Raw genomic sequence first — 43,173 nt, forward strand, 5'->3', positions numbered from 1 at the left:
AAATTAAAATTTAAAAAATTAATGAAAATTATTTGTTATTTGATAATATGTAATCAATAACCCTTTCTTTCTTCTTGATGGAATTATCAGCTGCCTTTTGAACCTTGTCCTTCATGATTTCAAAGTCTTCAGGAGTGGTATCCCCAACCAATTTCTTGATTTTGGTATATGCAGCTTCCCTAAATAGAGGCACTAGCTTTTCTACTGATCCATCTTCCTTAACGAGTCTTGGAGTGCCTTCATCATCCACCTTACCAATTTCTGTAATGTATACTCCAACATCGGAAACTACCTTTTTAACATCCTCGGCAATTTCAGGAGGGACTATAAGCATAAGGGAATCAGTGGAAACACCAAGAGGGTCAATGTCTAAGTCTTCCAACATCTTAAGCACATTTGGAGCAACAGTAGACTTAATCTTGTCATGATAGAACTCCAATCCTACACCAGTGGTTTCACAAATCTCATGAGCATCTCCACGGAGCCCACCGTTTGTCACATCAGTCATCGCATGGACATCCTTGACAAGGTCTGCTTCAAACAATGCTTTGGAAGCCTTTACAAAACTGATGTTCATTGTGTCCCATACAACATCAAAGTAACCGTTATAAAGTGCGGTTGTAGTTATTGTTCCTCCACCGGCACCTTCAGTCTGTAAGATAATGTCCCCAACGCTTGCTCCTTTTCTTGCAGTTGGAGGGTATTGTGAAACACCTACGCTTCCAACACAGCTTACCAATCTGTCACCGAGAACCATGTCTCCACCTACACGCAATGTGCTTCCTGCAACAAGAGGAACGTCAATGAGCTCAGAGACTGCACAGACACCTGCAGTATAGTCAAAGAGCTTGCCGATATCACCATCATCGGCAAGGTGCAAGTCGCTTAGGATAGCCACTGGATCTGCTCCCATTACACAGACATCTCTTAAGGTTGCACGGGTTACATGGAATCCTCCTAAAAATGGATATTCACTTAGTCTTGAGTGGATACCATCTACAGCAGTGGTTATGTAAACATTGTCTCCAGGGGCAGGAACCTTTACCACTCCACCGTCATCCTGAGCATTAGGGTCGACTACAGATTCAGTGTTTGTACTTTTGACGATTTCTGCAATCTTTCTGTGTACAAAGAAGTCACCTGCACCACGGGAACCTACACCCATCTTTCCCATGCCGACATTAGCCTTTGGCACAGTGATGATGTCCCTCAAGAACTCATCTTCAGTGTTGTTAAGCTCCATGGTTATCTTGACTTCATCAATGACGCTTTCGGCCATCAATATGGAATGTTCCTCTGAAACATCCTTGAATTCTCTTATTCTTTCTGCAAGGATTGACTTAAGCTCATCTTCATCTTCACCTTTGGTAAGTCTTCCTCTTACAAAACCTTCTATATCCATTTTTACACCATTTTAGATAATATTTAATTTAATTAATGATTTTAATATAAAACAATTTTTAATTATGAATTGAAATTAACAAAATTTATGCATTCATTCGGGCAAGCTGCAACACAGACCTTACAGTCTCTGCAAATGTAATCCTCCTTTAGTGATGATTTGCCATCAACAATGAGAAAGCTGTTGTTTGGACAGACTGAAACGCATCTCTGGCAAGCTTTGCAATTCTCTCTATTGATTTCAATATGAGACTCTGCTGCATTATTTTCTTTCTTTTTTTCTTCAGATTTATCTCTCTTAAAAAATGAAAATATTCCCATAAACTTACTTTATCAAAACAAATTAATAAGTTTTTATTTATGAATTTAAAATTTAAAAAAAAAGTAAAAAAATAGTGTAAAAATTAAATAAAAAATAAAAATATAGAAAAAATTAAAAATCCAATTCAGATTGATAGATTATTTATTTCTTACACTTGTAAATAAAGTATCCGCTTATGATTGCTGTACCGATTACAGAAATCATATTAGCTATATTTGAATCCAATCCAAGTCCTTCAGGGGCTTGCAGAATATAAGCTATAGCAATTGCTGTACAAAGAATAGCTGGAGCAAATGTAATGATGAAATGCTTCCTATTATCCATCAGATAAACAGTGGCTGACAATAAGACTGCAACTGCTGTAATGAGTTGTGCCCAAGCGAAATATCTCCAAATCAATGTAAAGTCTACAAAGGTTATTAGGAATGATAATATGAATAAAGGCAATGCTATTTGAAGTCTTGAAGTAAATCTCTTTTGATTCAATTTAAATTCATCTGCAATTGTTATTCTCGCACTACGAAGAGCGGTATCCCCAGTGGTAATCGGACAGATCACTACACCTATCACTGCAAAAATAAGCCCAATAGGTCCAACTAAAGTTTGAGCCATTTCACTAACACCAACTCCTGGTGTAGCACCATATATTGTCGCCAATTGAGGTTGCCCATGGAAGAAAGACATAGCAATAGCTGCCCAAATCAAAGCAAGGATTCCTTCTACAACCATAGCACCGTAGAATACTAAACGCATATCCTTTTCATTTTCCATACATCTTGCAACAATAGGTGATTGGGATGAATGGAACCCAGAAATTGCACCACACGCAATGGTTACAAACAAGTAAGGGAATATTGATTTTGTAGTTAAATAAAGTCCACCGGTTGTAAATTCAGGAATTGTGTAATTTGGATTGAATAGCAATGCAACAATAAGAACAATAGCCATTATTAAAAACAAGAATCCAAAAATCGGATAGATTTTTCCAATGATCTTATCAACTGGGAATAATGTAGCTATTAGGAAATATGCAAAAATAACGATTAACCAAATGAATGTGTCAACATGAGTTAAGTTTGAAAGTAGATCTGCAGAACCTGTTGCAAATACAGCTGCCACAAGAATGCCAGTGACGATTATTACAAAAGCAATGAATTTACGAACTGTCTCTCCCAAATATTCGCTGATAATTGCTGGCATGGAAAAACCATCTTTTCTAACAGACATAACCCCTGAGAAGAAGTCATGAACTCCACCTACAAAAATGGTTCCGAGTACAATCCATAAAAAAGCAGCGGGGCCGAATAAAGCACCTTGAATGGCTCCAAATATAGGACCTAAACCTGCAATATTCAGAAAATGGATTAGCAATAGCTTATACTTGTTCATAGGAACATAATCCACCCCATTATTTAATCTGTAAGCAGGTGTCTCGGCGGTTTCATCCACTCCAACAATATGTTCTAAAAAATGACCATATATTACATAAGATAAAATTAATGCAAATAAACAAATAAAAAATGAAATCATAATAATATTTTTTTTAAGAGAATATTTAAATAATTATTGATAAAATCAGCGAAAAGATAAAATAAAAAATAAAAAAAGAAAAAATAGTTTAAAATTATTTAAACTATTTAAGAGCTTCCTCTACAGCAACTGCCACAGCAACTGTCGCACCTACCATAGGGTTGTTACCCATACCTATGAGTCCCATCATTTCCACGTGGGCAGGTACAGAACTTGAACCGGCAAATTGAGCATCTGAATGCATTCTTCCTAAAGTGTCTGTCATACCATAGGAAGCAGGACCTGCTGCCATATTGTCTGGGTGCAAGGTTCTTCCGGTTCCTCCACCTGAAGCAACAGAGAAGTATTTCTTGCCTTCAAGGACACATTCCTTCTTATATGTTCCAGCTACAGGGTGTTGGAATCTTGTAGGATTGGTTGAGTTACCTGTAATTGAAACATCAACACCTTCAAGGTGCATGATAGCTACACCTTCCCTTACATCATCGGCACCGTAGCATCTTACTTTTGCTCTTTCACCATCGGAATATGCTTTTTCTCTAACTACCTTAACTTCTCCTGTAAAGTAGTCGAATTCAGTTTGAACATAAGTAAAACCATTGATTCTTGAAATGATGAGTGCCGCATCTTTACCTAAACCATTCAAGATGACTCTTAAAGGTTCCTTTCTGACCTTGTTTGCAGAGTTTGCAATACCGATTGCACCTTCTGCTGCAGCAAAGCTTTCGTGACCTGCCAAGAATGCAAAGCACTCTGTTTCATCACTTAATAACATTGAAGCGAGGTTACCGTGACCAAGACCTACCTTTCTGTCATCTGCCACACTTCCTGGAATGCAGAATGCCTGCAATGCCTCACCGATTGCAGTTGCAGCCTCACTTGCCTTTTTGCAGTCCTTTTTAATAGCTATTGCAGCTCCAAGAGTGTATGCCCAGCAAGCATTTTCAAAGCATATTGGCTGTACACTTTTTACAATATCATATGGATTGAAACCTTTCTCCAAACAAATGTCTCTTGCTTCTTCAAGGTCTTTCATGCCATACTTTTCTAAAACAGGAACAATTTGATCTATTCTTCTTTCATAACTTTCAAATAAACTCATAATTATTCCTCCTATTCCTTCCTTGGGTCAATCTTCTTTACAGCATCTTCAAATCTGCCGTATTGACCGCTTGCCTTTTCAATAGCTTCCATTGGCTCTACACCCTCTTTTATAAGGTCAAGCATTACACCCATATTGATGTACTTGTATCCGATGATCTCATCATCCTCATCAAGACCTATTTCAGTGATGTAGCCTTCTGTAAGTTCCAAGTACCTTGGACCTTTCACTTTTGTAGAATAGATTGTTCCAACTTGGGACCTATGACCTTTTCCTAAGTCTTCAAGTCCAGCTCCAATCGGGAGTCCTCCTTCTGAGAATGCAGATTGGGTTCTTCCGTAAACAATTTGCAAGAACAGTTCACGCATGGCTGTGTTGATTGCATCACAGACAAGGTCTGTATTCAATGCCTCAAGGATTGTCTTGCCGACAAGAATTTCACCAGCCATAGCTGCAGAATGAGTCATACCTGAACATCCAAGGGTTTCCACCAATGCCTCTTCGATGATTCCTTCCTTAACGTTTAAAGTCAATTTGCAGCATCCTTGTTGAGGCGCACACCATCCGATACCATGGGTGAGTCCAGAAATGTCACTTATTTCCTTGGATTTTACCCAACGACCCTCTTCAGGTATTGGTGCAGGACCATGATCCGCTCCCTTATGAACAGGACACATATTTTCAATTTCCTTTGAGTAAATCATTTCAATCTCCACTTAAAAATCTTAGAATTTTTTTAAAATTATTAAAAAAGATTTTAGAAAATAATTTAATAATTTTATAATCTTTATATAATTATATTTGTCTTATTCAGTATATAATATTTGATTTTTAAGTGTAAAAAATAGAAAAAAAGGAAAAATGGAAGTAAAAAAAATAAAAAAAAGAAGTTGAATAAAAAATTTTATTCCAAATCAACAAAATTCTTTAGTATCTTCAATCCAGGAACTCCACTTTTTTCAGGGTGGAACTGGGTTGCAAATACATTGTCCTTTGAAACAGATGCAGTCAAGTCAGTACCATAGTCAACTACTGCAGACAAATTCTCATCATCATCAAGGACCGCATGATATGAGTGGACAAAATAGAAATCCTTGCCATCTACACCATCTAAAATAGGACATTCTTTCACTTGCTTCAATTGATTCCATCCCATATGAGGGATTTTTCTCCCTTCAGGAATCTTTTCAACATGACCTTTGAAAATGTCAAGCCCTTTCACTCCAGGGGTTTCATCACTAGTTGTCAACAATACTTGAAGACCTAAGCAAATACCTAAAAATGGCTTTCCATCATCAATATGCTCGTATATTACATCCTTGTATGGGCCAATGTTTTCCATAGCTGTTCCAAAAGCACCTACTCCTGGAAGAACAAGATGCTTTGCATTGGCAATCTCACTTGGATCGCTTGTTATGATTGCTTCAGCACCTATCTTTTTAAAACTGTTGGAAATGCTTCTCAAGTTTCCACTTTTATAATCAATAATTGTAATCATAAAATTACCTGCAAATTTTAAAATTTTATCAAATTTAAGTTTAATATATTAAACTATTTTTAGTAAAAATTTTTCTATAATCTAAATTAAAATAACGATTAATTAAAATGATAGTTGTATAATTAAATATTAATTTTCTTCAAGCTCCCATTCAATAACTGAACGTATCATCATACCAAAGTCAGAATCAACTATCTCATCTACACCTAATGTCTTAGAATGAGCATCTAATTCAGCAATCACATGTGAGTAGCCCAATTCATTAAGTGGTTGGACAAGTCTTGGACCGTCTGTAACTGCAATGGTTTCACAGTCCAATTCCTCTACATACAGTGCATGTGGAACACCAGCTACAATGACCAAGTCAGGATTGATTTCCTTAAGGTATTCCTCTGCCTTTCTTGGAGTGATTGGATATTCGTCAAGTCCACCAGTAATGCATTCAATGTCGATTCCAGTTTCATTGAGTTCTTTTGTAATGTTTACTGCATGCTGTCTGATTCTTGGAAGACCTATGTTTTCATCCAAGTTTGCAATGAAATGAAGATTTTCAATATCCTTATTGGAATCAGCATCATCAAACAGCTTGGAGAAATCACAATTCAAGATGTCTGCAAATAGGTATGAAGTTTCCTTTTTGGCATTCAAGACAAATGCAACATTCTTTCCTTCTTGAATTGCCTTTACAATAATCTTAGCAACCTTTTCCTTGCTGTCACCGAAATTAGGTTTTATATATTTTCCTTGTGCCATACCACGGGTCTTTTCCACAACTGTCGCAAGCCTTAGCATTTCATTCTGCCTATCTGCTTCCTCTTGTGGGATTACACCGCATTCAACTGCAGCATTTAAAACGGCAATAGCTCCTTCTGTATTGTCTCCTTCACCGAATCCTCCATGGGATTCTACAGGAATGACAACCGCATCAAGACCTAACTTTTCAATAGGTTCTTTGAGGTCTTCACCAATGATCATACTTGCACATGTTCCAACAATACCAATCAATTTTGGATTGAAAGTGTCATAAGCTTCCTGCAATGTTTCCTCAAGCTTGTCTGCAGCTCCTAAAATAAAATCGTTTTCAGCCATAGCTGTTGTTACAACTCTTACTCCATCACTTTCAAGGAGCCTTCCTGTTCTAAAGCAACAGCCATGAGGACCGTGCATAATAATTACATCAGCATTTAAGTCCCTTAAAGTGTAAAGGGAAGCAGCTATTGGACTTGGACGTGGATGCATCATTTCTATCACCTTTAACGAGTTACAATCTTAATAATGTCTCTATCCTGAAGTTCATAATCACTTGCAATTCTCATATTCTTTCTTGCATCTACTGCATGCATGAACTTGTCACCGATATCTGTGTGGATGATATATGCAAATTCACGAGGAGTGGATCCTTTAGGTACCAAGAAGGCATCAGGGAGAACATTTCCCTTTTGGTCTGTAAGCTTGTGCTCATCTCCAACCGGATAGACAACAATCATGTTCAATAGCTCAAATACTGCAGTGTTCAATGCTTGCTGAATGCCAGTGCTGCCATAAACATCAAGGATATTGGTTTGAATGTATTCCAATGCCTTGATTTGATTTGCATTCAATTTGTCTTTTTCAAGAATTTCAAAGCTTGAATCTCCAGAGATGTATGAGATCAATCCTGCTCTTGTAGCGTTCATAAGCGCAAGCTCGGATTCTGCAGATGTTGCAATTACACGAGGATACTTTTCTTTCATTCTTTCAATGTTTTCCCTTGCAGTAGGCAAATCTGCCTTGTTTGCAATTACTATGGATGGCTTTGCTATGTTTAGGAGATTTCTTACAAATTCAATAAGGTCTTCCTCTTCCCATTTGCTGTAATTAGGATCTACAGTTCTTAATGCTTCAATTACATCTTCAATTAAAATACCGGTACCGGATAATTGCTCAAAAATGACTTTGGAAAAGTCCAAATGCTCAGCTTCAACCTTACGGATAAGTCTTACCCAGTTCTTGCTGACGATTCCATACATCCACATGACGATTTCATGCTCTAAAAACTCGATGTCATCTAATGGATCGTGTGACCCTGGGTCGACTGGATTTCCTTCAGCATCAGTGCTTCCTGATGCATCAATCACATGAATGAATACTTTTGCTTGCATCAAGTCATCCAAGAACTTGTTTCCCAGACCTTTACCTTCGTGAGCTCCTGGAACAAGTCCTGCCACATCAATGAGTTCTATTGGAATCAATCTTGTACCGTCAATGCATTGGGAGTTGTGTGGGTTGCATGTGACATTCATTTCCTTACATGGACATTCGCTGATAACATGAGCAACAGCCTTGTTTGCATCTATGGTTGTAAATGGATAGTTTGCCATTTCCACCTGTGATGCAGTGGCTGAATTAAAAAATGAGGATTTTCCTACATTCGGTTTACCTGTAACTGCAATTTGAAGCATAATATCATTCCTAATTATTTTAAAAAGTAAATAGATAAATTTTAATTTGATAATTTTTGATTATTAATAAATTCATTATACATATTTCAATGTATATATAATACTTTATTATATCTATTTTACAAAGTATAAAAAATTATTTAAAAAATAGTTTTATCATAATAGAACAATATTAAGAAATATGAAAAAATAGTATAGGATGTAATAAAAAAATTATAAAAATAAATAAAAAAAGAATAGCTGAATAGCTATTAAAATTAAAATTTTACAGTTCAATTAACCTATGTATCTGAGGTCATCTTGAGGCTGTTGCGCTTGCGGTTGACCCATTGCCCTTTGGAGCATTTCCTGTTCCATTTGTTGAGCTTGGTTGATCATTTCACGAATCTCTTCAGCTTTTGCCTCTAGCTCTTCAGTGCTTACTTCAAGCTTGACTAAAATAGCTAATTTTTGTAAAATTGCTTCAGCCGCTTCAGCATCAATGAAATATCCTGGAGTCTTACCCATTAAGCAAGCTCCTTTCATGCCTCTAAGTCTGCCTAAACCTAAGAATAAACCAGAAGCACCAACGATACCACCATCAGCAGATCTGATTTCAATGTCTGCTTCCTTGAGCATTTCGATGCGCTCTTCATCAGTGGCAGCACCTAAAACACGGCCTTCTGTACCCTCTACAGGTTGGCCGGTAGCAAGACCACCTAAAGTGAACAATTCCTTAGCGCCTAATGATTCAACGAAATCAAGTACAGATCCGCAAAGCTCATATTGACCTTCAGGTGACAATCCTTGACAATTTCCCACTAAAAATATGAAATCCCTTTCATCTGCACCAGCAGACTTCAAGTAGTACATCTCATTCTTCATGTCTTCAATGACTCCACCTTCACCAACGAGAACTTGTGGAGGGAAGTATGGAGAATAGATCTCTACAAATTTAGTGGCATCCAATTCGTCAATGACATGGTCAATTGCTAATTTTCCTACATGACCGATTCCAGGAAGCGCTTCAATAAATATAGGATTATCTAATTTAACTTCTTCTAATACCTTAAATTGAGTTGTTCTCATAAGATCACCCTTCAAGAACATTTGATAAATAATTTAATAATCGTAATCTAAAAATGAGAAGAAATAGAATAATCGTTTTTAAACTAACAGTATATTGCTAATTGAAAAACTCTCATTATTCCTTATTAAGCATCTCTTTTTTCAATTGCCTGCGATATTTGCCATACTTGTCCTCAACTGAAAATTTAGGCGGGTAGATTACTTTTAGCTCTCCACCGCAATTCGGACATTGAGATTTAAGTGTGTAAATATTGCAAACAGGACACTTTTTCATTTTCATTTTCATCTGATTCACTATTAATTTTCAATTTCACGTAAGAATTCTCCGGTACCATCTGCTTCCTCTACAATGGCAATAGCCTTTTCAGCTGCCTCTTTCAATTGCTTTTCAGCATCCAAATAATCTGTAGAAGTTACAGTGATCCTGTAACGAGGAGCTCCAACACATTGAACTTCAATATTTTCAGCTTCCGCTGCCATAAGGGCTTCTCTGATAACGTCCACCCCATCTGGGTTGTAGTTCTTGATATCTACATAACCGCTGATGTGAACTTCAGGTGGCTGGATGTTCTTAACAGCAACATCGGTTATGGCATCAGCCCATTCCTGACTGATTCCCTCTTCAGTAAGGGTTTCTGCCCCTTCTTCAGAAGCGCTTTCAAATGCGCCATAGATATCTCCGAAGATATCCATAAGCTCGTAACCCACTTCATCATAAGCGGTATCCAAGTCCTTATCCAAAGATTTTGCAGCCAATTCCAGGAATTTTTCAGCCTTTTGCTCAATCTTCCATTGTTGGATCTTCTTAGTCCTTTGGTCTTCCCTGATTCTTTTCAAGGAAGCATCCACATGACCTTTTTTAGGATTAACTCTTAAAACACGAGCAACAATCTTTTGATTTTCTCTTACATGATCTCGAATATTCTTTACCCAACCAGAAGAAACTTCAGAAATATGAATAAAAGCTTCTTTGCCTGCGTATTCTTCCAAGTTAGCAAATGCGCCATAGTTAACGACTTTGTAGACGGTTCCTACAATAAGCTCTCCTTCATCTGGCCATTCTTGACTTTTTCTTACCAATTAAAACACCGAAATAAAAACAGTTTAGATAAGTAATGAATACTTATCTTTATTCTAAGATCACATAATAATTGGATAATTTAAAATTGCAAATGCAATTAAATCAACAATTATTAATAATTTTAAGCTTAATCTAAAACTTCATCGATGTGAGCCATGATTTTAGCTTTTCCACCACGGGATTTAACGATGGTTTTACCGCAGATGATACATTTTACATCAGAAGCTGCACGATCGAAAATGATTTGTTCGTTGTCACAGTCTAAACATTTGACTCTTAAAAAGTTTCCTCTTCCATTACTTGCCATACAAATCACCTAGTTAGATACCCATTCAGGTTTTCCTACTCTGAAGGATTTTCTGATGTGGGATTTTCCACATTCTTTACATTTGTATCTTAAATCTAATTTCTTAACCGGCTTGTTACCACCTGGTAATGGTCTTGGATAACCTCTGTACCCTGCGGTAACTCTTCTGAATTGTCTTTGTCCCCATTTTAATTCACTAGCTTTTCTCTTTTTGGAAGTGTGCACTTCATGAATAGTGTGTCTTTTACAATGTGGACAGTAAGTTCTTTTTTCCTTAGGCATTTTCATTTTCTTCACCTTTAATAATTTTCTCTGTTAAAAGACTTTTAGAACTTAATTAACAGATTTTTTTCAATAATATATCTAATTACAACAAACCACTTGGAACTGTTTAGGTTTCCATTTAGCATGAGGATGAATTATAACATACTGATAAGAACATCTTTCAGTTTCCTACAAGCATGAGAGCATCTACAGATTCTTATATAAAATATTTTTATCTTTCTACATTGAATATTTTCCCTATCCATACATAGGATAAACTAAATCGAAGTTTTAAAAACTATAAAAAAAGATTTAACAAAGCGTAAATCTTGTAATCTAATAATTAAAAAAATATTTTAAAATAAGAAAATATCATATTATTATAGATACATTATTTATATATGATTATTATCCATATATAAATCTTTGTAATATTTATATAATTTTTATATAAAAAGAGTTGATGAATAGAAATTTAAAAATTTTATTCTATTCCTGAATGGCAGACATAAAAATTTAATATTTCACTAAGCTTGCCTTCTTGTTATCAATGAGAATTTGGGCGGTAATATTTGGCAAGATGACAACATCATTTGCTACGAAAGGACCATAGACCTTTCCGTCAATTCCTACCATTTCACCTACGTCTTCACTAATTACAACAGTGGCATTTTCTATTTCATCTCTGGCAAATAATCCTCCCATTGTCCTATCAACTGGTTTTTTAGGAGCATTATCTACTTTAATATCATCAATTGGTTTAGCGAAACCATCAGCAGGTTCTAGTTTTTCTTCCTTTGCATCCAGTCCGGTTGAAAATCCTAATTGGGATTGGTCGGATCCCATTTTAGGTGAGCTCTCTTCCTTAATATCCGGTTTTTGAACCTCTTCAGGTTTAGGCTTTTTAGGCTTAGCAAAGATCATATTGAAGTCATCTTCGCTTGGAGCAGCATAACTGGATTCTGCAGCTATTGAATCATAGAAGTCATCATCATAATTAGGTTCCAATTTATCCAAATCCACGAATTGACTATCCGGATTTTTGAAGATATCATCCAAACTACTTGAAGATCCTGAATCTTTAGATTCCGCTTCAATGGATTGAATCTCTTCCTCTTGAGCATCAGCTTGAACTTCCTCTTTTGGCTCTTCGAAGACTGGTGTTTCTTCTATCTCCTCTTCAATCTCTTGAGTTTTCTCTTCACTGCCTTGACCAGGATACATCTGATTGGCTACCTGCTTGTCAATATTTTCATATTTCTCATCGGTAACTATCTTGGCATCCTTAATCTGATTCAATCTATTCAAGACTTCATCCTCTTCGCCGAGAGCTGTGGAGATTTCATCTTCCAAGTCTTCAGAAATTTCAGTTTCATCTTCGACAGAACTGCTGGATTCATATGAATCCTCTACAAAACTGGTTTCCTCATCCTCATCGAAGTCCTCTTCATCTTCCTCATAACTCACATCAACGGAACCATCTTCACTGTATTCATCTAGAGAAATTCTATATCTGTGATTCTTAAGGGCATCCATAAGTGAGAAATATAGGGTTTCCTCCTCATCTGTAAGATTAAGTGGAGTTGTATCCAGTAAGTCAAATTGAGGATTGTCCTTCTTAAACAAAAGAAAAGATCTGTAGATATTGTTGTTGGCAGCTTTAGTGATCTTGGATTCCCTAAGCTCACAGATTTCAGTTGCAATCCTTTGAGCATTATTCAATAACAATTGCTCATTTCCAAAAGGATCGCTAGCTACAGAACGCTCTAAGTCTTTAATGTAATCACGCAATTGCTTATAGAAATCATTATCCACTCTAGCTAGAGAGGACTTATTACGTTCTTCCTTTTGAACCCTGCGTAATACTTGAAAAAAGTCGCCTTGCATAAGAATCATTGATTTTAAATAAAGTCGCCAAAACTTAAGAAACTAAAAATTTTAGTTAATGCTAATCGTCTAATAAAGTTATAATGTATAAAAAGAATGGTGTAAATAGCTTTATTGCTATTAAAAAAAATAAATAAATAAATTAATTTGAAAAAATTAATTTATTCCAGCTAAAGATTTAGTCTTCAGATTCTATTCTTGGAGCGAGAAGGAAACTGAGTTCCCCGTCTTCAGACACCATCTTGAGACTGAGGGTCAATGGCATGTCATTTCCAAGACAGATGGTTGCAATTTCAGAGAATTTGTCCGCCTTAAGCATTTCTCTGATCTTTTCTAAAGAGAAAATGGATTTAGCTTTGGTATCTATTTTTTCACCATGTAAATATTCGATGTTTGCATCTCCAAACTCACCTTCAGCAGATGCATAGAAGTTTTCCTGATCCACCATTAAAGTGATTTTGTCAGAGAAGATATCCATGTCTTGAATTGAGTCCTTCAAGAGAGTGAAAGGAATCTCGAATTCTGTAGGATAATCCAATGAAGGAGGTGCAGGAGAATCGTATTCTATATCGATTAATCTGATCTTGAAGGTTCTTGTGGCTTCACCAACAAAGGTGAGAATAAGATTTCCTTCATCCAATGACATCAATACGCGGTCATTGGCTTTGGAACGTTTCAATACTTTCATTAACTCATCAGTGTCAACATTGATCTTTTCCGGTTCATCGCAAATGAACTCATCGAATAAACTGGATTTGAGTTCAAGATGAACAAAGGTAATGTGACTACGGTCTAAGGCATCTAAACGAAAACCTTCACTGTCAGTTTGGATTTGCACTTCATCAACAATTGATGAAATAGCATCAAAACTGGTTTTTAAAATACTTGAATCACTTAACTCAGCTTTAAACATTAAAAATCAACTCTTGATTTAATTTTAAGCATTGATTATTTATTTTATAAAAATAATGCATAATTTATTTTTTTTAAATCTGTAAAATTTAATAAAATTTGTATATTTTATTATAATATTATATAAGTATTTAATCATTTATAAATCTAATCAAAACTTAAAAATTTTTAGAAATTTTCAACAAATAAATGATAAAAAAATAGAAAAATTTAGGGAAAGATTGAGCACATAGACTAAATGAATGAAAAATAGAAATGATGAAATATAAAAATCAAAGAAAAAATCTGCAAAGAAAAAAAATGAAAAGCTAAGAAAAACTATTGTTTTCTTAAACTATTGTCAAAATTGGTACCTTCAATTATTCTTCTTTTTTTCTCTTCCAATTCTCGAGCCTTTCTTTCCTTTTCAGCCAATTCCTCTTCAGTTAAAGGCTGTTCTTCAAATTTTGAAAGATCAACGGATTTTTTGAATTCAGGTTTAGGGCGGGATTCTTCTACATCATCAAAATCATCATCAAAATCATATTTTGAATATTTGTCTTCCAATCCATCGTCTTTTTCTGCTTCAACATCAGAATCAGAGAAATTTTCCTCGATAACGACTTCCTCTTCAATCGGTTCTTCAATTGGCTCTTCAAAAACTTCCTCAACAATGACTTCCTCTTCAATTTCCTCATGAATAGGCTCGTCGACAATTTCCTCAACAACACCTTCTTCTTCAGCTAAATTGGAATCGTCATAAGGAATATCCTCTTCATCAACTGAAACCAAATCGAATTCCTCTTCATCATCCTCATCGAAATCATATTTTGAATATTTGTCTTCCAAATCGGAACCCTCAGATTGCTTGTTCAATCTGGAATGAATGGGAATAATCTCATCAACTTCATCGTCGTTGTCATCTGAAAGTTCTGCTGAATCGGCATTTTCATGCTCTTTAAAAGAAGTTTGATTTTTTTGAGACCTTAGGTTTGAATCGGAATATAAGGAATTGATCTCTTCCTCAGAAAGTTTCTCTTCACTTTCCTTCTCAAATAAATCTTTAGAGGAATCAACAGATTTGTCATCATCGCCGTCGTCGGAAAAATTAGAATCTTTATTTCTTTTGAACATGCCAAAAATGGCATCAAAGTCCTCACGAGTAAGACCGTCCTCGCTTATTTCATCATAATCGATACTTTTAATGCTGTTGAAGGTATCGATAATCAACGAAGACTTTGAAGAAGAGAAGAACTTCAATAAGGAAAATCCGATAATAATAAGTCCGATAATAATCAGGAATATGGCAAGTCCTGCGGTTTCACCTGATAAAACGTTGTCCACAACCCTATCGGAACTTGAGAAATAATAGCTTATTCCAATAATCAGAATTGCCAAACCTGCAATGAAACCGGCAATGGTCAAAAGTGTGGATGAATCAAAAATATCGAAAGATCTCTCCGGAATAGCTGGAGATTTATTCTTATCGTTTATCAATACGCCTTGAGCAGAAGATTTGCCAATTTTCTCTTCCACATCCTCATCTGCTAATACAATATCACTGTCTTTTGGAGCGACAAATGAATCTTCATCAGAATCGATTTCATCATCAAATGAATCGCTGAAATCATCTTCAGCTTCATCTATAGAATCAGTATTTTCTTTCAAATCAGCGCCAGCTGATTCGCTAACATTTGCTTCAGTTGAATCGTCCAAATCAGGATTGAGGATTACTCCTCCTTCAATAGACTCATCATCAAAAGCATCAGATTCTTCTAAATCCCTATATTCATTATGAATAGGTATGATCTCATCAACATCATCTTCAAAATCATTGGAAGTTTCATAAGATTCGTCATCTTCAAACTCCAATTCCTTAAAGACTTCAGAGATGGACTTGGATTTAGTAAATCTAGTTTCTTTATTAGAAGTGGAATCTTTAGCTCCGGGAGCTGATTCATCGTTTCCCTTGGAAACGTCTTCCAAATTACTATTTTTTGAATTAGTCATTTTATCTCCTTACTTAAAAATACTAAGGATACTCACTCATCATAATTTACACACCATAATACCCTTAGTAAAATCGCTATAAATACGATTAAATGAATAATAAATATAAATATTAATTTAAAACCAAACCAAATAAATTAAAACAAATTGAAAAATGATTAGAGATTAATCATATCCTCTCCATTTATGCCCGCATTTTTCACAAGTGAAGAAACGGGTTGGCGCCTCATCTGCACTGCGGGTCTGAAGCAATTCATAGGAAGCACGGTCATGTCCGCATTTAGGACAGATTTCACGTACAGTGGATTTCATACCGGTTTCATCTCCTCTCATGATGACGGTATCTTCGGTCTCCACCTTTTTCTCAACGGAATACTCTTCCTTTACCTCATCAGACAAATCCTTCTTATACCCACAGGAATTGCATTTCAAATATTTCTTAGTTACTTCTTCCTGGTCTTCACCATCTTCTTTCTTGTCCTCTTCAATGATAACTTCTTCAAAAGGAAGCATCATACCTCCACAATCTGGACAAAATTCCATAAATTCATCTCCAATAAATATTAGTCTTGAAAAACCGAAATTAAAAAATTTTTAAATCAAATAGAACAAAGCGAAAATGATTATAATCTCCAATAATTATAATCGAAAACATTTACCTTACATACAACAATTCAACTTAATTAAAATCATAAAATTTAAGTTTTTCAAATTTCGTAAATGATTAATTATTATATAATATTATATACTTATAAATTAAGTTTATTAAGTCATAGTATTTAAACTTAATTTAAAAATAGGGTAAAAAATGCCTAAAAATTAAGAAAAATTGTAAAAATCTATTAAAAAATAATAATAATAACAAATAGCTAGTAAATTGAAAAATAGTAAAAAATTTATAATTTTTTTAAAAGATATTATGTGAATATTGATTATTTTTTTATTAGATTTTATTATGAAAAATTTTTATAAAAAATAAAAAAATTTTGAAATTTTTTGTGAAAATTATATTGAAAAAAAAGATAAAAGAATAAGAAAAAATTAATTTTCTTCTAAATATTTTTTTATATCATTGAGAATTGTTTCATGATCAAATGCAAGTCTTTTTTCTTTAATGCAATCGAATGAAAATACACCGATATCCTTAGCGTCATCAGCTGCCTTTGCATCATCAAAATTGCCTTTAGCCAAATAGCAAATTGATACTGTATGCCTTCTTGGGTCACGGTCTGGGTCTGAGTAGACATTGAATAGTTTGACTAATTTGACATCAATTGATGTTTCCTCTTTAGCTTCCCTAATTGCGGCATGTTCAGTAGTTTCACCATAATCCACAAAGCCTCCAGGCAATGCCCAATGGCCCTCAAATGGATCATTTTTCCTTTTGATGAGTATGAATTCATTATCTTCATTGAAAATGAAAATGTCAACAGTCAATGATGGAATTTTATATTTGATCTTATCACCCCTAAACAGATTAAATAGCTAAAAATTAATTTAAAATCTATAAAAAAAGAATATTGAAACTAAATAAAAAAAGACAAAAATAATTAAAAAAAGAATTGAAGAAAAATAAAAAATTTAAATGTCTTCAAGCAATTCTTTGAATTCAGCGGTTTCTTCTTTTAATCTTTGAGCTGCTCTTAAAAGAGAGTCTCTTGGTCTTTTTGTTCTTTTGGTTTTGATGGTCATGATAGGTTCACCGGTAAGTGGGTGGTCAATACCATAAACCGCATATTCCACATCACTATCTTCCATGAGATATTTTCTTAAAACATTACAAAGAGAGTGGTTTTCTCCGTGAATAATCATTTCGAGTTCTAATTTGGTATCTTTTACAACTTCAATTTCCATGTTATCTTTTCCTTAAAAATTAAATGAGCAATCAACAATAAAATTTACAAATTTGAATTAATTGAATTTAATAATTAAATTAATATAAAAAATTTAAAAATTATAAGAATTAATGAAATTAATAATCATAATTCTTAGAAACTTTTCTTTTTTCCTTTCTATCGCATACCGGACAGTAAACTTCGGATTCATTGCAAGGATCCATAAAGGTTCTGCATCTGGTACACATAGCCTTCACAACACCGGAAGTGATGTCCTCTGTGTTCAAGTCAAGGTTGTCTCCCATAATCTTTACAACTTTCGCTTCAATCAAATCTCCGATTCTGAAAGCGTCAGTTAGCTTGTCTATATAACCAGGAGTCACTTGGGAAATGTGAATAGCTGCCAAATAAGGAAGAGCCAATTCACGTCTGGTTCCTTTCTTAGCATAAATGCTTATTAAAGCTCTTTGGCCACGTACATCTTTCACTTCACCATATACAATGTCTCCAACTTTCAATAAGTTTGGACCGCCTGATTTTGATATTACAGAGATTTCCTTTTCATCTTCATCAATCAATACGTTTCCAGGAACACCTGATTTCACACTGCCATCATCTTCGTATGCTCCTTGGCCTGGCAGGAACTGTTCACTTACACTTAAAAAGTCACCAGGCATTACAAAATCTCCAGATTCCATTTTCATCTAAACACCTCATAATAGGCAATACGCCAAATTTCAACTGGGGCAATTAAGCCAATTCTACATTTTATAATTCAGTTTATAAAATAAGGACAATCATCCGAGTAACTCCATAACTCCGTTTACAGAATTAGGATAATCCATCCAAAATAAATCCCATAATTCCATTTATAGGATTTATTCAAATTATGAAATTAAATTTGTATAAATTTTCATCCATAAAATTATTAATTAACTATATGTAAATTATTTATGTTTTTTAGTAATATATAAAAAATTCGGTTTTTGTAACTAGTTTTAAAACCATAAAACAAATTAAAGTGATGATTTAAAAAATAATAAAAATGTGAATGATATTTTAAAGTTATTGGTAGTACCTGTCTTCAAACAATATCTCATCCAATTGATATTTCTCCCATTCCCTCTTGTTCAAGACAATCTCAAGCTCCTTAGGGGTTATGACTGGCTTTTTATACATCTGGGAATCGTCAATGGCTATCCTCGGGCATGCTGTCACCACAAATCCTTCAAGTTCCATATATGGGAGAAGAACATCAGGGTTAACATGGTCCATGAGAAGAATATACGCCTCCATACCTTCATCTTCAAGGAGCTTTTTTATCTCTTTAGCCAATTTCATCCTGTATTGACCTTCCTTTGAAGATACAATTATTCCCCATTTTGTAACTTCACGTGCCTTCACTATTCTTGCAAATCTGATTCTCAAGATTCTGTCTGCATAGGCACTCATTTCACGGATGTCACCACTATAAGGGTCAATTGCCAATACTGGAGCCTTGGTGAATAGGTATATTCCCAAAGGATGGAAATTGCCGCTTCCAATGAACAGGTAAACCTCAGCACCTAAATTCTTTACTGAAGCGAAATTGCAGCCTAAGACCTGCCCCTTTCTTGTGCTTCTTGATGATCCTATGACAACTTCCTTGCCGTTGTCTTCCAAAAAGTCCACAATCTCATCAAGCAAGTGCAAGTGCTGGGCTGTTGTTGCAATAGCTATCTTGGAATAGTCCTTCAACTCTTCCAAAGCCTCTTCCAGATAGTCCTTGATCTTGACATTGGCCTTGGCTTCAATGAACATTGTAGGAATGCCGTATTTCAGTGGAAGTGGAGTGTGTCCGTAGTGAACAATGAAATCCACTATTCCCTTCATTTTCCTGTCGGAAACATCACATGCCCCAAAGCAAGGGTCTGCAGATACGATTACAGTAGCGTCTGTCTGCTTTTCAATCTCTCTTGCAAGAGCTACCGCCTGCATCTTAAGTCCCTCTGGAAACTGCAAGCCCACATTTCTAACATTCAAAGAGTTTATCTTCCTTATAACCCTTTTGAGTTCCATATCATATAATGCCATTTTATCAACTAAGAATGAAAAATAATTTAAAAAAAAATAAGATTAAATCTTTGGACTTAACCTTAAAAATAGAATCTAATAAATTAAAAAAATAAAAAGTTAGTCCATAGAACTAACTATTAACTAACTAATTGAAAAAGCAAATCTATAACAATGAATCAGCTACAACCTTGCCGTCAACAACATCCAATTTCACAAGGGTCTTGATGTCTTCGCCGGTAGCCTCTTCAACGATGCCTTTTCCTTCTCCTTTTTCAACTACCACTACGGTGTCAACCAAGTTGACTCCAATGGCTTTCAATTCATTGATTACAGCAGTAAGAGTTCCTCCAGTACTTACCACATCGTCAACCAAGAGGATATTGTCCCCTTCATTCAAGTCATTGATGTATAATTTGGAAGTTGCATATCCGGTGGATTTTACGATTTCATGTTCACCAGGCAATCCGTATTGTCTCTTACGAATGACTACAAAAGGAATTCCGGTTTCCAAGGACAAGGCGGTTGCAATGTGGATACCCATCGCTTCAACACCTACAATCTTATCTATTTTGGATAGGTCCATGATTTCATCCAATACCTGTGCGATTTCCCTTAGGACATTTGGATCCATTGCAGGTATTCCGTCACTGATACCGTGAACGAAGTAGTCATAATCTCCTTTCTTAACAACTGGTGCCTCTCTTAATGATTCTACTAATTTCTCAAGCATTTTATAACCCTCATACTACTATAATTATTATCTTTCTTAATGAAATTCAATTCAAATTTTAAAAAATTTAAAATCAAAATCAAATTTTCTTCTATATCAATAATTTTATAACAAAAGATAAATAAACTTTTATATAATATTATTTATACATTAAAGTTAATAAGATAAACTATTATTTGTTAAAAATAATGAAATAAAAAACAAATATCTTAATAAAATAAACTAAATCAAAAATTAAAAAGAAAATAATTTTAAAAAAATTTACTAAAAGAATAATTTTTAATCCATTATAGAAAAAATATCGGAGAATGGGCCAATGTTAGGAAGTTTAGGAGAAAACCTTACAAACACCATGAAAAAACTGGCTGGAATGAGTGTCATTGACAAGAAGGTTGTTAAGGAAGTAGTGAAGGACATTCAAAGGGCATTGATTCAATCTGACGTTAACATTCAGCTTGTATTGAAACTGTCCAAAACAATCGAAGACCGTGCACTCAATGAAGAGCCTCCAAAAGGAATCACACCTAGGGAACATGTAATCACAATCATCTATGAAGAAATGGTCAACCTGCTTGGAAGCGAAGCGAAAGAGCTTGAGATCAATAAGAAGCCATTCAAGATCCTGTTCTTGGGGCTTCAAGGTAGTGGTAAAACCACCACAATCGGTAAATTATGCAGATACCTTCAAAGAAAAGGTTTCTCTCCGGCTGTCGTATGTACAGACACATGGAGACCTGCAGCATATGAGCAGTTAAGGCAGCTCACTGAAGACATGCAGATCCAGCTTTACGGAGACCCTGAAAACAAGGATGCGTTAGACCTTGCCGAAAAGGGATTGAAGCACTTCAAGAATCAGAAGATCATCATTTTCGATACTGCAGGTAGGCATAAGAACGAAGAGGATCTCATCGAGGAAATGAACAAATTGGACAAGATCATCGAGCCTGACGAATCCATTCTCGTCATTGACGGTACAATCGGTCAACAGGCAGGAGAACAAGCCAAGGCATTTTCACAGGCAACCGATATCGGTTCCATCATCATCTCAAAATTGGACGGTACAGCTAAAGGGGGAGGAGCTCTCTCCGCAGTGGCTGAAACCGGCGCACCAATTAAGTTCATCGGTACCGGTGAGAGAATCGATGAGTTTGAGGCATTTGACCCTGAAAGGTTCATCTCCAGATTGTTAGGTATGGGAGACATCAGAAGCCTTATCGAAAAGGCTGAAGAGGTCATCGATGAGGATGTCGCTACAAAGACAATGAACAATATGCTCAGCGGAAAGTTCACCCTTATGGACATGCAGAACCAGTTTGAAATGATGAACAGCATGGGCCCTATGCAACAGGTCATGAATATGATTCCAGGTTTAGGAGGAAAGATACCTAAGGAAGCCACTCAAATGACCGAGGATAAGATCAATGAGTTCAAGGTGATCATGTCCTCAATGACTGAAGAGGAAATGCTCAACCCGAAGATAATCAAGCAATCCCGTATACAAAGAATCGCAAGAGGTTCCGGTGTGGACGAGAACAGCGTAAAGGAATTGCTAAGATACTATAACAATACCAAAAAGGCAATGAAAGGTATTGGACGTAGAGGAATGGGCGGAGGAGCCATGAATAGAATCATGGGCCAATTCATGAAATAGATTATTTTAAATCTATTTCCCATTTTACTTTTTAAAACTAAATTAATTTTTTAATTTTTATAAAATTTCTTTATTTTAATAAAATTTTTAAAAAAATTATCTTATTTTAATTTATTATAATTATTTTCTAAACGAGGAATTCAATGAATCAGGAAACTTTAGATAAAGCACAGAAATTGATGGATTATACAGATGGAAAAATATGCAATCATTGCCTTGGACGCAAGTTTTCAGACTGTGTAGAAGGAAATGGAAATGAAGAGAGAGGAATCAGGATAAGGGAAGCCCTTGGCCTTGAAGCCTATGTTCCAAATGAAGATGATAAATGTGCAATCTGCTATGACTTGTTTGAAGACATCGACAATAAGGTTCTTGATTTGGTGAATGAGAAGATAGAACTCCTCAAAGTGGAATTCGACACATTTGTCGTAGGATGCAAACTGCCTAAGGAGATAGTTGAAAAGGACCAGGAAATCAGCGACGAATTCGATTTTGATGTGGAGATAATCAAAAGGGAAGTGAACCGTGAAATAGGCAAGCTCCTTGAAGCAAACCTTGAGCAGAATGTTGACTTTGATGGCGAGGATGTTCTTGTGATGGTTGATTTCAGAAGAATCCTAAGGGAAGACATTGAAAATCCAATCAAGGTAAGGCTTCAAATCAATCCGATATTCATTGAAGGAAGATACAGAAAGCTTGTAAGAGGCATCCCTCAAACCAAATGGCCATGCACAAAATGCAAAGGCAGAGGCTGTGAGGAATGCAATTTCACAGGAAAGCAGTACCCTGAATCCGTTGAGGAACTTTTATCTGAAGTGGTATTGAAGCACACAAATGGATACGAAGCCAAGTTCCATGGTGCAGGAAGGGAAGACATTGACGTAAGGATGCTAGGTACAGGAAGGCCATTCGTTCTTGAGATAAAGGAGCCTAAGATAAGAAAGATAGACCTTGAAAAAATAGCTGAAGAGGTAACTGAAACAGCAAAGGGAAAGACCGAATACCTGAACCTCAAGTTTACGGAAAGAAAGAGAAAGGCTGAAATCAAGGTATCCTCTCCAGACACATATAAAGTCTATAGGGCACTTGTAAAATGTGAAGACGACATCAAGGAAGAGGATTTGGAAAAGCTTCAATCCCTCCATATGATTCAGCAAAGAACTCCTATAAGAGTCTCCCACAGAAGGGCAGACAAGATCAGAGAAAAGGAAGTCAAGAACATTGAAACTGAATTCATTGATTCAAAAACATTTGAAATGATCATCAAGACAGAGGGCGGATTGTACATCAAGGAGCTCATCTCAAGCGATGAGGGAAGGTCCAATCCAAGTGTTACTGAAGTTCTTGGCACACAAGCAATCTGTGCAGAATTGGATGTGATTGAAGTTGGAATCAAATGATTTCAACAATACTGCAATTTTTAAAATTAAATTATAATCATTTCATTAAACTATTTTTTTACTTATAAAATACTTATAAAAGCATAACATTTATTAACATCTTAAAATATATAGTTTATTACTATCAAAAATAGAAGATTGGATTATTGCTGAAATCCAGTCGCTAAAATTTATGATGTTTTATAATATTTTTGATATTTTTTTCTTTCAACATATAAAATTTAGATATGTTCTAATCAATTAAACCTACGGTTAGGGCTAAGTCTAAATGAGACTTATATGTTGGCTTTTACAATGAATAGCTAAACCGAAGGGCTTAAGTCATAATTTTCAACTTCAACAACTTTAAGAAGTTCCAATTATGCAGCTACTAGCTATTTAAAAAGATATAAAATGATGGGTTTTATATTTTTACTACACAATTAATTAAATATTAAAGAGGTATAAAAATGCAAAGATCCAGAGGATTTAAAAGTAGAAGTAGAAAAAAATTGACCAAAAGAGTAAGACCTGGTCGTTCCAACCCAATCACCAGAAGAATTCAACAATTCGAAAACGGTGATATGGTTCACATTATCATCGACCCAAGTATCCAAAAAGGCCAACCTCATTCCAGATTCCATGGAAAAACCGCTAAAGTAGTGGACAAAAAAGGTAAAGCTTACATACTTGCATTAAAAGATGGTAATAAAGCAAAAGAATTAATCGTTACTCCAGAACACTTAAAATTACAAGAGTGAGTACAATGATTGGGAAAAAAACATTAGAAACAGAACCAATACCTGCAGCTAAAGTAAAGGAAATTCTTGAAGAGTTCTCCGAAAAGCATGAGCTCAGCTATGAGCAAAACTTGACTTTGGCTCATGTAACTAATCTAAACAAACTTTCCCTTGAAGAAACCGAAAAGTTAATCGAAGAGCTTGAAGCTTATGTCGACCACAAACAGGCTGTTCGCGTAGCAGACATTGTGCCACAGGACATGGCTGACTTAAGATTAATTTTCGCTAAAGAAAGAAACGCTCCTTCAAACGATGAAATGAAGGAAATTCTTGAAATCTTAGAAAAATACGATATTAAAGAAGATGAATAAATAATCTTTTTTATATCCATTCTATTTTTCTATTTTTTATTCTTCAATGCTAGATTACTTTTTTAACAATTTTTAACTACTTTTCTAAACTTTTTTTAAAACTTTTTTTATAGATTTATTTACTGTTTTTAACTAACTTTTCTAAACTTTTTTATGAATTTACTGTTTTCACAATTTTTTCCATTTTTAAAAATTCCACAAAAATACAATAATTTCCACTATTTTTAACAAGAAATAATAAAATTATAAATATTAATAAAGTGAAAATATAATAATATTATATTCAAAATAAATAATATTTTAAAAAAGTAATATTATAAATTAAAAAATAATAGTGAAATCGTAAACAATCGGCAAAAAAGTATATTGCTGGAACTAATAAACATTGATAATAAAAATGAGGTGAAAATATGGATAATCCAAACATTGATAATCCGAATCCAAAGAAAGAGGAGTACGTAATTATTTTAGATTATCTTAAATTTGGGTATGTAAATCCAGAAAGGCCAACTGCTCACGGCAAACCTATTGCACAGGCTATTGGAGTAGACAAATTCACATTAATCGAAGTTACACCTAAGGAAGGCATTGATTTAGATATTCATGACAAAGTCTATATAGGATCTGGAAAAAGAGACAAAATTAATAGAGTGAAAGGATTATTAGACTTTGAAAACCTGACTGCAACAAGCAGAATCGAATTGGAGTATGCAATCAAGGAAATCATCTTGGCTCATGAGGACATTTATGTAAAGTTCTTCAATGAAATCGATTCCCTTAACATCAAGATGCATAAGTTGGAGCTTATTCCGGGAATTGGCAAGAAACACACTCAAATGATCTTGGAAGAGCGTAAGAAAGAACCTTTCAAAAGCTTTGAAGATTTAAAGGAAAGAGTTCCTCTTCTTGGAGATCCTGTGGATATGCTCGCAAAGAGAGTAAGACTTGAGCTTGACACTACCACAGTCAAAAGAGGAAAGAACAAATATTACATGTTTACCCAAATTCCTTCCAGACACCCTTCCAACAAAAAGAAAAGATACGGCAAAGGCCGAGGAAGAGGCAGAAACAATAGGAACAAAGGTAGAAAACCTAACAACAGAGGCAAAAAGCCTCAAAATAAAGCTCAAACTGAAAACAAAGAATAAATTTCTATGAGTAAAACTCTTTAGTTAGAGTTTAAACTCATTTTTCTATTTTTTTAATTTTTAATTTTTCAAAACATTCTTAAAAGGAAAAAACAATAAGAATTACTATTTTTAATGGCTAAAAAGGTGATTGATTGACTGAAAAAATATCCTTAGCTAAAGAAACAAAGCAAATCTTACAGGAAAACGGGATTATTTTAAACAAGAATTTAGGTCAAAATTACCTTATAGATGATTTTAAATGGAAAAAGATCATCGAATATGCAAAGCTTACAAAGGAAGATACTGTCCTTGAAATAGGCCCTGGAATAGGAACACTTACCATTGAACTTGCAAAAAAAGCAAAGAAAGTAATAGCTATCGAACAGGACACAACTATCTTTAACATCTTAAAGGAACGCTTGGAAAAAGAGCAAATCGATAATGTAGAGCTAATAAATGGAGATGCTGTAAAAGTGGATTTCCCACAGTTCAACAAAATCGTTTCAAACCTTCCTTATCAGATATCCTCACCAATCAGCTTCAAGTTCCTAAATCATGACTTTGACCTTGCTGTATTGATGTATCAGAAGGAATTTGCAGATAGAATGAATGGAAAGGTAGGAACAAAACAATATTCCAGACTTTCAGCAATGCTATACTTTAAAGCTGATGTTAAGTTCCTGACAAAAGTCTCTCCAGAATCATTCATTCCAAGCCCAAAGGTTGATTCATCAGTTGTTGAGTTAAGGCCAAAAGAAAACAAGATCGCAGATGATGACTTTAAAATCTATTCAAAGGTGGTTAAGGCATTATTCCAGCACAGAAACAAAAAGGCAAGAAATGCATTGATTGATTCAAGACACATTATTGGCTTTAAGGACAAAAAGGAATTAAAAGAAATTTTAAACAATTTAGAAGACGAAAATCCGAGAATAAAAGAGTTATTGCTTGAGAGAACAATCAATCTATCTCCAGAAAGCATTATGGAACTATCCATTCTATTAAAAGAGCATATTAACTGAGGATAAAAAACTGAAATAACTGAATGCTAAAAATAAAAAATGAAATTACTGAGGGTTAAGAATGAAAATAGGAAAATTTGAAATAGAAACAGATGATTTGGTTTACAACCCTTCAGATGACACTTTCCTTTTAGCTGAAAACCTTGAAATCAAAGAAGGCATGAGTGTTCTTGAAATAGGAACCGGATCAGGGCTTGTTTCCATGTATGCAAGTCTCTTAACAGATGATGTGACTGCAACTGACATCAACTACAATGCTCTTGAGCTTGCAGAGAAAAACTTCAAGCTAAACAATATAGACAATATAAAACTTAAGTTTGGAGACCTGTTCGAACCTGTGAAAAATGAAAAGTTTGATGTAATTTTATTTAATACTCCATATCTCCCTACTGATTCAGATGACATTATCAATGACGATTTAAATTATGCATTTGACGGCGGATTAGATGGAAGAAAAGTCATAGATAGGTTCATAGAAGAAGCGCCAAATCATTTAAATGACAAAGGAATTATTCAGATGATACAGTCCTCATTATCTGACAATGATAAGACCTTGAATATGTTTGATAGAAATGGATTCATAGCTGAAATAGCTCAAAGCGAGAGGTTCTTCTTCGAAGAGATTGTTTTAATCAATGCTTATAAGATTTAATACGATTGCCCAATATATGAATCAAAACTAATCTAGCAAAATATAAAAATCAAGTGAGAGGTTTTAATGAATATTGAAGAAAAAAATTCAAAACAAATAGAAGAGTACCTCAAATCAAAAGGTGCAGTAGTTGTAGGGTTTGCTAGTTTAGAAGGTATAAAAAATGTTCCTGAGGAATATCCAAACAGCATTTTGATTGGAATTCCAATAGAAAAGGAAGCATTGAAAACCATTTACACTGATGACCAGTCACTTTATGTTGAAAGCATGAAAGAGTTGGGACTGAAATTAAATGATATAATCCTTGATGGTGAGGAATACATCAAAAACACCATGAATTATAATGCACTGGCCATTTCAAGGGAAAGAGTTGCTGGAGAATTAAAGGATCTTGCAAGCAAAATACCTCATAAAACAACAGGAACACGTTCAGGAATCGGGTGGATTGGAAGATGTGCATTGCTCATTAGTCCAAAATATGGAGCGGCACTTAGACTCTCTACACTCCTTACAGATATGCCTATTAAGGTGGGAATACCTATTGACGACTCACTGTGTGATGACTGTACAGACTGCCAAGATGCCTGTCCAGTTGATGCAATAAATGAAGTGAAATGGGACTCCAGAAAGGAAAGAGAAGAATACTTCGATGCAGAAAAGTGCTTTGAATTCATAAAAGAAGAGATGAAAAGGACACATGGAAAGAGTTTATGCGCTAAATGTGGTCTAGCTTGCCCTTACACTAAAGAGTATTTAGGAATAGAAACAGATAGAGATTTAATAAAAGAAATCTATCCATTAAAAAAAAAAAAAAAACTATTTTTAAGAAATAATATTAAAAAAGAATAAAAACTAAAAAATAAAAGATAGTAAAAAAAGAAAAAAATTTATTTAAATAATTAAATAGATCTATTGAATTTCAGCTTCAAAGACTAAAGCTGCAGGCCCTTTCATGAATGCTCCGAGTTCACCATCTTCTTCGTAAACTTCAAACTCAAGGTCTCCACCAGGCAAATGGAGGAGAACTTCATTGTCAAAAAGACCTAATTTTACGCCAGCAAGTGCAGTTGAAGTTGCGCCGGTACCACATGCGAGTGTGACTCCTGCTCCTCTTTCCCAGGTTCTCATTTTTCCCTCATTTTTGCTCAAAACTTCAACAAAATGAACATTGATCTTTTCTGGGAAAACTTCGTGGCATTCAATAGCTGGACCGTATTTGTCAATATCAATAGCATCCACATCATCGACAAACAGAATCGCATGAGGGTTCCCCACATTGACACAAGTTGCTTTGAATGTAGTGTCAATCACTTCAAGGTCACCATCTACAAACTCTTGCTCTTCTGCAATCATTGGAATTTCAGGAACTTTGAAAGTGGATTTACCCATATTAACCTTAAAGAGAACAGGTTCGCCATCTTCAACTGTGATTTCAATGGTTTTTATGCCTGATTTGGTTTCAACAGTCATTGTTTCCTTTTCCACAATCTTGTTTCTGTAGACAAAATCTCCAAAGCAGCGGATACCATTTCCACACATTTCCGCTTCAGATCCATCCGGGTTAAACATTCTGTATCCGATGTCAGCCACTTCAGATGGGACAACAAACAATACGCCGTCTCCACCTACACCAAAGTTTCTGTGGCATAATTGTCTGCATGCTTCCGCCTTATCTGCTTCAGGGATTTTTTCCCCTTTACTTTCATCAATTATAGGGAAATCATTACCGATACCATGCATTTTAGCAAATTTCAATCCTTTTAAATTTACCATATTTTCACCTAAATAAAAATGAAATAGTTAAATTATTTTAACTATTTTAAGTGTTCTGGAACAGATTGTTTTTCAAAGATATCATCAAAGGTTTGCGCTTCACGGATTACGAAAGATTCTCCGTTTTTAACAAGAATCTCTGCTGGAAGAGGTCTGGAATTGTAATTGGATGCCATGGTAAAACCGTATGCACCAGCATTCAATATTCCTAAAATGTCCCCTTCTTCAATGTCTGGAAGAGGTCTGTCTCTTGCAAAGAGGTCTCCGGATTCACATACGTTTCCTGCAACATCTACAGTTTGGGTTGGCTCTTCGTTCATTTTGTTAGCAACTACAATGTGATGATATGACTCATACATAGCAGGTCTGAGCAAAGTGTTGAATCCAGCATCTACACCGATGAATTTTCTGTAGCTTTCCTTTACGCTGTTTACTTCAACCAATATTACAGAAGCATCCCCTACAATGTATCTTCCAGGTTCAAGGTATAAGGTAGGTTCTCCCATATCAAACTCGTCAAGTTTTTCTTTGAACAATTTTACGTTTTCTTCAGCGAAATGCTCTAAATCCAATAATTCCTCATCTGGAGTGTATGGAATTCCTACTCCACCCCCGAAGTCAATGAATTCAAAGTCAATTCCAGCTTCCTGGTGAACTTTACCAGCGATGTTCATGGTAGATTCAATAGCTAATTTGAATGGTTCAGGATCAAGGATTCCGGAACCGATGTGGGAATGCATACCTACAGGTTCAAATCCTAATTCCTTAGCCAATTTGTAGATTTCTACAGCTTCGGTTTCCATAATACCAAATTTACTCATTTCCCCCCCTGTAATACAGTGGCCGTGGTGACCCGCACCAACCATAGGGTTTACCCTAAATGAGATTTTCTTGCCGTTAGGATCAATGCTTTCTGCAAGTCTTTTAAGTGCTGAGACAGAGTCAATGTTCAAAATAACATCTTCACTGTTTACATAATCCATTTCATCGTTTCTGATATTGTTACCTGTGAAAAGAATTCTGTCTCCAGAGAATCCCATTTTTTTACATATGTAAACCTCTCCAGGAGATACTGCATCAATACAGCATCCTTCCTCTTCAAGGATTTTGAGAACAGCTATGTTAGTGTTTGCTTTACAAGCATAAAACACTTTGAATTTTGGATAAAATTTAGTGAAAGCATTATAGAATCTGTTATAGTTATCCCTTACTCTTTCTTCATCAATTACATAGATAGGAGTGCCATACTGTTCAACAAGATCACAAGCATCAGCACCGCCAATATCCAAATGGCCTTTATCATTTGTTTTTATATTTAAATCCATTTTAATCCTCCGAGAAAAAAATTTTAATCACGAATAATTATCTGATAATAATCAAAAATAAGTTTTCAATAAATATCTATTTAAACTAATATATAAAATTATTTAAGGAACTAGATTGTCCGACTCAAAAAAATGTGACATTTTATTAATGAAATGAAATCATATAGAATAGTAGGAAATAAAACTTTTTAAAATAAAAAACTAAATACAATGATAAAAATTAGGAGAGGTGATGGAATGAGCAATAAAAGAGATTGGGGATTGACTGTAAGAGGAATAGTTAGAAAAGAAGATAAGATATTGATACTCAGAAGGCATCCAAGTTCAAGAAACAATCCTCAAAAATATGAGCTTCCAGGAGGCAAGGTGGATCCTGGCGAGTTCTTTGATGAAGCTTTGATTAGGGAATTCAAGGAAGAGACAAATCTTGATGTAAATATATTAAGCTTATTTGAGGTAGTGCAAGATGAATTCATAAGCCGCAGAACAAACAGGCCTATTAGCACTCTTCAAATTATGATGAATCTTGAAATTATTGATGGAGAGCTTCAAATAAGCTCAGAACATGACGATTTTAAATGGGCAAGTATGGAAGAACTAAAAGAACTTTATGATGGTGATTTGGTAACTCCTACTTTAAGAAAAACCCTAGAAAAAAGAAATTTTAAGATATGAAAAATTTTAAGATATAAAATAATAAAATAATTAAAAAAAGAAATTTTGAGGTGGAAAAATAAAAACATTATTTTATATTTCTATCCTCTAACTCTTTTTATGACTTCTTTTATGCTTAATCCAAATTGCTTATACACTTGAGAACCTAAAATCATAAAACTGATTATAAACAAAATAATACCAATTAAATAATCAAGCGGACCTGCAAGACCATATTTATTCAATTGAATTATGGAGTATATTGCAGCAATTGCCATTATCCATGCTGTAAGCAATCCTGGAGTATATGGCTTGTCCAATTTATGAATCTTTATTCCTGCAGTATGAATAAATGCCTCAAAGATTGATAAGACAATTGTCATGATGAAGAAAAATACAATATTGTCAAATATGTATCCGAGAGCCAAATAAGCCAATAAGAATAAAAATACGCATAAATTAGCGCTTCCCACATCAAAATCATTTATATCCACTTTCAACTTTTTTAGCATTAGCTTATGAAAGCCTCCCGGCCAGTACTTTTCTTCAACCTCATGTAAAATGAAAAGCACACCGAAGAGATTCATTAATTTTCTCACTATTGAAATGCTATCCCAGTTTAAAAAATCATATATTGTCATAATTGCAACCAATGCAATAAGAATATAAAGATTATATTTTTTTAGAAAATCTATCATGCTTTCCCTCCAATAAATTTTTAATATTTTAAAAAATTATTCTTTTTTTAAAATTAATCCAGTTTTTTAAATTTAATCATTTATCCCTCTAAATTAATAATAATTCCTGACGGATTCTATTGCTAAAATACCTAAAATTTCATTAAACTTCCTTTTTTCATCTTCACTTAAAACCTTGAATAAACTGTTGCACCAATCCTCTTCAAGATGAAGTGTTTTTTCCCTGATTTCAAAACCTTTGGAAGATAGGGATATTAATCTTCTTGTCTTATTCTTTTGATCAATGCTTCGAATAATAAATCCTTTTTTCTCTAAATTCTTTAATGTCCTTGCAACTACAGGTTCTGAAACTAAAAAAAGATTGGATAAATCCTTTTGAGTAAGCTCCCCATTTTGTTCACCTATTCTAATGATATAAGGCAACTCTGAAGGATTGACATTTGTTCCTTCCAGCTTATCTTCAAAGAATTTGGTGTGCCACTTAATGATCATGTTCAATGCAGGAAATGCAGGAACCGTGTCAAAATTTTCAAATATCTCCAATAAATCCATAAAATCACTATAAATTATTAATTTTAGATATGATTAAAATAAAACTTATCATGATAAGTTTAATTATAATTAAGTGAATAATGATATTTAAATATTTTGATAATGGGAAAATTAAAAAGCTTTTCTATAAAAAAAATAAAAAATTAGGAAACAGAATATAATAAAAATAAAAATGCATACAAAAGAGATGAAAAGAAGATTAAAAAAATAATAAAAAGAAAAAAAGAAGAGAATGTAAAATGATTAGATATTAAATAGCCTTTCGGCTTTGGCCATTACATCCGCTATCTTTACATTGAATGGGCATCTGGCCTCACATTCCTCGCAGCCGGTACAATCGCTTGCATTATAGGATAAATTATTGTAATGCTCACGAATGCTATCTGGAACCTTTTCCTGATTTTTGGCAAGGTCATACAATTTGTTTACCATAGCAATATTTATTTCTGCAGCGCATGGCTGACAATGGCCGCAATAGGTGCATTGCCCTTCAAATGAATGGTTAGGAGCATTCCTTAAAACTTCTCTAAAGTCCTTCTCTTCTTCTGTTGCATCACAGTAGCCAATAGCTTCCATAAGCTCATCAGGATTCTTTACTCCAACAAATATGCTGCAAACCCCATCTTGGGAAAGTGCATAATGAATGCATTGAATAGGACTTAATGCAACTCCAAATGGAGATGTCTCAGCAGACAAAAGGTTGCCTCCTGCAAATCCCTTCATTACTGTAAGTGCAGTTCCAGTCTCCTTGCATAAACTGTAGAGTTCTGCCCTTTGAGGGTTAAGACCTTCCATATCCTCATTGTACATTTCATCATTTCTATAATCCTCAATGTTGTCTGTAGGCTCGAACATGTCAAATGCAGGATTGATTGAAAACATCAGAAGCTCTATTTCAGGGTTCAATGCTGCAAGCCTTCCAATTTCAGGGTTATGGGTAGAAAGTCCAATGTGATCGATTGTTCCATCCCTTTTAAGCTTTCTTACATATTCAATGAACTCGCCATTCATTATCTCTTCATAATCAGCCATTTCATCAACATAATGGATCATTCCGAAATCCAATCTGTCGATTTGAAACCTTTCCATAAAGTCTTCAAATGCAGGAACTACCTTATCCATTTCACGGGTTCTCACATACTGCTCGTTTTGCCATGTAGAACCAATATGTCCCTGAATGATCCATCTCTCGCGAGTATCCTTTATGGCTTGGCCTAAATTGGAACGTACTCCAGGCTCGCTCATCCAGCAGTCAAGGAAGTTTATTCCATTTGCTTCACAGATTCTGATCAGTTCCTCTGCATCTTCATAAGGCCTTTCAACTAAAAATTCAGCACCAAATGCCACTTCTGACACTTCTAAACCTGTGTTACCTAATTTTCTGTATTTCATGATAATAATCTCCAAACAATTAAAACGGGATTATAATATTAGCTAATCAAAGCCTCAACATAGGGATTGAAATGGTTTTGAAGAACCTTTACTATAGGTCCAATGATTAGAGCTGAGATGATGGTTCCTTCACGGACTCCAGCCAGGTAGCCTAAAAATACTACAGACAAAATCGCTGCTGTAAGAACCAGACTTGTGTCAAAGAAAGGCTTAACCTTTGGAAACTCCTTCTTTAAAACCTTTGAGATTGCCACTATTATTCCATCCGGAGGAAGATAGACGACTTCTGTCTGAACCTCCAGCATGACACCGAATGCAACAACCACACAGCTCAATAGAAGTGTGGCAAATTGGCTTAAGTAATCTGCAGGATTCAGGAAAGTGACCAGCATCATTGAAAAGTCTATGGAAAGGGAGAATATTGTTCCCACGATTATTTGAAGGTACTGTCTCCTTTCAAATCCGCTTCTAAGAAGGATTATCTGAACGGCTATGAAGAGGACATTGAAGATCAGACAGACTGTCCCAACACTCATTTTCAAAATCAAGCTTGAAACATATGGAAGGCAGATGATAGGAGATGTCCCCAGGTTTGCCTTGATAGATATTGCTGCCCCCAATGATATGAAAAACAGTGAAATCAAATAAATGACATATCTTGAAATCTTCTTTATCTGCATGATATTAGTTTTGACTTGAAGGATTAAATAATTTACTGAAATTATTAACTAATGCTGAAAATTTAGTTTAAGAATGTTTTGAATAATTTTTAATTAATTTGTAAAGTATTGAACATTTTTTAATTATTTAGTAAGGATTATATAAGGATTATAATATATATCTTATTAAGGGGGAAAGGTATGGAGGGAAAATTAGAATGTTGAATAAAAAGATTATATTTATGGCAATACTGCTTATCAGTTTGCTGAGCCTATCTGCAGTCAGCGCTGCAGATGATGCCGCAACCGATATTGCAAGTGCAGGTGATGATGCTATCATAGAGGAAAGCATCACCGAAGACGTTTCTAATGAAGAACCTATATTAGAAGAAAGTGATGAGATAGCTTTAGACAGTGCTGATGATGAAACATTAGGCGTGCCAGCACCTAAACAATTCCAAGCTTTGGATAAAGCAATTAATGGAAATGATGACTCTCTTATCACTTTAAACGAAACTTATCTTAATTATAATGATGTAATTGAACAAGGCGTTACCATTGCTAAAAATTGTACCATCGATGGTACTGGCCATACATTAACCGGATATGGAAATGGACGTGTTTTCATAATTCCAGATTATGTTGTTGTTACATTGAAGAACATTAACTTTGAGAGGGGTACCACAACCGGATCTGGTGGAGCAATTTACGTTAGTATGTACGGACAATGTACTATAATAGACTGTAACTTCACTGAAAATTATGCAAGCCAATATGGTGGAGCAATCGGATCCGAAAACATAGCCGGTTGTACTGCAATAAACTGTATATTCACAAACAATACTGCAGAAGAATATTCCGGAGCATTAGACTTTGGTACTGCAATAAACTGTACATTCACAGAAAACAAGGCAAATGGAGAAAATGGAATGGCTGGAGCAATGTATGGTTATGCATACAACTGTACATTCACAGAAAACAATGCAGCCCTATCTGGTGGAGCAATCTTCGGTGATGCATACGACTGTAACTTCACAGGCAATATAGCTGGAAAATCCGGTGGAGCAATATACGGTGGTGATGCTACCAATTGTACATTTACCCGTAATTCAGCATGGTATGACGGTGGCGCTATCTATGAGGGTAATGCTATCAATTGTACATTCGCTAACAATTATGCAGATGCATCTGGTGGTGCTATTTGTAATGGTGATGCTACCAATTGTACATTTACCCGTAATACAGCATGGTATGGTAACGGTGGAGGTATTTATAATGGTACTGCTGTGAACTGTAATTTCAGTAATTGTTATTCAGATAGTTGTGGCGGAGCATTAGCTTCTGGTAATGCTATCAATTGTACTTTCACTAACAACAATGCAGATGCATCTGGTGGTGCTATCTATGAGGGTAATGCAACCAATTGTATTTTCAGCGGTAATGGAGCAAGGGCCAGTGGAAGTGCAGGTGTAAACGCTGGTGATGCTATTTGTAAGGGTTCTGCAGACAGCTGTATCTTCAATGGAGATACTTGTCTTGATACAGAAATCTATTTGCCTACTTTAAATCCGGGTAATTTCATATCCACTTACAATGATGGTAAAAAATTAGATTTCAACTTCACAGCAAACAGTGGCATGCCAATATCAACAAATATTAAAATTGATGTATATAAAGCTACTGGAGAATTTGTTAAAACTTATAATGTTTTAAGTGGCAGTGGCTGGAAAGTTCCTCTTGGTGCAGGAACTTACGTTGCTTATTATAATGCAACAGACTTTGATATTGATAATTTTAAAGGAGTAATAGTAATAAACAAGGCAAAAACTGCTATTACAACTAAAGCAATTACTGCAACCTACAATGTAAACAAATACTTGACTATTACATTAAAAGACAGCAATGGCAAAGCATTAAGCGGAGTCAAAGTCACTGTAACCATAGGCACTGCAAAAACATACAAAACCGACAAAAATGGTCAAATAAAAATCAATGTAGCTAACAAAGTGCCAAAAACCTACACAGTGAAAATCAAATATGCTGGAAACGCTAACTATATAGCATCCTCAAAATCTGTTAAGGTTGTAGTCAAGAAAGCTACTCCAAAGATGACTGCAAGTGCAAAAACCTTTAAAGTTAAAGTAGCAACCAAAAAGTACACAATTACTTTGAAAAACAATAAGAACAAAGTAATGAAAAACACTAAAGTTACTATAACAATCAATAAGAAAACCTTTACTGCTAAAACCAACAGCAAAGGTGTAGCTACCTTCAAGATCACCAACTTGAAGAAAAAAGGAAAATACACTGCAACCATCAAATACGCTGGTAGCAAATACTACAAAGCATTAAGCAAAAAAGCTACAATAACTGTAAATTAAATTTAAAATAAGAAGAGTTTATTTATTAAACTCTTTTTTCTCTTTTTTTATTCTAATTAAAAAAATAGCTAAGTAACACTCTTTTTTGAAAAGAAAAATTGAAAATAGCTAAATACTCTTTTTAAAAAAATTAAAAAATAATTAATTTTACTTATAAAAAAATAGAATAGGTAAATTACTAATAATTATACCTATCTTCAATAATCTGACCGTCTTTTATCTGAATTGTTCTCTCTGCCAGATTGGCAATGCCATTATCGTGAGTGACAATGATCAAAGTCACATTATATCTCTCATGCATTTCCATAAGCAGATTCAAAATCATCTCTCCAGTCTTGGAATCAAGGGAACCTGTTGGCTCATCTGCCAGAATGATGGAAGGGTTGTTCACCAGTGCCCTTGCAATGGCTACCCTTTGACGTTGGCCTCCAGACAATTTATTAGGCCTTTGCTTTTTCTTGTCCTCCAATCCTACAGCGGAAATGATCTCATCTACTCTCCTTTTCATATCCTTATTTGACATATCAGTTGCCAACAAGGGAATCTGAACATTGTCTGAAACAGACAGGTTAGGAATAAGGTTATGCAATTGGAAAACGAACCCAATTCTTTCCTTTCTGAAATCGCTTAAGTCCTTTTCCCTTACAAGGTCTATGCCGTCAATGAAAATCTTTCCTATGGTAGGCTTGTCCAAAGCACCGAGCATATTGAGAAGTGTGGATTTTCCAGAACCTGAAGGACCAATAATGGAAACGAATTCACCTTCAAAGATATCCACATTTATGCCATTCAATGCTTTAACGGATCCGTTGTCATACTCTTTTACTACATCGAATAAGCTGATTAATGGCTCTTCATAATAATATTCATCATCATCCTCTTCGACATATGTATCGTTGTAGATGTATTCATCATCTTCAGAGACTTCAGGATAGATGTATTCATCATCACTGACAGAATGTTCAGGATAAATATATTCGTTGTCTTCCATAAAATCACCTATTCGTACCTCAATGCCTCTGTTGGAGCAAGTTTGGATGCCTTATATGCAGGATAGATTCCACCTATTATACCTACAATGATTGTGATTCCAAATGCAAGTATGAATGTCTTTGGAGAGTATCCCAATGCAAAGTTCTCAACATTGAACAGCCTGAGACCCACTTCAGGTATCAATATTCCAAATATTGAACCGACTATGCCTGATATGGTTGTCAGTACCAAGGTTTCACCTAGAATCATGGTGAGAATCTTTCTTGATTTCCATCCAACTGACTTCAACACTCCAATTTCCTTTGTCCTTTCATAGACTGACATGACCATTGTGTTTATGATTCCAATGGCTCCCACAATGATTGCAAGTGCTGAAACGGCAAGGGTGGCAGTATCCAATATTCCTAAAACATTTCCTGCTATTGAAGACATCTCCTCGCTTGTTATGGCCATGAAGTCATCATAGTCCTCTTCAATCTTATCTGAAATCTCGGTGTCGTTGACATCCTCGCCGGTTTTGACAATGACACTTGAAACCTTATCCGTATCAGTGATGTTCTGCAATGTGTCCAATGGGACAAAGATGCCGCTGTCTACAAATGAGCTGCCTGTCTCAAAGATTCCCACAACATTGAACTCCCTGTTCTGTATTGTTATGTTGTCCCCTTTGCTGACATTGTTCAGTTCAGCATACTGGGCTCCTATGATGGCATCCCTTGAGCCATTTTCATATACATCGCCATCAACATCCTTGATGCCGACCATATAAAGCTTATCCGGATCCAGTCCAAGGATATTTGTAAAGCTCCTTCCAGAGTCCGAATCCTGCGACATCAGCCGATCCATATCCATTTCAGTTGCCGTAAGCTCGCCGGCAGCATCAATCACACCAGACCTATTCCTTATTTCATCAACAACTTCCGTGCTTATCATTCCTGCATTGGTCCCGACAGTACTGGAATTGCTGACTGTTATCTCAGCTGCAACATCATTAAGGGAGGTTTGAACCGAATCCTCCATTCCAGTAGTGATAAGACCTAAAGCAACAATGGTTGTAATCCCTATTGCAATTCCAATAATGGACAATGCACTTCGGGTCTTGTTCCTAAATGGGTTCTTTAAAATTAATGTGATAAATCTTATGTTAACATCCCCTTTTAATCAATTATTATTTAAATCCATCTTAAATGTTAAACTTAACTAAAATTTTTTAAAAACAGCTGAAAAATAAGGATAAAAAAGGGGAATATGAAAAGTTAAAAAAAAAGAAAAAACATCCTCAAAGGAGGATAATAAAAAAAGAAAAAATAATTTAAAGGGAAGCGAAGACTTTGTCCAATGCTTCCACAAGGGCATCGATTTCCCCTTCCTTGACTACAAGAGGAGGAGCAAATCTCAATACATTTCCGGCAGTGCAGTTGATAAGGAATCCTTCCTCAAGCATCTTGCCGACTATGTCCGCTCCCTCGAAGTCAAGTTCCACACCAACCAAAAGGCCAGCTCCTCTCACATCTTTAATGAAATCATACTTTCCTTTCAATGGAACTAATTTTGCTAAGAAGTATTCTCCCATAGCCTTACTGTGCTCTACTATTCCTTCCTCTTCAAATGCATCGAAGACTGCATTTGCTGCAGCACCTGCAAGTGGGCTTCCTGCAAAGGTAGTACCATGGTCACCAGGTACAAATCCTCCAGCCACTTCTTCAGTAGCCAGGAATGCAGCCATTGGGAATCCTCCACCGATACCTTTTGCTACAGTCATTATGTCAGGCTCAAGGCCGAAGAGTTCATGGGCAAACAAAGCGCCGCATCTTCCAAATCCTGATTGGACCTCATCTGCAATGATAAGAACTCCCTTTTCCTTGCATAAGTCATTCAATCCTTTGTAGAATTCCGCATCTGCAACATGAACTCCACCTTCACCTTGTACAGGCTCGATGATGATTGCTGCAGTGTCTTCAGTTATTGCCTCTTTAATTGAATCCAAATTGCCGAATTCAACTTTCTTGAATCCTTTTGGCAAGTTTTCCACATAAGGTGCGCTGTATTCTGGGTGATCGGTTACGGATAATGTCAAGATGGTCCTTCCGTGGAAAGAGTCACCGCAGTACAATACCTCATGCTTTCCGCTGTACTTTATTGCAAGCTTGATTGCACCTTCATTGGCTTCAGCACCGGAGTTTGCAAAGAACATTCTGTCAAACTTGGTAGCATCAACCAATTTCTTGGCATAGACTGTTGCAGGTTCGTTGTAGTAAATGCTTGAAACGTGAATCAATTTGGCCGCTTGGTCTTGAATTGCCTTGACAAGCTTAGGATGTCCGTGGCCTAAGCAGTTTACGGCAATTCCTGCCAAAAAGTCCAAATACTCTTTACCGTCAATGTCCCATACCTTGACACCTTCTCCATGGTCAAGCACTATTGGGACTCTGTTGAATGTATTAATGAAATATTTATCTTCAATATCAATGATTTCCTGTGTGTTCATAAATAAAAACTCCTTAATGATATGATAATTCTTATTAATTGAATAAAATAATCTAATTAAGTTGATTTTTAGATTAAATCAATTTTAACACAATTATATTTATAGTTTATAATATAAAAAAATAATTAAAGATTGATGATTTGGATTTATGAATTATAAAATAAATTTAAAATAATTAGTGATTAAGAATTATTTAAAAAAACATTTGGATTGATTTATATGGCTAAAATAATACTCGGTAAGACAGGCCTTGAAATAGAAAAGAATGGTTTTGGAGCATTGCCTATTCAAAGAGACAGCTTTGATGAGACTGCGGAGATAGTCAGAAAGGCATATGCCAATGGAATAAACTTCTATGACACTGCAAGGGCTTATACAGACAGTGAAGAAAAGCTAAACTATGCTTTCAAAGGATTCAACGAAGAGTATCCGAGGGAAAGCATCATAATAGCCAGCAAGACTCAAGGAGAGAACAGAAAGGACATAGAAAAGGACATCAAGGTAAGCCTTGACAATCTTGGAACAGATTACATTGACCTTTACCAAATTCACAACCCATCATTCTGTCCGACAGAAGGGGACGGAAGCGGAGCATACGATGCATTGTTCGACCTTTACGATGAGGGAATAATAAGACATATAGGATTCACTTCACACAAATTTGAAATAGCTGAAGAGGCCATAAAATGTGGATTGTACGAAACCATCCAATTCCCATTCTCATACCTGACAGGACCTAAGGAATTGGCTATCGTTGAGATGGCAAGGGCAAACAATCTAGGATTCATTGCAATGAAGGCAATGAGCGGAGGACTGATTGGAAGCTCCAAGGCAGCTTATGCATATATCAATAGCTTTGAGAATGTAGTCCCTATCTGGGGAGTTCAAAGGATGTCCGAGCTTGATGAATTCCTATCTTACATGAAGGAAGAACCTCAATTAGACAAGGAATTGGAAGAGATCATCAAAAGGGAAAGAGAGGAATTGGGAGGTGACTTCTGCAGAGGCTGCGGATACTGCATGCCATGCCCTGAGGGAATTGAAGTGTTCCAATGCGCTAGAATGTCACTATGGATCAGGAGATTCCCATCTGCACCAAGCCTTACACCAGAATCCCAAGAGAAAATGAAAAAGATTGAGGACTGTACAGAGTGCAGACAATGTGTCAGCAAATGCCCATATGAATTGGACATTCCAGAATTGTTGAAGAAAAACTATGAAGATTATAAAAAGATCCTATCCGGCGAGATAAAGGTTGATTAAAAATCATGACAAAATAGGATTTAAGATAAAAAATAAAAATAAAAAAAGAAGTAGAAAATCAAAAGAAAAAAAAAGAAATGAAAAAGAGAATTTAAATAATAATCCCAAATGCTTCAAGCATTGCCTGCATACCTAATAGTATAATGGCCACTCCACCGATTATCTCAATGTAATCTGCATATTTGATTGCAGCCTTTGTTCCATAGGTTCCAATCAATAACCATGCAATTACAGCTATAAGGCTTAATATAAGCAAGGTAAGTGGATCCACTCCTGCAACAGCTCCTTGAGAGGATAGGATAAGGTTCTCAATGTTACCGAAAATAAGCAATCCACTGAATGGGGCATAATCCTTTAGATTCATATTATGCACCTCTTATATTGTTTATAGCTTCATAAACCGCTTGAATACCTAAAATGAATATTGCAAGACCGCCAATAAATCCGATGACATTGGCATATTGTATTGCTGCATCAGTAAGGACAGTTCCGAGTATGAACCATAGGATAACGACTAAAACACTTAATCCTCCGAGAATCTTTGGATCTGCTCCCTCAACCACACCTTGAGAAGACAATATTAAATTCTCAATGTTTCCAAAAATGATTAACGCCATAAAAGGCATGTATTGTTCCAACATGATTCTTATTTATATGCTTAGTGATATTAATAACTTTATAAAAATAAGAGATGATTTTTAGAAATACTGGCTTTTTTAATTTTTAGGAAATGGCTAAAAAATTCCAAAAAATAATTTTAAATATTAGGTGAAATAAATTATAAATAGTATTTTTTAAAAGATGTTTTTAACAAAACTAAAAAATAACTGTTCATTGAAAAGCAAATTAAAGTGATTATAATGAAAAAGGCAATTATTGAAACCGAAAAAGGAGATATCGTATTGGAATTATTCCCAAATGAAGCTCCTGGAACTGTAGCAAACTTTGAAAAATTAGCTAAAGAAGGATTTTACGATGGATTGACCTTCCACAGAGTAATTCCTAACTTTGTGATTCAAGGAGGATGTCCTATCGGAAACGGTACCGGTGGACCAGGATACACAATCAAATGTGAAACCGAAGGAAACCCTCACAAGCATGGAACCGGAGCATTATCCATGGCACATGCAGGTAAGGACACCGGTGGAAGCCAATTCTTCATCACCCACAGTCCGCAACCACACTTAGACGGTGTTCACACAGTATTCGGACAAGTTATCGAAGGTATGGATGTTGTAAACGCTATCCGTCCTGGAGATAAAATGTTAAAAGTTACTGTTCAAGGCTAAAAATAAAATTAAAGAGTTTTAAACTCTTCTTTTTTCTTTTTTTAATAATCTAATTCACACATTTGACTAATTTTAATGCAATAGCTTAATTAAATTAAATTCTTATTTAAAGTAATTTATTGAAATTATAGAAAAATAAATCTCATTTTAAGTAAAAAAAAAAATTATAAAAAATAATATTTTTAATCATAGTCTGAATCTTCATCATCTTCAAATATACAACCGCATTCCATACATCGATAGCTTCCATCATCCATTTCAAAACAAATGGGACACCAACAAGCTGGACACACTGGCATAAATATCACCTGATTAATTTTTAAAATAATAATTAAAAAA

At 35.2% G+C, this 43,173-nt stretch carries 45 protein-coding genes; 12 read left to right on the forward strand and 33 right to left on the reverse strand.

The features are described from left to right. Nucleotides 1-28: 28 nt before the first annotated feature. The 22 genes from IJE13_RS00390 to hpt all read right to left on the reverse strand — a co-directional run bounded on the left by IJE13_RS00390 (nucleotide 29) and on the right by hpt (nucleotide 20,422). Nucleotides 29-1,402, reverse strand: coding sequence for an AIR synthase-related protein (locus IJE13_RS00390; protein ID WP_292775724.1), 1,374 nt, complete (start codon nucleotides 1,400-1,402; stop codon nucleotides 29-31). Between the two features lie 62 nt (nucleotides 1,403-1,464). After that, on the reverse strand, nucleotides 1,465-1,722 hold the full coding sequence (locus IJE13_RS00395) for a 4Fe-4S dicluster domain-containing protein (protein WP_292775727.1): 258 nt from the start codon (nucleotides 1,720-1,722) through the stop codon (nucleotides 1,465-1,467). A 142-nt stretch (nucleotides 1,723-1,864) separates the two neighbouring features. Beyond that, nucleotides 1,865-3,253, reverse strand: a complete 1,389-nt coding sequence (locus tag IJE13_RS00400; protein ID WP_292775730.1) for a carbon starvation CstA family protein — start codon at nucleotides 3,251-3,253, stop codon at nucleotides 1,865-1,867. Nucleotides 3,254-3,356: 103 nt separating this feature from the next. Next, nucleotides 3,357-4,355 (reverse strand): GGGtGRT protein, encoded by a 999-nt coding sequence (locus IJE13_RS00405; RefSeq protein ID WP_292775732.1) that lies wholly within the window; start codon nucleotides 4,353-4,355, stop codon nucleotides 3,357-3,359. A gap of 11 nt (nucleotides 4,356-4,366) precedes the next feature. After that, on the reverse strand, nucleotides 4,367-5,059 hold the full coding sequence (locus IJE13_RS00410; protein WP_292775734.1) for a hypothetical protein: 693 nt from the start codon (nucleotides 5,057-5,059) through the stop codon (nucleotides 4,367-4,369). Nucleotides 5,060-5,259: 200 nt separating this feature from the next. Then, a complete protein-coding gene (gene hisH / locus IJE13_RS00415; protein ID WP_292775736.1) occupies nucleotides 5,260-5,853 on the reverse strand; it encodes an imidazole glycerol phosphate synthase subunit HisH in 594 nt (197 codons plus the stop codon). Nucleotides 5,854-5,982: 129 nt separating this feature from the next. Next, nucleotides 5,983-7,092 (reverse strand): Ni-sirohydrochlorin a,c-diamide reductive cyclase catalytic subunit, encoded by a 1,110-nt coding sequence (cfbD, locus tag IJE13_RS00420; RefSeq protein ID WP_292775826.1) that lies wholly within the window; start codon nucleotides 7,090-7,092, stop codon nucleotides 5,983-5,985. Between the two features lie 14 nt (nucleotides 7,093-7,106). After that, complete coding sequence (locus IJE13_RS00425) at nucleotides 7,107-8,294, reverse strand: redox-regulated ATPase YchF (protein WP_292775738.1); 1,188 nt, start codon at nucleotides 8,292-8,294, stop codon at nucleotides 7,107-7,109. 276 nt (nucleotides 8,295-8,570) lie between these two features. Further along, complete coding sequence (locus tag IJE13_RS00430; protein WP_292775742.1) at nucleotides 8,571-9,362, reverse strand: proteasome assembly chaperone family protein; 792 nt, start codon at nucleotides 9,360-9,362, stop codon at nucleotides 8,571-8,573. Nucleotides 9,363-9,477: 115 nt separating this feature from the next. Then, entirely contained in the window at nucleotides 9,478-9,648 is a 171-nt protein-coding gene (locus tag IJE13_RS00435) for an RNA-protein complex protein Nop10 (protein ID WP_292775745.1), read from the reverse strand. Between the two features lie 11 nt (nucleotides 9,649-9,659). Beyond that, nucleotides 9,660-10,442: a translation initiation factor IF-2 subunit alpha gene (locus tag IJE13_RS00440; protein WP_292775747.1), complete on the reverse strand. Its 783-nt coding sequence runs from the start codon at nucleotides 10,440-10,442 to the stop codon at nucleotides 9,660-9,662. 128 nt (nucleotides 10,443-10,570) lie between these two features. After that, a complete protein-coding gene (locus tag IJE13_RS00445) occupies nucleotides 10,571-10,750 on the reverse strand; it encodes a 30S ribosomal protein S27e (protein WP_012954984.1) in 180 nt (59 codons plus the stop codon). Between the two features lie 9 nt (nucleotides 10,751-10,759). Next, nucleotides 10,760-11,038 carry a 50S ribosomal protein L44e gene (locus tag IJE13_RS00450; protein WP_012954983.1) on the reverse strand — a complete coding sequence of 93 codons (279 nt, stop codon included), beginning with the start codon at nucleotides 11,036-11,038 and terminating at the stop codon, nucleotides 10,760-10,762. Nucleotides 11,039-11,530: 492 nt separating this feature from the next. After that, nucleotides 11,531-12,901, reverse strand: coding sequence for a hypothetical protein (locus IJE13_RS00455; protein WP_292775754.1), 1,371 nt, complete (start codon nucleotides 12,899-12,901; stop codon nucleotides 11,531-11,533). A gap of 178 nt (nucleotides 12,902-13,079) precedes the next feature. Next, nucleotides 13,080-13,814 carry a proliferating cell nuclear antigen (pcna) gene (pcn, locus tag IJE13_RS00460; protein ID WP_292775757.1) on the reverse strand — a complete coding sequence of 245 codons (735 nt, stop codon included), beginning with the start codon at nucleotides 13,812-13,814 and terminating at the stop codon, nucleotides 13,080-13,082. Between the two features lie 317 nt (nucleotides 13,815-14,131). Further along, complete coding sequence (locus IJE13_RS00465; protein WP_292775759.1) at nucleotides 14,132-15,802, reverse strand: hypothetical protein; 1,671 nt, start codon at nucleotides 15,800-15,802, stop codon at nucleotides 14,132-14,134. A 165-nt stretch (nucleotides 15,803-15,967) separates the two neighbouring features. After that, a complete protein-coding gene (locus tag IJE13_RS00470; protein ID WP_292775761.1) occupies nucleotides 15,968-16,345 on the reverse strand; it encodes a transcription factor S in 378 nt (125 codons plus the stop codon). Between the two features lie 498 nt (nucleotides 16,346-16,843). After that, complete coding sequence (locus tag IJE13_RS00475; RefSeq protein ID WP_292775829.1) at nucleotides 16,844-17,260, reverse strand: NUDIX hydrolase; 417 nt, start codon at nucleotides 17,258-17,260, stop codon at nucleotides 16,844-16,846. A gap of 123 nt (nucleotides 17,261-17,383) precedes the next feature. Continuing rightward, entirely contained in the window at nucleotides 17,384-17,656 is a 273-nt protein-coding gene (locus IJE13_RS00480; protein ID WP_292775764.1) for a DNA-directed RNA polymerase subunit L, read from the reverse strand. Nucleotides 17,657-17,774: 118 nt separating this feature from the next. Further along, entirely contained in the window at nucleotides 17,775-18,341 is a 567-nt protein-coding gene (locus tag IJE13_RS00485; RefSeq protein ID WP_292775767.1) for an exosome complex RNA-binding protein Csl4, read from the reverse strand. Between the two features lie 361 nt (nucleotides 18,342-18,702). Further along, nucleotides 18,703-19,710 carry a diphthamide biosynthesis enzyme Dph2 gene (dph2, locus tag IJE13_RS00490; RefSeq protein ID WP_292775770.1) on the reverse strand — a complete coding sequence of 336 codons (1,008 nt, stop codon included), beginning with the start codon at nucleotides 19,708-19,710 and terminating at the stop codon, nucleotides 18,703-18,705. A gap of 145 nt (nucleotides 19,711-19,855) precedes the next feature. Beyond that, on the reverse strand, nucleotides 19,856-20,422 hold the full coding sequence (gene hpt, locus IJE13_RS00495) for a hypoxanthine/guanine phosphoribosyltransferase (protein ID WP_292775773.1): 567 nt from the start codon (nucleotides 20,420-20,422) through the stop codon (nucleotides 19,856-19,858). A gap of 316 nt (nucleotides 20,423-20,738) precedes the next feature. Between hpt and IJE13_RS00500 the strand changes: the two genes are divergently transcribed. From IJE13_RS00500 to IJE13_RS00535, 8 genes are all read left to right on the forward strand, one after another. Further along, entirely contained in the window at nucleotides 20,739-22,073 is a 1,335-nt protein-coding gene (locus tag IJE13_RS00500; RefSeq protein ID WP_292775775.1) for a signal recognition particle protein Srp54, read from the forward strand. Between the two features lie 143 nt (nucleotides 22,074-22,216). Continuing rightward, entirely contained in the window at nucleotides 22,217-23,473 is a 1,257-nt protein-coding gene (locus IJE13_RS00505) for a tRNA pseudouridine(54/55) synthase Pus10 (protein ID WP_292775778.1), read from the forward strand. Nucleotides 23,474-23,922: 449 nt separating this feature from the next. After that, a complete protein-coding gene (locus IJE13_RS00510) occupies nucleotides 23,923-24,213 on the forward strand; it encodes a 50S ribosomal protein L21e (RefSeq protein WP_292775781.1) in 291 nt (96 codons plus the stop codon). 5 nt (nucleotides 24,214-24,218) lie between these two features. Continuing rightward, nucleotides 24,219-24,563 (forward strand): RNA polymerase Rpb4 family protein, encoded by a 345-nt coding sequence (locus tag IJE13_RS00515; protein WP_292775783.1) that lies wholly within the window; start codon nucleotides 24,219-24,221, stop codon nucleotides 24,561-24,563. A gap of 410 nt (nucleotides 24,564-24,973) precedes the next feature. Beyond that, nucleotides 24,974-25,711: a DUF655 domain-containing protein gene (locus IJE13_RS00520; RefSeq protein ID WP_292775785.1), complete on the forward strand. Its 738-nt coding sequence runs from the start codon at nucleotides 24,974-24,976 to the stop codon at nucleotides 25,709-25,711. 134 nt (nucleotides 25,712-25,845) lie between these two features. Next, nucleotides 25,846-26,715 carry a 16S rRNA (adenine(1518)-N(6)/adenine(1519)-N(6))-dimethyltransferase RsmA gene (gene rsmA, locus IJE13_RS00525; protein WP_292775787.1) on the forward strand — a complete coding sequence of 290 codons (870 nt, stop codon included), beginning with the start codon at nucleotides 25,846-25,848 and terminating at the stop codon, nucleotides 26,713-26,715. Between the two features lie 67 nt (nucleotides 26,716-26,782). Continuing rightward, the gene (locus tag IJE13_RS00530) at nucleotides 26,783-27,367 is read left to right on the forward strand and encodes a HemK2/MTQ2 family protein methyltransferase (protein WP_292775831.1); all 585 of its coding nucleotides are present in this window, start codon (nucleotides 26,783-26,785) and stop codon (nucleotides 27,365-27,367) included. Between the two features lie 66 nt (nucleotides 27,368-27,433). Then, on the forward strand, nucleotides 27,434-28,216 hold the full coding sequence (locus IJE13_RS00535; protein WP_292775790.1) for a 4Fe-4S double cluster binding domain-containing protein: 783 nt from the start codon (nucleotides 27,434-27,436) through the stop codon (nucleotides 28,214-28,216). 60 nt (nucleotides 28,217-28,276) lie between these two features. On the opposite strand, the gene dapF is transcribed toward IJE13_RS00535, so the two are convergent. Next, complete coding sequence (gene dapF / locus IJE13_RS00540) at nucleotides 28,277-29,140, reverse strand: diaminopimelate epimerase (protein ID WP_292775792.1); 864 nt, start codon at nucleotides 29,138-29,140, stop codon at nucleotides 28,277-28,279. Nucleotides 29,141-29,181: 41 nt separating this feature from the next. Next, nucleotides 29,182-30,465 (reverse strand): diaminopimelate decarboxylase, encoded by a 1,284-nt coding sequence (lysA, locus tag IJE13_RS00545; RefSeq protein ID WP_292775794.1) that lies wholly within the window; start codon nucleotides 30,463-30,465, stop codon nucleotides 29,182-29,184. A gap of 237 nt (nucleotides 30,466-30,702) precedes the next feature. Here lysA and IJE13_RS00550 point away from each other — a divergent pair, with 237 nt between their 5' ends. After that, nucleotides 30,703-31,140, forward strand: coding sequence for an NUDIX domain-containing protein (locus tag IJE13_RS00550; RefSeq protein ID WP_292775796.1), 438 nt, complete (start codon nucleotides 30,703-30,705; stop codon nucleotides 31,138-31,140). Nucleotides 31,141-31,220: 80 nt separating this feature from the next. Here the strand turns inward: IJE13_RS00550 and IJE13_RS00555 are convergent, their stop codons facing one another. The 4 genes from IJE13_RS00555 to IJE13_RS00570 all read right to left on the reverse strand — a co-directional run bounded on the left by IJE13_RS00555 (nucleotide 31,221) and on the right by IJE13_RS00570 (nucleotide 34,441). Beyond that, nucleotides 31,221-31,817, reverse strand: a complete 597-nt coding sequence (locus tag IJE13_RS00555; protein WP_292775798.1) for an HXXEE domain-containing protein — start codon at nucleotides 31,815-31,817, stop codon at nucleotides 31,221-31,223. Nucleotides 31,818-31,910: 93 nt separating this feature from the next. After that, a complete protein-coding gene (locus IJE13_RS00560) occupies nucleotides 31,911-32,369 on the reverse strand; it encodes a MarR family winged helix-turn-helix transcriptional regulator (RefSeq protein WP_292775800.1) in 459 nt (152 codons plus the stop codon). A 243-nt stretch (nucleotides 32,370-32,612) separates the two neighbouring features. After that, nucleotides 32,613-33,761 (reverse strand): aldo/keto reductase, encoded by a 1,149-nt coding sequence (locus IJE13_RS00565; RefSeq protein ID WP_292775802.1) that lies wholly within the window; start codon nucleotides 33,759-33,761, stop codon nucleotides 32,613-32,615. Nucleotides 33,762-33,799: 38 nt separating this feature from the next. Beyond that, entirely contained in the window at nucleotides 33,800-34,441 is a 642-nt protein-coding gene (locus tag IJE13_RS00570) for a DUF6198 family protein (protein ID WP_292775804.1), read from the reverse strand. A 197-nt stretch (nucleotides 34,442-34,638) separates the two neighbouring features. On the opposite strand from IJE13_RS00570, the gene IJE13_RS00575 reads away from it, so the two are divergent. After that, nucleotides 34,639-36,801, forward strand: a complete 2,163-nt coding sequence (locus IJE13_RS00575; RefSeq protein WP_292775807.1) for a hypothetical protein — start codon at nucleotides 34,639-34,641, stop codon at nucleotides 36,799-36,801. A 178-nt stretch (nucleotides 36,802-36,979) separates the two neighbouring features. Here IJE13_RS00575 and IJE13_RS00580 read toward each other — a convergent pair whose 3' ends face one another. The 3 genes from IJE13_RS00580 to IJE13_RS00590 form a co-directional block, all read right to left on the reverse strand. After that, nucleotides 36,980-37,792 carry an ABC transporter ATP-binding protein gene (locus IJE13_RS00580; protein ID WP_292775809.1) on the reverse strand — a complete coding sequence of 271 codons (813 nt, stop codon included), beginning with the start codon at nucleotides 37,790-37,792 and terminating at the stop codon, nucleotides 36,980-36,982. A gap of 8 nt (nucleotides 37,793-37,800) precedes the next feature. Continuing rightward, a complete protein-coding gene (locus tag IJE13_RS00585; RefSeq protein ID WP_292775812.1) occupies nucleotides 37,801-38,880 on the reverse strand; it encodes an FtsX-like permease family protein in 1,080 nt (359 codons plus the stop codon). Between the two features lie 226 nt (nucleotides 38,881-39,106). After that, complete coding sequence (locus IJE13_RS00590) at nucleotides 39,107-40,282, reverse strand: aspartate aminotransferase family protein (protein WP_292775814.1); 1,176 nt, start codon at nucleotides 40,280-40,282, stop codon at nucleotides 39,107-39,109. A gap of 219 nt (nucleotides 40,283-40,501) precedes the next feature. Here IJE13_RS00590 and IJE13_RS00595 point away from each other — a divergent pair, with 219 nt between their 5' ends. Next, a complete protein-coding gene (locus IJE13_RS00595) occupies nucleotides 40,502-41,545 on the forward strand; it encodes an aldo/keto reductase (RefSeq protein ID WP_292775816.1) in 1,044 nt (347 codons plus the stop codon). Nucleotides 41,546-41,636: 91 nt separating this feature from the next. Here IJE13_RS00595 and IJE13_RS00600 read toward each other — a convergent pair whose 3' ends face one another. After that, nucleotides 41,637-41,909 carry a hypothetical protein gene (locus IJE13_RS00600; RefSeq protein WP_292775818.1) on the reverse strand — a complete coding sequence of 91 codons (273 nt, stop codon included), beginning with the start codon at nucleotides 41,907-41,909 and terminating at the stop codon, nucleotides 41,637-41,639. Between the two features lies 1 nt (nucleotide 41,910). Next, entirely contained in the window at nucleotides 41,911-42,186 is a 276-nt protein-coding gene (locus tag IJE13_RS00605; RefSeq protein WP_292775821.1) for a hypothetical protein, read from the reverse strand. A gap of 219 nt (nucleotides 42,187-42,405) precedes the next feature. On the opposite strand from IJE13_RS00605, the gene IJE13_RS00610 reads away from it, so the two are divergent. Continuing rightward, on the forward strand, nucleotides 42,406-42,834 hold the full coding sequence (locus IJE13_RS00610) for a peptidylprolyl isomerase (protein ID WP_292775824.1): 429 nt from the start codon (nucleotides 42,406-42,408) through the stop codon (nucleotides 42,832-42,834). Nucleotides 42,835-43,173 lie beyond the last annotated feature (339 nt).

Source organism: Methanobrevibacter sp. (assembly GCF_017410345.1).
Taxonomy (GTDB): Archaea; Methanobacteriota; Methanobacteria; order Methanobacteriales; family Methanobacteriaceae; genus Methanobrevibacter.

Coding starts and splice junctions, on each gene's coding strand:
- IJE13_RS00390 (WP_292775724.1), bottom strand. CDS start 1,402: ATGGATATAGAAGGTTTTGTAAGAGGAAGACTTACCAAAGGTGAAGAT.
- IJE13_RS00395 (WP_292775727.1), bottom strand. CDS start 1,722: ATGGGAATATTTTCATTTTTTAAGAGAGATAAATCTGAAGAAAAAAAG.
- IJE13_RS00400 (WP_292775730.1), bottom strand. CDS start 3,253: ATGATTTCATTTTTTATTTGTTTATTTGCATTAATTTTATCTTATGTA.
- IJE13_RS00405 (WP_292775732.1), bottom strand. CDS start 4,355: ATGAGTTTATTTGAAAGTTATGAAAGAAGAATAGATCAAATTGTTCCT.
- IJE13_RS00410 (WP_292775734.1), bottom strand. CDS start 5,059: ATGATTTACTCAAAGGAAATTGAAAATATGTGTCCTGTTCATAAGGGA.
- hisH (WP_292775736.1), bottom strand. CDS start 5,853: ATGATTACAATTATTGATTATAAAAGTGGAAACTTGAGAAGCATTTCC.
- cfbD (WP_292775826.1), bottom strand. CDS start 7,092: ATGCATCCACGTCCAAGTCCAATAGCTGCTTCCCTTTACACTTTAAGG.
- IJE13_RS00425 (WP_292775738.1), bottom strand. CDS start 8,294: ATGCTTCAAATTGCAGTTACAGGTAAACCGAATGTAGGAAAATCCTCA.
- IJE13_RS00430 (WP_292775742.1), bottom strand. CDS start 9,362: ATGAGAACAACTCAATTTAAGGTATTAGAAGAAGTTAAATTAGATAAT.
- IJE13_RS00435 (WP_292775745.1), bottom strand. CDS start 9,648: ATGAAAATGAAAATGAAAAAGTGTCCTGTTTGCAATATTTACACACTT.
- IJE13_RS00445 (WP_012954984.1), bottom strand. CDS start 10,750: ATGGCAAGTAATGGAAGAGGAAACTTTTTAAGAGTCAAATGTTTAGAC.
- IJE13_RS00450 (WP_012954983.1), bottom strand. CDS start 11,038: ATGAAAATGCCTAAGGAAAAAAGAACTTACTGTCCACATTGTAAAAGA.
- IJE13_RS00455 (WP_292775754.1), bottom strand. CDS start 12,901: ATGCAAGGCGACTTTTTTCAAGTATTACGCAGGGTTCAAAAGGAAGAA.
- pcn (WP_292775757.1), bottom strand. CDS start 13,814: ATGTTTAAAGCTGAGTTAAGTGATTCAAGTATTTTAAAAACCAGTTTT.
- IJE13_RS00465 (WP_292775759.1), bottom strand. CDS start 15,802: ATGACTAATTCAAAAAATAGTAATTTGGAAGACGTTTCCAAGGGAAAC.
- IJE13_RS00470 (WP_292775761.1), bottom strand. CDS start 16,345: ATGGAATTTTGTCCAGATTGTGGAGGTATGATGCTTCCTTTTGAAGAA.
- IJE13_RS00480 (WP_292775764.1), bottom strand. CDS start 17,656: ATGGAAATTGAAGTTGTAAAAGATACCAAATTAGAACTCGAAATGATT.
- IJE13_RS00485 (WP_292775767.1), bottom strand. CDS start 18,341: ATGAAAATGGAATCTGGAGATTTTGTAATGCCTGGTGACTTTTTAAGT.
- dph2 (WP_292775770.1), bottom strand. CDS start 19,710: ATGGCATTATATGATATGGAACTCAAAAGGGTTATAAGGAAGATAAAC.
- hpt (WP_292775773.1), bottom strand. CDS start 20,422: ATGCTTGAGAAATTAGTAGAATCATTAAGAGAGGCACCAGTTGTTAAG.
- IJE13_RS00500 (WP_292775775.1), top strand. CDS start 20,739: ATGTTAGGAAGTTTAGGAGAAAACCTTACAAACACCATGAAAAAACTG.
- IJE13_RS00505 (WP_292775778.1), top strand. CDS start 22,217: ATGAATCAGGAAACTTTAGATAAAGCACAGAAATTGATGGATTATACA.
- IJE13_RS00510 (WP_292775781.1), top strand. CDS start 23,923: ATGCAAAGATCCAGAGGATTTAAAAGTAGAAGTAGAAAAAAATTGACC.
- IJE13_RS00515 (WP_292775783.1), top strand. CDS start 24,219: ATGATTGGGAAAAAAACATTAGAAACAGAACCAATACCTGCAGCTAAA.
- IJE13_RS00520 (WP_292775785.1), top strand. CDS start 24,974: ATGGATAATCCAAACATTGATAATCCGAATCCAAAGAAAGAGGAGTAC.
- IJE13_RS00535 (WP_292775790.1), top strand. CDS start 27,434: ATGAATATTGAAGAAAAAAATTCAAAACAAATAGAAGAGTACCTCAAA.
- dapF (WP_292775792.1), bottom strand. CDS start 29,140: ATGGTAAATTTAAAAGGATTGAAATTTGCTAAAATGCATGGTATCGGT.
- lysA (WP_292775794.1), bottom strand. CDS start 30,465: ATGGATTTAAATATAAAAACAAATGATAAAGGCCATTTGGATATTGGC.
- IJE13_RS00550 (WP_292775796.1), top strand. CDS start 30,703: ATGAGCAATAAAAGAGATTGGGGATTGACTGTAAGAGGAATAGTTAGA.
- IJE13_RS00555 (WP_292775798.1), bottom strand. CDS start 31,817: ATGATAGATTTTCTAAAAAAATATAATCTTTATATTCTTATTGCATTG.
- IJE13_RS00560 (WP_292775800.1), bottom strand. CDS start 32,369: ATGGATTTATTGGAGATATTTGAAAATTTTGACACGGTTCCTGCATTT.
- IJE13_RS00565 (WP_292775802.1), bottom strand. CDS start 33,761: ATGAAATACAGAAAATTAGGTAACACAGGTTTAGAAGTGTCAGAAGTG.
- IJE13_RS00570 (WP_292775804.1), bottom strand. CDS start 34,441: ATGCAGATAAAGAAGATTTCAAGATATGTCATTTATTTGATTTCACTG.
- IJE13_RS00575 (WP_292775807.1), top strand. CDS start 34,639: ATGTTGAATAAAAAGATTATATTTATGGCAATACTGCTTATCAGTTTG.
- IJE13_RS00580 (WP_292775809.1), bottom strand. CDS start 37,792: ATGGAAGACAACGAATATATTTATCCTGAACATTCTGTCAGTGATGAT.
- IJE13_RS00590 (WP_292775814.1), bottom strand. CDS start 40,282: ATGAACACACAGGAAATCATTGATATTGAAGATAAATATTTCATTAAT.
- IJE13_RS00595 (WP_292775816.1), top strand. CDS start 40,502: ATGGCTAAAATAATACTCGGTAAGACAGGCCTTGAAATAGAAAAGAAT.
- IJE13_RS00600 (WP_292775818.1), bottom strand. CDS start 41,909: ATGAATCTAAAGGATTATGCCCCATTCAGTGGATTGCTTATTTTCGGT.
- IJE13_RS00605 (WP_292775821.1), bottom strand. CDS start 42,186: ATGTTGGAACAATACATGCCTTTTATGGCGTTAATCATTTTTGGAAAC.
- IJE13_RS00610 (WP_292775824.1), top strand. CDS start 42,406: ATGAAAAAGGCAATTATTGAAACCGAAAAAGGAGATATCGTATTGGAA.